We start from the raw sequence: 55,469 nt of genomic DNA on the forward strand, positions 1-55,469 counted from the left end.
CGCGCCGCGCTCGCGCAGCGCTGCCCCGCGCGCGCGGGGGGGCCCGGCCCCCCCCCCCCCCCCCCCCCCCCCCCCCCTTCTCCCAACACCGCGTCCAGAAAAGGCCCCCTCACCCGACCCAAGAGGGTCGACCTCTCCCCCAAAGGGAGAGGTGAGGAAGGATGAGGCCGGCACGTTTCGCATCATCTCACGCATCGAGGTTCTTCCCCACTGCCCGCATCAGGAAGATGGCGACGATATTGGCGATGATGACGGCGACCACGCCACCGGCAGAGCCGGCGCCGATGTCATTGGAAAGGATACCCGTTCGGAACACGAGGAAGGCGATGTTGGTGGAGGCATAACCCGGCCCGCCGCCGGTGGTGACGCGGATTTCGGCGAAAATGCCCAGGAGGAAGATGGTCTGGATCAGGATAACGATGGTCACCGCCCGCGCCATATGCGGCATGATGATGTACCAGAACCGGTTGATGGCATTGGCGCCATCCATCTCGGCGGCCTCGCGCTGTTCTTCGGAGAGCGACTGCAGCGCGGTCAAGAGGATCAGCGCGGCAAAGGGCAGCCATTGCCAGGCGACGATGATGATCACCGAAAACAGCGGGTACTGGGCGAACCAGTCGATGGGTTGCGCGCCGAAGAAGCGCCACAGATGGGCGAGCAGGCCGTAATCGGCATGCATGAAGCCGTTCTTCCAGATCAGCGCCGCTACCGGTGGCATGACGAAGAAGGGCGAGATCACGAGGATGCGCAGGATGCCCTGGCCCCAGACCGGCTGGTCCAGCAGCAGCGCCAGGAATGTTCCACCCACCACGGTGATGATGAGCACGCCCAACACCAGGATCAGCGTATTGACCAGCGACTGGGTGAAGCTGGGGTCGCCGATGACGTAGATATAGTTGGCCCAGCCGGCAAAGCCGGTCATCATCGGGTTGATCAGCGAGTAGTTCTGGAACGAGAACCACAGCGTCATCACCAGCGGCACGATCATCCAGATGAACAGCAGCACGACTGCCGGTAGCATCATGGTGCGCGCAAGGGTGCGCGTCTGCGCGGTAGCCATGTGCTGATCCTCCCCCGAGGGCCGGTGCTCGGACCGGTGTGATTGAAAGCAAACGAAGGTCTGGTCGCAGTCTGCCCGACTTCTAGAGGGATCTGTCGGCCGGGCAGTCTCTGAACGAGGCGCGGTCCCAACCGCGCCTCGAAAGCTCATATCCCTGGCGGGCTGCAGCCGGTTGGAGCCGGCTGCAGGAACCGTCGGGGGAGACTACTTGATATAGCCGGCGCGGGTCATGTCACGCGTGGTGGAGTCCTGGGCCTGCTTGAGGGCATCGTCGGCCGACATCTGGCCGGCAAGCGCTGCCGAGAACAGCTGGCCCACATTGGTGCCGATACCTGCAAATTCAGGAATGGCGACAAACTGGATGCCCACATAAGGCACCGGCTTGACGGTCGGCTTGGTGGGGTCGGCCGAGTTGATCGAGTCGAGCGTCATCTTGGCGAAGGGCGCAGCCGCCTGGTAATCCGCATTCGCGTAGAGCGAGGTGCGGGTGCCGGGGGGAACGTTAGCCCAACCATCCTGAGCGGCGACGGTGGCCAGGTAGTCCTTGTTGGTTGCCCAATTGATGAACTTCTCGGCGGCTTCGGCATGCTGTGAGCTTTTCGGGATCGCGAGCGACCACGCCCAGAGCCAGTTACCGCGCTTGCCAAGGCCGTTATCGGGCGCCAGAGCGAAGCCGACCTTGTCGGCGACGGTGGAGTCCTTGCCGATCACAAAGGATGCGGCGACGGTGGCGTCAATCCACATGCCGCACTTGCCCTGCTGGAACAGGGTCAGGTTTTCGTTGAAGCCGTTGGACGATGCGCCGGCCGGGCCGGCATCCTTCATCAGGCCCAGATAGGTGTCGAGCGTGGCCTTCCATTCCGGCTGGTCGAACTGGGGATGCCAGCTCTCATCGAACCAGCTGGCGCCGAAGGAATTGGACATGGCGGTCAGGAAAGCCATGTTCTCGCCCCAGCCGGCCTTGCCGCGCAGGCAGATGCCGTTGATGTCATTGGCGCGGTCGGTCATGGCGCGAGCCGCCTTGCCGATGAATTCCCAAGTGGGGGCGTCTGGCATGGTCAGCCCGGCCTTTTCCATCAGGTCCTTGCGGTACATGACCATGGAGGACTCGCCATAGAAGGGGGCGGCATAGAGCTTGCCGTCGACCGACAGGCCAGCGCGGATCGCGGGCAGGATGTCGTTGACGTCATAGGTAGCGTCGGCGCTGAGGCCATCGAGCGGCACCAGCCAATCCTGCTTGGCCCAGATCGGGGCTTCGTAGGTGCCGATGGTCATCACGTCATACTGCCCGCCATTGGTGGCGATGTCGGTGGTGACGTTCTGGCGCAGGGTGTTTTCTTCGAGCACGACCCAGTTCAGGTCGATCCCGGTTGCCTTGGTGAAGGCCGGCGACAAAGCCTGCATACGAACCATATCGCCATTGTTCACGGTGGCGATGGTGAGCGTTTCGGCCGAAGCGGACGAGGCCAGCGCAATGGTCAGCGCGCCCACGATAAAGGGTGTCAGTTTCATGGATATCCTCCCAGTAACCGAAACGAGCATTTGTTCCGGTGATGGGCAAATACTCACAACTTATGCGTCAGAGTCAAGCGTGCTATGCGCCCACCGCGTGAGGTACGTATAGCAGAAAACGTTTCCGAACGCCGGAAACGTCTATCTCTACAAGGGGTTGGATTAAGTTAACAAACCTTCAGCGGTTCGCTCGTCGGTGATCAGGCCATTGACCAGCCGGCGGTTCAGCGTGGCGCGAATGCCGGGCAATTTTCTACGACCCATGGCAATTGCCACCACCAGGGAGTTTTCGCGCGATGGCATCGGGGCGCTGGCGACGCGGTCATTGGTCAGGCCATCAATCAGCTTGCCATCGGCATCAAAGCACCAGCCGCAGATTTCGCCCACCGCGCCGGCTTTCTGCAGGGCCTTGAGTTCGCTCTCGCTGATGAAGCCATCAAGGAACAGCGGCGCGTCGGGGCCGATATCGCCAATGCCCAGAAAAGTGACGTTGGCCTTGGCTGCCAGCGCCAGCGTTTCGCGAATCATGGGCTGGGCGTGCAGCAGTTCGCGTTCGCGCGCCGAGGAGGCAATGACGGGCAGGGGCATGGGAAAGCTGCGCGCCTTGACCGTATCGGCGACGTTGAAAATGACGTTGTAGAACGCGGCCGAGCCGTCGGGCGCGATATTGCCGGTGAGCGAGACCACCTTGTGGTGCGGGCATTCCATTGGCTGCAACTGCTCGATGGCGGCTTTCAGCGTGCGCCCGGTGCCGATGGCCATGATGATCGGCTCGGGATGGCGCAGCCAGCGCTCGATTTCGGCGGCGGCGGCTTCGGCGACCCCGATCGTGGTCGATTCGCTGGCCGGATCGGACGGCACGACCTCGACCAGGTCGAGCGCGAAGCGCGATTTGAGCCGGGCGGCCAGGTCCATGCAGCGCCCGATCGGGTGATCGAGCCGCACCTTGATCAGGCCCTCGCTGACCGACAGCGACACCAGTCGCTGGGCCGATTGGCGCGAAATGCCCAGCTTGGTGGCAATCTCCTCCTGGGTATTGCCGGCGACGTAGTACAGCCAGCCCGCGCGAGCCGCGTCATCCAGCCGGTGGCTGGAACTGTCTTGTCTTGGCGCCATGAACAGGTCCCGCACTTTCGCGCGGATTATTCTGCTATGCCGGGTCGCCCCGCAAGAGGCTAAACGGTCGCTACTGGCTCGGCTCTGCCCGCAAGGGCCGGCCGCTAAGCGCGGCGCGGATGTCGCGCTCGGTGTCCTTCAGGTGAAAGCGCATGGCTTCGGCGGCGGCGCGGCCATTGCCGTCCTTGATGCAATCGAGGATGCGCTGATGGGCGTCGATCGTGTCCTGGATGGTATGGCCGCGCTGCTCGTGGCCACGGCGGCTGATATAAAAACCCTCGCGCAGCGGCTGCGACATGGCCTCGAACAGATAGCCGAGCACGCGATTGCCGCTGGCCAGCGCGATAGCTTCGTGAAAGCCAACATCGAAACTGTGAAAGCGCAATTCGGCCGCGTCGGTCGCCAGGTCGGTGGCGCCGGCGGCAGCCTCGCGCATGCCCTGCAAGGCCGATTCGATCGCCGCGACGCCGGCACGAGTGGAGTGGCGGGCCGCCAGGGTCGCCGATTGCACTTCGAGCGAGAGGCGAACCTCGATCAGGTCGAACAACCCCTTGGCATCGTAACGGATAACCGAGGTGAGGAAATCGGCGAAGGCGGAGCCGTCTGGTGCACGTACCACAGCTTTTCGCCCGCGGGCGATTTCCAGCAGGCCGCGCCCCTCCAGAATCTTGACCGCCTCGCGGATGGTCAGCCGGCTAACGTCATAGCGCACGGCCAGTTCGGCCTCGCTGGGCAAGCTGGTGCCAGGCGTCATCTCGCCCAGAATCAGGCGCGCCAGATCGTCGGCAACAGTGCTCGCAGCACTATGGGTTTCGTGCCGGTCATCCGGATCGGGTTGTGTCATATCTCCTCCGAGATATCAGATACCTTTTAGGAACGTTACGACTCTTCGTGGTCGATACAGACAGATTCGAGGCATCATTCGGCCGCACCATATCCAGAGCACTATGGTGGCGCAATCGCCCAAAATGCTGGAATTATGATTAACTTTCGATGCTCGAAAAAAATGCAGGGGCCGCACCAAACCCGCTTTACAAGGGTATCTGATTATCCTAAGCAATTGCCCATGGGCTTGGGAGGGCCCCGGCGGATTTTACCGCCGTGCAGGAGGACTTCATGCAAATCAATCTGGTGGCTCGCTCCGGCGAGTCTGCTCGGGCTGTTGCACCGTGGTTTTGCGGTTGTGAAGTCATTGGCGAGGCCGGCAGCAATGCCGTGGCCTTCCTGCTCCTGTCATCCACCCAGGATATCCATTCAAGCTTCTGAACTCGAAAGACACAAAGGGAGTCGAGACGTGAAGGTTCTAAAGACACTTGCTACCGTGCTGGCCGTCGGCGCCATGGCGCTGACTGCATCGACCGCAGTTTTCGCCCAGGACAAGGGCTCGATCGGCATTTCCATGCCGACCAAGTCCTCGCTGCGCTGGATCTCGGACGGTGATGCGCTGGTCAAGGCGCTGACCGAAAAGGGCTATACCGTCGATCTGCAGTACGCAGAAGACGATATCCCGAACCAGCTCTCGCAGGTCGAAAACATGGTCACCAAGGGCGTCAAGGCCCTGGTCATCGCCGCCGTCGATGGCACCACGCTCAGCGCCGTGCTGCAGCAGGCTGCCGATGCGGGCATCAAGGTCGTCGCTTATGACCGCCTGATCCGCGACAGCGCCAATGTCGATCTGTACACCACCTTCGACAACTTCCAGGTTGGCGTTCTGCAGGCCAACTCGCTGCTGACCGGCCTTGGCTATCCTGAAAAGAAGGGCCCGTTCAATATCGAGCTGTTCGGCGGTTCGCCGGATGATAACAACGCGTTCTTCTTCTATGACGGCGCGATGAGCGTTCTGCAGCCGCTGATCGACAAGGGTGACCTGGTCGTGAAGTCTGGCCAGCTCGGCATGGATACCGTTGGTACCCTGCGTTGGGACGGTGCTGTCGCACAGGCCCGCATGGACAACATCCTGTCCGCCAACTACTCGGACGGTTCGCGCGTCGACGCCGTTCTGGCCCCCTATGACGGCCTGAGCCGTGGCATCATCTCGTCGCTGCGCGGCGTTGGTTATGGCACTGCCGATCAGCCTTGGCCGATCATTTCGGGCCAGGATGCCGAAGTACCTTCGATCAAGGCAATCATTGCCGGCGAACAGTACTCGACCATCTACAAGGACACTCGTGAACTGGCTGCCAAGACCGCTGAACTGGTCGACACCCTGCTGACCGGTGGCACTCCTGAAGGCCTCGACACCAAGACCTACAACAATGGCGTCAAGGTTGTTCCCTCGATCCTGCTGACCCCCTATGCGGTCGACAAGTCGAACTACCAGAAGCTGGTCGTCGACTCGGGCTACATCAAGGCCGAAGAACTGCAGTAAGCCACACTGAACGACGGGGCCCCGCGGTAACGCGGGGCCCTTTCCCGTCACGTCCATGTGCCTTGTGCCGGGCGAGAATAAGCGCTAAGCGCCGCGCTTGCGTGAAATCGAGAGATAACGATGGAAACGACAATTCTGGAGATGCGCGGCATCACCAAGACTTTCCCCGGCGTCAAGGCGCTGTCGGATGTGAACCTGAACGTACGCGAGGGCGAGATCCACGCCATCGTGGGCGAAAACGGCGCCGGCAAGTCGACGCTGATGAAGGTGCTGAGCGGCGTCTATCCCGCCGGCAGCTATGACGGCCAGATCATTTATCGCGGCGCGGAAGTCCAGTTCAAGACCATCCGCGACAGCGAACACCAGAACATCGTCATCATTCACCAGGAGCTGGCCCTCGTGCCGCTGCTGTCGATCGCCGAGAACATTTTCCTCGGCAATGAAGTGGCCAAGAACGGCATCATCAACTGGGACGAAGCCCGGGCTGGAGCGCGCAAGCTGCTCGCCATGGTGGGTCTCAAGGAAGATCCCGATACCCTGATCACGCACATTGGCGTCGGTAAACAGCAGCTGGTGGAAATCGCCAAGGCGCTCAGCAAGGAAGTCAAACTGCTGATCCTGGACGAGCCCACCGCCTCGCTGTCGGAAAAAGACAGCACGGCGCTGCTCGACCTGCTGCTCGAATTCAAGAAGCAGGGCATTACCTCGATCCTGATTTCGCACAAGCTGAACGAGATCAAGCGTGTCGCCGACCGGGTCACCGTGATCCGCGACGGCAAGACCATCGAGACCATGGACAAGGCCGATATCAGCGAAGACCGCATCATCACCTCGATGGTGGGCCGCTCGCTGGAAGACCGTTATCCCGACCGCGTTCCCAATGTGGGGGAAAAGCTGTTCGAGGTGAAGGACTGGAGCGTCTATCATCCGCTGCATGCCGACCGGCAGGTGGTCAAGAATATCGCGCTGCACGTCAACAAGGGCGAAGTCGTCGGTATTGCGGGGCTGATGGGCTCGGGCCGCACCGAATTTGCCATGAGCGTGTTCGGCCGCACCTATGGGCAGAAGATCAGCGGCCAGGTGTTTATGCACGGCAAGCCGGTCGACACATCCACCGTGCGTCGCGCGGTCGATGCCGGGCTGGCCTATGCCACCGAGGACCGCAAGACCTATGGCCTCAACCTGATCGACCACATCAAGAACAACGTCACCATCGCCAACCTGCCCGGCGTGTCGCGCCACGGCGTGCTCGACGACATGGCCGAGATGAAAGTCGCCAACGATTATCGCAAGGCCACCAATATCCGCTCCTCGAGCGTGCTGCAGCTCACCGGCAACCTGTCGGGCGGCAACCAGCAGAAGGTGGTGCTCTCCAAGTGGCTGTTCTCCAACCCCGAAGTGCTGATCCTGGACGAACCCACGCGCGGCATCGACGTCGGCGCCAAGTATGAAATCTACACGATCATCAACAAGCTGGCGGGCGAGGGGAAGGGCATCCTGGTCATTTCCTCGGAAATGCCCGAGCTGTTGGGCATTTGTGACCGCATCTACGTAATGAACGAAGGCCGCATCGTTGGCGAACTCTCAGGGGATGAGGCCAGCCAGGAAAAGATCATGCGCGCAATCGTGCGTGCAGAAGGAAGAACCGCATGACCACCGAAACCGCACCCACTCCCAGTGAAGTGCCGACCCCAGTGTCGGCGGGCCCCTCGGGCCGCTCGATCCTGCAGGCCAACCTGCGCGATTACGGCCTCGTCGTCGCGCTGCTCGCCATCATGGTGTTCTTCCAGATCTTCACGGCCGGCACGATGTTCAAGCCGGTCAACCTGACCAATCTGGTGCTGCAGAACTCCTACATCATCATCATGGCGCTGGGCATGCTGCTGGTCATCGTCGCCGGCCATATCGACCTCTCGGTCGGCTCGGTTTCGGGTTTTGTCGGCGCCATCGCGGCGATCCTGATGGTGCAATATCATGTGCCGGCCATCCCGGCGGGCCTGCTCTGCGTGGTGCTGGGCGCCATTATCGGCGCCTCGCAAGGCTATTTCATCGCCTATGTGAAGGTTCCGTCCTTCATCGTGACCCTCGCGGGCATGCTGGTGTTCAAGGGTCTGTCGCTGGCAGTGCTCGGCGGCAAGTCGGTGGGTCCGTTCCCCACCGAATTCCAGCTGCTCAGCGCGGGTTTCATTCCCGACGTCATCGGGCCGATCAAGCTGATCCCGCCGACGCTGGATGCGGCCGGCAAGGCGGTTGTGGGCACCGGCGTCACGTTGCATTCGACCACGATGGTCATTGGCGTGCTGATCGTTCTGGCCATGGTGTTCTCCAGCTTGCGTACCCGCTCGCGCCGCCGCAGCCATGGCTACGAGTCCGAGCCGTTCCCGCTATTCGTGGTCAAGACCGCGATCATCGCCGGCCTCGTGCTCTACATGACCTATCTGGTGGCCTCCTATAAGGGTCTGCCGAACGTCTTGATCGTGATGTCGATCCTGATCGCCTTCTTCGTGTTCATGACCAAGCGCATGACCATCGGCCGCAGGATTTACGCGCTGGGCGGCAATCCCAAAGCGGCGCAGCTTTCGGGCATCAAGACCGAACGGCTGACCTTCTACGTGTTCACCATCATGGGCGCGCTGGCCGCTTTGGCGGGCCTGATCTTCGCGGCGCGTCTCAATACGGCAACGCCAAAGGCCGGCCAGGGCTTCGAGCTCGACGTTATCGCGGCCGTGTTCATCGGCGGTGCTTCGGCGCTGGGCGGCGTCGGTCAGGTTGCGGGCGCGGTGATCGGCGCCTTCATCCTCGGCGTGATGAACAACGGCATGTCGATCCTGGGCATCAACATCGATCTGCAGCAGATGATCAAGGGCGTCGTCCTTCTCGGCGCCGTGGTGTTCGATCTGTATAACAAGAACAAGGCCTGATCGGCTTCGATCGGCAAAAATTGGGCCGCCGGGGAAACCCGGCGGCCCAATTTGTTTTGGAGGAGTGGAGAGACCCTCATCCCGCGCTACGCGCCACCTTCTCCCCGACGGGGAGAAGAATCAAAGAGCGCCGTGGCCTCAAGATTTCTCGCCCCGTCGGTGAGGGGGGCATGGCTCCGCACACGGCGGTTTGGGCCAGCGCGCTCCGCAAAAGGTACTTATGGGAGGCCTCGACCTCCGCCACACCCACCGTCCTTCCCGCGGACTTGATCCGCGGGCCACTGCCCACTCACGCTGTGCTGCGGGAGGCCCTCGGATAAGGTCCGCGGGAAGGACGAGTTGGGGAGGCCGTGGTGATTAACTGCGAGGGCGGATCAAAGCCTCAACCGTGCAGGGGACCTAGACCTCCACCTCGGCGTCCTTGCGCCCGCCCCATTCCGTCCACGACCCATCATAAACCGCGACCTGGCTCGCGCCGCTCAGTTCCAGCGCGAGCGCCAGGCTGGCGGCCGTGAGCCCGGAGCCGCAACTGGTGATGATCGGCTTGGACAGGTCCAGCCTCTGTTCGGCGAACAGCGCCTGCAGCTCGGCAAGCGGGCGCAGCTTGCCATCGACGGTGAGCGAGCCGACCGGCACATTGACGCTGCCGGGGATATGGCCGCCGCGCAGACCGGCGCGGGGCTCGGGCACCTGGGCGGTGAAGCGGCCGGGGGCGCGGGCATCGGCGATCTGGGCGCCATGGTCCTTGGAGCGGGCACGCACGGTGTCGAAATTGACGACGCGCGCAGGATCGAAACTGGCGCGGAAGGTGGTGGCCGCGCGCGAGACCTGCCCGGTTGCGATGGAGCGGCGCTTGGCCCGCCATTTGGGCCCGCCGCCTTCCAGGATGCGAACATCCCTGGCGCCCATGGTCTTGAAGGTCCACCACACGCGCGGCGCGCTGAACAGGCCGACCTCGTCATAGACGACGATGGTCATCTCCTCCCCAATACCCAGGGCGCCGGCCATGCGGGCGAAGTCATTGGGTGATGGCAGCATATGCGGCAGGTCGGTGCTGGTATCGGCCACGGCGTCGATATCGAAGAACACCGCGCCCGGAATGTGCCCGGCGAGATACTCGGCACGGGGATCGCGATTGGCTGCCGGCATGTGCCAGGAGCCATCCAGGACCACCAGATTGGGATCGCTCAAATGCTGGGCCAGCCAGTCGGTGGTGACGAAAGGGGTATTCATGGAGGCTCCTGCGACGCTGTTCTGCGGCCGGAGAATGGCGCGCGGGCAGGGCGCGGTCAAATGGGGAATGATGGAGAGTTCCGTGCCCGAGCCACCCCTACCCATCCTCCCCCTCGAGGGGGAGGAGTTCTCTTCACTCGTTGAACTCGATCCAGTTAACCCCACCGGCAAACTCCTCCCCCTTGAGGGGTTGGTAGGGGTGCTCTTGGGACGACCGGCGCTTAGTTCAAAATCAGCAGATCCTTGCTCGCGAGACTCACTGTGATCGCATCCCCACGCGCGGGCGGCGCAGTGCGCTGGTCGTTGAACGTATCGAGGCTGATGATGTTCTTGCCCAGCGCTACTCGCAGGCGGATCACCGAGCCGAGGAACGTCACATCCGACACCGTTCCGGTCAGCATGATATCGGCGCCGGCGCGCTCGCCGACCGACAGCACTTCGGGCCGCAGGGTCAGCGAGATCGGCGCATTGGTGGCCGCGCCGCCCGGCAGGCTCGGCAGGGTCACGACCTGGCCATCGATATCGACCTGATGGCTGGAGGCACTGACGACCGTCGCTTCAATTGTATTGAGGTGACCCACGAAGGTGGCCACAAACCGGGTGGCGGGCTTGTTGTAGATCTCGTGCGGGGCGCCGAGCTGGTCGATATTGCCGGCATTCATCACCACGACGCGGTCGGAGATCGACAGCGCCTCTTCCTGGTCATGGGTCACGAAAATCGTGGTGATGCCCAGATCGAGCTGGATGGCGCGGATTTCCTCGCGCAGCGACACGCGGATCTTGGCGTCGAGCGCCGACAGCGGCTCGTCGAGCAGTAGCATGCGCGGGCGCGGCGCAATGGCGCGGGCCAGAGCGACACGCTGCTGCTGGCCGCCGGACATTTCGTAGGGATAGCGCTTTTCGAAACCCGGCAGGCCGATCAGCTTGAGCATTTCCTCGACGCGGGCGCGGCGCTGGTCGGCCGGCATGCCGGCGATCTTGAGACCGAAGGCGATATTGTCCCCCACGTTCAGGTTGGGGAACAGCGCATAGGCCTGGAACACCATGCCAAGCTGGCGCTGGTTGGGCTTGAGGTGGGTAATGTCATGCCCGTCCACCGTGATCGAGCCGCTTGTCGGGCTTTCGAATCCCGCGATCATGCGCAGGATCGTGGTCTTGCCGCAGCCCGACGGTCCGAGCAGGGAGACGAACTCACCCTTGTTGAACCCGAAGCTGACGCCCTTGACCACGGCATTGCTGCCGAAGCTTTTGGTGAGGTTTTCGACGTTAAGGAAGGGGGCCATGGGTCAGTCCGTCCGGGCAGAAGTGCGGGGGGGCAAAGCGCGAGAGCAGGTTGATCATGCTCATGGCGCCCCACGTAATGATGAAGGAAATGATGGCCAGCGCCGCCGGCTCATAGGCCCGGTTGGCGCCGATATTCTGTAGGTACGGTCCGAAGGCGGGGCGATTGAGCAAGCTGGCGATGGTGAATTCGCCGATGACGATGGCGAAGGTCAGGAATGCGCCGGACAGCACCGCGACCAGGATATTGGGCAGGATGATCCGGGCGATGATCTGGGGCGTGTTGGCCCCGGCGATCTGCGCCGCCTCGGTCAGCGTCTGCACGTCGATGGTGCGCATGCCGGTATCGACGGCGCGATACATGTAGGGCAAGGCCAGCGTCACATAAGCGAAGGTGAGCAGGATGTCGGTGCCCGTGGCGCTACCGGTAAAGGGGATGATCGAGCTCGAATTGTAGAGCCGGATATAGCCATAGACCAGGATGATGGCGGGGATGATCAGCGGCAGTAATGTCAAAAATTCGACATAGGGCCGCAGCCAGGCCATGCGCAGGCGCACGAAATACACCGCCGGCACCACGATCAGGATGCCCACGATGATCGACAGCAGGCCGATCACCGCCGAATAGGTGAACGTGGCCTGGAATTTCGGATCGGCGAACACCGAGGCATAGCTGTCGAAGCTGTAATAGCCGCGCCGCATGCGCAGGGAAAATTCGAACGTGGCGATCAGCGGCACGAGGAAATAGGCCGCGCCGACGCCAAAGACCACCCAGGCCCAGAACCGCGATTGTTTCATTTCAGCCACCTCTCGGCGCGGGCGCTGATGACGAGGTAGACCACGTTGGCGAAACCGGTAATCAGGATCATGCCGACGGCGAGCGCGGCACCCAGACCCGGGTTCTGCAGGGCGTCACCGCGAATCTGCGCATAGAGCAGGATGGGCACGATGTTGAGCGAGGAGCCGGTCAGCGCATAGGCCGTAGCGATGGCGCCGAAGGCATTGGCGAACAGCAGCGACAGCGTACCGAGGAAACTGGGCCACAGGATGGGCAGGCCGACATAACGCCAGAACTGCCATGGCGTGGCGCCAAGCGTTGAGGCTGCCTCGCTCCATTCCTTCTTCAACCCATCGATCGCCGGGGCGATGATCAGGATCATCAGGGGGATCTGGAAGTAGAGATAGGTGAGCGTCAGGCCCCAGAAGCTGAGCAGGTTGAAGCCGGCTTTGTAGATGTCGATGCCGAAGACGAATTTGAGGATGACGGTGGCCAGCCCCAGGCGCCCCAAGGTCGAAATGAAGGCGAAAGCCAGCGGCACGCCGGCGAAATTGGAGGCGACACCCGAAAAGGTCATGACCGCCGCGCGCAGGCCCGGCGGCAGCTTGCCGCGGATCAGCGCCAGGGCGATGGCCAGGCCGATCAGCGCGCCCAGAATGGCCGAGGCGCCGGAAATGCGAATGGAAATCCAGTAGGCGGCAACGATCTGCGGCGTGCCCAGACCGGCGAAATTGGCCAGCGTGAGGCCGCCCTTTTCATCGACGAAGGCCGCGCCCACGAGGTACAGCGTCGGCAGGATGAGGAACATGATGGCGAAGACGATGAATGGCGCGACCCCGAGCCATTCGAACGATAAAGCGCGCTTCTTGGCCGGCGCGGTGGTGCCGGTATCCAGTGTGGTCATGCTGTCCTCGTACCCCCGGAGGATTTGCCCTCTCGCCCGAACCGACGGGCGAGAGGGCGTTTTGTCGTTTAGAGCTTACTGAACGTTGGCGCCGACAGCGGTATCCCACTGGCCGGTGATGACGGTCTTGGCGGCATTCTGTTCCTCGATGGTGGGGAACACAGCCTTGGCGTAACCTTCAGCCGGCGGCAGCGCGTCAAGCATGGCCTGGGGGATCGAGCCCTTGGCGGCCAGGTCGTTGAAGCGGATCGGGTGGCAATAGCCTTTCAGCCAGCCGAGCTGACCTTCGTCCGAATAGAGGTATTCCATCCAGAGCTTGGCAGCGTTCGGATGGGGTGCGTAGGCGGAGATGGCCTGGATATACACACCGGCGACGACGCCGGTCTTGGGAACGACGATCTCGGCCGCCGGGTTGCCGGCAAAGCTGTCGCGCCATGCGAGCAGGTTGTAATCCCAGGCGACGACGATCGGGGTCGTGCCCTGAGCCAGCGATGCGGACTTGCCGATCACGGGAACGAAGTTGCCAGCCTTGTTGAGCTCGCCAAAGAACTTGAGGCCGGCATCAGCGGCGCCAGCAGCGTCGGCACCGGTCGAAAGGCCGGCAGCGTAGACGGACTGGATGGCCTGCGACGAGGCGCGCGGATCACCAGCAAGGGCGACTGCGTTGGCATATTCCGGCTTGGCCAGATCGGCCCAGTCGGTTGGCATGGTGGTGACGATGTCTTTATTCACGAGGAACGCCATCACGCCATAATAGTCGCCGTACCAGAAGCCATCGGCGTCCTTGGCGTCAGCTGGGATCGAGTCCCAGGTCGAAACCTTGTAAGCCTGGATCAGGCCATCGGCCTTTGCCTGGGGGCCGAAAGCCAGACCAACGTCGATCACGTCGGGGGCCTGCGGGCCGGTATTGCCCTGGTTTGCCTTGATGGCTTCGATTTCGTCGGCCGAGCCGGCATCGGGGTTCAGCTCGTTGACGGTGATGCCCGGATACTTGGCCTTGAAGCCTTCGATCACGGCGCCATAGCCGCACCAGTCATGCGGCAGCGCGATGGTGGTCAGCTGGCCTTCGGCCTTGGCAGCGTCGTAGAGCGCGGTGAGATCGGCCTGGGCAAACGCTGGAGCGCTTACCGCCATCACGGTGAGCATCGATACCGATGCCGCGAGGGCTTTCTTCATGATCATGTTCAGTCTCCCTGATTTTATGACTTGCCTCGCGCCATCCATGCCGACAGGTCGGAACGGGGATGCAAAGCGGGTAGATGTGTCGCAAGTCCGGCGAATGTGGTGCCCCGTTTCGCCGGTTACACGCCATGGTCCCATAGCCGGGGCGCTGGCGAAGTGCCGGTGAAGTAATGAGGCGACGTGACAGTTGAATGACGGAGTAAAACGCTCCCCCGCGCCGTTTCAGCGGGCTATGCGTGCCGCTGCGACCGGTTCGTTCGACTGTCTGTGTGGTCCATGAGCATCCCCCCGACTGCAATTGTGACAGTGCATGTTTGGATGAACTTAGTCCAGATGGTCAAAAATTGGTGCTGCAACGTTGCGAGAGGCCGTTGAACGGCAGCCAAGCCCGGGTCCGTCTGGCGTTATGCAAGCAGAAAGATCACGGCTTTTGGCCAGCACGGTAAATGTGTCCTTCACGCCAGTTTAGACTGCTTCTAAACTGCTGGAATTGTTATTGATTTTATAAGTTGATATTGATAGTCCGCTTTGGATCGTCGCGTCCCATGCCAGTGGCCCGCGCAGAAATTAGTCCTCTGGAGGAATTTTCCATGGTCCTGACCGGCACCACAGCGCTCAAGCGCTTCGCCCTGGTTCTCACGCTGTCCGTCGCCCCCGTCGCGGCCTTCGCGCAGGCGCCGGCCGATGCCGACGTGCTGACCAATTACGCCAATATCGCCGAGGCCGGCTACGGCGATGCGCTGAGCACCGCCAAGGCGCTGGAGACCGCCGTCGATGCGCTGATCGCGACGCCGAGCGAAGCGACCCTGACCGCTGCTCGCGACGCCTGGAAGGCCGCCCGCATCCCCTACCAGCAGACCGAGGCGTTCCGCTTCGGCAATCCAATCGTCGACGAGTGGGAAGGCAAGGTGAATGCCTGGCCGCTCGATGAAGGCCTGATCGACTATGTCGATGCCGGCTATGGCACCGAGAGCGACAGCAATCCGCTGTACGTCGCCAATATCATCGCCAACCCCAAGATCATGGTCGACGGCGCGGAAATCGACGCGACCGAGATTACCCCTGAACTGCTGCAGGACAAGCTGCAGGAAGCCGCGGGCGTAGAGTCCAACGTGGCCACCGGCTACCACGCCATCGAATTTCTGCTCTGGGGCCAGGACCTGCACGGCACCGGTCCCGGCGCCGGCGAGCGTCCATTCACCGACTATTCCACTGCCGAGCATGCGGACCGCCGCGCCGCCTATCTCAAGGCCGCCACCACGCTGCTGGTGAGCGACCTGCAGGAGATGGCCGGCGACTGGGCCCAGGGCGGCGCTGCCCGCGCGGCCAGCCCGGGCCTCGGGATCGCCTCGATCCTGACCGGCATGGGCTCGTTGTCCTATGGCGAAGTGGCCGGGGAGCGCATGAAGCTGGGCTTGCTGCTGCATGATCCCGAAGAAGAGCATGACTGCTTCTCTGACAACACGCATGCCTCGCACCTCAATGACGGCATCGGCGTGCGCAATGTCTATCTCGGCAAATATACGCGGGTCGATGGCTCGGTGGTCGAAGGTGCCTCGCTGAGCGAGTTGGTTGCGGCCAAGGATCCGGCGCTCGATACCGAGATCAAGGCACTGCTCGACGACACCGTGGTCAAGCTGACGGCTATCGCCACCCGTGCCGAAAATGGCGAGGCCTATGACCAGCAGATCGCCGAGGGCAATGTTGAAGGCAATGCCACAGTGCAGGCCGGCATCGACGCCCTGATCGCCCAGACCCGCGGTATCGAACGCGCCGTGGCCCTGCTGCAGCTCGACAACGTCACCATCGAGGACAGCGACAGCCTGTCCAACCCGGATGCGGTGTTTCAGTAAGAACTAGCGCCACTCCCGGGGCGGGTCCCCCCACCCCTAACCCCTCCCCTCAAGGGGGAGGGGAACTGCCTCCGCTCGCTGCGACACATCGGTTCCTTCGCCCCCTCCCCCTTGAGGGGAGGGCCGGGGTGGGGGTAAGCCAAGGCGAACTGGAAATCGGCAATGAAAACCCGTCTCACCCTCGTTCTCGTCGCGCTCCTCGCCACCGGCCTCGCCTTCGCGCAGGAGGGGACCAACGTCCGCACCGACCTGACCCCCGAAGACCTCGCCCGCGTGGCCCGCGTCACCGCGCCGACCACCGATTTTTCCAAACCAGAGGCCTCGGAAAACCTGCAGGCCGGCAAGGGCACGACCAAGTTCACGGTCAATGCCGACTCGTTCTCCCACTTCATGGCCAATCTCAGCTTCGAGCAGGAAGAAACCTTCAAGCTCGGCAATGCGCTGTTCCGCAAGATCTGGGTGTCCTCGCCATCCTCGACGCAGGCCTCCGACGGGCTGGGCCCGCTGTTCAATGCACGCGGCTGCCAGAGCTGCCATATCAAGGACGGCCGCGGGCATCCGCCGTTCATCGGCAATGACGGCGTCTCGATGTTCCTCCGCCTCTCGGTGCCGCCAGGCGAGAATGACACGCGCCTCGCCATGGATGGCGTTATCGCCGGCGAAGTGGGCGATCCCACCTACGGCACGCAATTGCAGGATTTTGCCGTGCCCGGCCTCAAGGCCGAGGGCCGCATGGTGATCGATTATACCGATCTGCCGGTAACACTGGGCGACGGCACGGTGGTCACGCTCCAGAACCCTCATTATTCGGTCGCCGACCTCAATTACGGCCCGATGTCGCCTGACGTGATGATCTCCCCGCGCGTGGCGCCGCCGATGATCGGGCTGGGACTGGTCGAGCAAATTCCGGCTGCGGATATCCTCGCCCATGCCGATCCCGAAGACCTCGACGGCGACGGCATTTCCGGCAAGGCCAACTGGACCATCGATCCGGTCAGCAAGACTGTCATGATCGGCCGGTTCGGCTGGAAAGCCGGCATGCCGACTATTCGCAGCCAGTCCGCCGCCGCCTTTGCGGGCGATATCGGCATATCGACGCCTATCGATAACCTGCCGCATGGCGATTGCACCGAGCTGCAGACCGAATGCCTCGCCATGCCCACCGGCGTCCAGGCCCGGCTGGGTGACTCCGAGGCACCTGACCCGGTGATGGACCTCGTCACCTTCTATTCGCAGACCCTGGGCGTGCCCGAGCGCCGTAACGCCGGCGATGCGGCCGTGCTGCGCGGCAAGGCGGCCTTTTACGGCGCCGGCTGCGCTGCCTGCCACATGCCCAAATTCGTCACCAGCCGCGATGCGCCAGAGAAAATCCACCAATTTCAGTTGATCTGGCCCTATTCGGATTTTCTGCTGCACGATATGGGCGAGGGCCTTGCCGATAATCGCCCCGAGGGCCAGGCCGATGGTTCTGAGTGGCGCACACCGCCACTCTGGGGCATCGGGCTGACGCAGACGGTTTCGGCGCATACGCAGTTCCTGCATGATGGGCGGGCGCGCAACCTGACCGAGGCTATCCTCTGGCATGGCGGTGAGGGCCAGAAGGCGCGCGACGCCTTTGCCGACCTGCCGAAATCCACCCGCGATGACCTTTTGGCCTTTTTGGAGTCGCTATGATGCGGATTGTGCTGGCTCTGCTGTTCGCGCTGATCGCCGGTCCGGCCATGGCGCAATTGTCCACCTCGCCCGGCGAAGTCATGCGCGGCGCGGTCAACAATTTCATCCGCCCGGCGATGACCGATTTCGGCGGCAAGGCCGATGCGTTGAGCACTGCGGTGGCCCAACTTTGCACCACGCCATCGCAAGCCAATCTGAGCGCCGTCGACACCGCCTTTGCCAATACCGCGCTTGCCTTCGGGCGGATCGAAGCGATCCGCGTCGGCCCGATCATGGAGGAGAACCGCGCCGAACGGCTGCTGTTCTGGCCCGACCGCAAGGGCATCGCCCTTAAGCAGGTGCAGGCGATCCTTTCCAGTCAGGACGAGAGCGCCACGTCGCCCGAGACGCTGCGCAGCAAGAGCGTAGCGGTGCAGGGGCTGACGGCGCTGGAATTCGTGCTCTATGGCACGGGGTTTGAGGCGCTGAACACCGCCGACGGTGCCTTCCGCTGTCGCTATGGTCTGGCCATCGCGCAAAGCGTCGCCAACGTCGCCGACGAGCTGGTAGCCGCCTGGAATGCCGAGGATGGCATCGCGCTGCACCTGATGAAGCCGGACGCCACGTTCACCGATTTCCGCACGCCCGTCGAGGCGCAGGAGGAACTGGTCGGCATCCTGTCGCATGGCATCGAGGCGGTACGCGATACGCGGCTCAATCCGTTCCTTGCCAAGGGCGCTGCTGCTGCCAAGCCCAAGCTGGCGCTGTTCTGGCGGTCCGGCCTGACCGTGCCGATGGCGCGAGCCAATATCGATGGCCTGCAAGCGCTCTATGACCTGTCGGGCATTGATGGCGGCGTGCCGGCGGACCGCACGGCCCTACCCGTGGCGATTTCGGCCGAATTCGCCCAGGCCGACGCTGCGCTTGATCTCGTAACCGACCCCGTTGAAACCGCCGTGGCCGATCCCGCTCAGGCGCAAGCGCTCGCCGATGTGGTCACCGCGACCCAGCAGCTTGGCGTGCTGATCGGCGAGCAGCTCTCCTCTGCGCTCGGGCTGAGCGTCGGCTTTTCCTCGCTGGACGGAGACTGATCATGTGGCAGCGTCGGGCATTTCTCAAAGCTGCCGGCGTCGGCTTTGCCGCAAGCCTTTTGCCGCAGCAGCTCATGGCGCTGGAGCGAAACGAGCTAGTCTTCGCCTCTTCGGTACAGACCAAGGCCGGCGGCTACGGCGCGGTGCTGATGGGTGAGCGCGGTGATGTGATCACCACGCTGGCACTCCCCGATCGCGGCCATGACATCACCGTCAGCATTGAGGCGGGCAGGGGCGTGGTGTTCGCCCGCCAGCCCGGCACCTTCGCGGTGGTGTTCGATCCGGCCGGCAAGGAAGCCCCGATCACCCTCACCAGCCCCGAAGGCCGCCACTTCTACGGCCACGGCGTGTTCTCACCCGATGGCCGGTGGCTCTACGCCACCGAAAGCGATTTCGAAGCCGCCAAGGGCGTCATTGGCGTCTACGACACCCGCGCCGGCTACCAGCGCATTTCCGAATTTCCCACCTACGGCACCGGCCCGCACGAATTGCTGCTGATGCCCGATGGCAAGACCCTGGTCATCGCCAATGGCGGCATCGAAACCCATCCCGATTACGGCCGCACCGAACTCAACCTCGATACCATGGACCCGTCCGTGGCTTTCGTGGATCGCACCAGTGGCGAACTGGTCGGCCAATTGCGGCTCGATGCCGGCCTGCACCAGCTCTCCATCCGCCACATGGCCATCGATGCACGCAGCCGCGTCTGGTTCGGCTGCCAGTTCCGCGGCAGCGCCAGCGCCAGCCCGCAACTGGTCGGCTATGCCACCATGGACGGCGAGATCAAGCTGATCGAACTGCCCTCCGTTACCCTGCTCGATCTGCGCAATTATGTCGGCTCGGTCGCGGCTTCGTCGGATGGCTCCACCATCGCCGTGTCGTCCCCCGAGGGCGACTTGCTGGTGGCCATCGATGCCGAAGGCAAGCGCCCGGTATTGGTGGAAACCCTGCGCAATGGCTGTGGCCTGGCGCCGGATGGGGCTGGCTTCGTCGCCAGTAGCGGCGAGGGCGAGTTGATCGGCATAGCGGGCTCGCGCGAAGAGCGGCAGCAGTTCGATTTCTCGTTTGACAATCACATGTTGCGGGTGGGGTAGGGGCGCCGCTACCCCCACCCTCATTCCCTCCCCACGAGGGGGAGGGAAGCCTGCTCCGCGATAGGCATAGTTCAGAGCGACTCGATAGTTCTATTAGCCAGAGACGGCTACGCCATCGTCTCCCTCCCCCTTGTGGGGAGGGACGGCGCGTAGCGCCAAGGGTGGGGGTCCGGCTAACGCCGCGTTTACTTCTCCATCACCGGCCCCGAACTCTGCCGCAGCACCAGTTCGACTGGCCAGAGCTCGTGGATATCCTCCACCGGCTTGCCCGACAGGATCTGCAGGATCAGCTCCGCAATTCGCACCCCGGCCGTGCGGATCGAGGACCGAGTCGTCGACATCGTTGGGTACATATTGTCGGCGTTGAGATACGGAAACACGTCGTCATGGGCGATCATCGAGACCTCCTGCCCCAGCGTCAGCCCCGCCTGCCGGATAGCCCGGAACACGCCGAGCGCGGTCATCATCGAACCCGCCAGAAACGCCGTCGGCCGGGGCCGCAGTTCGAGCATGGCCTGGGCCAGGCGGAACGCAACTTCGTCGGTGAAGGTGGAATTGCCCATCAGCGCCGGATCGAACGACACCCCACGCGCCGATAGGGCGGCCAGATAACCCAACTCGCGGTGTTCGGCAAAGGTCTGTCCCTTCATGCCATTGAGCAGGGCGATCCGACGGTGCCCGAGATCGAGCAGGTGCGAGGTGGCGCGTTCGATGGCGCCGGTATTGTCGATGTCGAGCCAGGCCAGCGGCCGCGCCGCATTGGTGCGGCCGTGCAGCACGAAGGGCAGGCCCAGGTCCATCAGCAGTTCGGCGCGCTGGTCGTTGAGCTTGGGCGATTGCAGGATGACCGCATCAACGCGCTGACTGGCGGCAAAGCGGCGATAGGCGGCGATTTCGTCCTGATACGTCTCGACCGTGGAGACCAGGATATCGATCTCCTCGGCCGCCAGCCGCTCGCCAACCCCGCCGAGAAATTCACTGGCATGGGGGCCGAATTCGGTCGAGGCGCGCAGCACCATGCCGATGGCTCCGGCGCGGCCGGTGGCCAGGCGCAGGGCGCTGGCATTGGGGCGATAGCCCAGCCTTGCGGCGGTCTCGGCAACGCGCAGGCGCGTTGCCTCGTTGACCTCGGGATAGCCGTTCAGGGCGCGGCTTACCGTGGTTTGAGACAGGCCCAGATGTTGCGCGAGATCTTTCAGCCGCATTGATTGAAACTGCCCCGGGCCATCATTGAACAGTCGCGCAATGCCGGTAAAACCAGGCGATTTGCACTGTCTGAAACTTGCCTTAGGGGCACGCGTCCGCTTTGAACAGCGGTTTCGCGCATCTCCTCCTGGCATCATTCAAAGCGATTTCAAATTTTTGCGCAAGCCCGGATTTTGGCGGCAGTTTTGTGAGGTACGTTCCTCACCCAGGTTTTCTGCGGCGAGCCGAGTGTTAGGATCTGACGGGCACCAAGCCATTGCAAATGAACACTAAATTTTGAAAGTCTTAAATTGTCCCGAGAATCTATGTTGCCGCAGCTTGACAGAAATTGTGCGCTCTGGTTGTTTTCTCCCCAAAGCGCTTTGGGAACTCGAGTGGTTTCAGTCACCGATCCGGGGTGCTTTTTGGGGGAGGACTTGCGGAACCTGGTTGGCGCCCATGCGCGGCGGCCGGTTTTGGCGCTCTCCCTGATGATTGGTTCATTCGGGAGGATATCTATGAAAATCAATAAGTTGCTCATTGGCCTGCTGGCCAGCGTCACGCTGATTTCCAGCGTTGCTCAGGCGGCTCAGCTGGCTGTGGTGTCGGGCGATACCGGCAATGGCCTGGCGTTCCTGCAGGAACAGCTCAAGAAGTTCGAGGCCGATACCGGCAACACCGTCACCATCGTGCCGATGCCATCCTCGACCACCGACCAGTTCGGCCAGTACAAGCTGTGGCTCGCGGCCGGCAATGCCGATATCGACGTCTACACCACCGACGTGATCTGGGCTCCCCAGCTTGCCGACCAGTTCCTCGACCTGACCGATGCCGCCAAGGGCGTCGTGGCCGACCACTTCCCCTCGATCATCGAATCCCAGACCGTGAACGGCAAGCTCGTCGCCATCCCGGCCTATACGGATGCGCCGGCGCTGTTCTACCGCAAGGACTTGCTGGAAAAGTACAAGAAGGAAGTGCCCAAGACCTGGGCCGAGCTCAAGGCAACCGCACAGGAAATCCAGGATGGCGAACGCGCCTCCAACCCGGATATCTATGGCTTCGTGTTCCAGGGCAATGCCTATGAGGGCCTGACCTGCAACGCCCTTGAATGGGTGAAGTCCTATGGCGGCGGCCAGATCGTTGAGGCCGATGGCACCATCTCGATCAACAACCCGCAGGCCGTTGCCGCTCTCGAAGAGATCAAGAGCTTTGTCGGCACCATCTCGCCTGAAGGCAACCTGGCCTATATGGAAGAAGAAAGCCGTGGCGTCTGGCAGCTAGGCAATGCCGTTTTCATGCGCAACTGGCCTTATGCCTACGCACTGGGCAATGGCGATGACTCGGCCATCAAGGGCAAGTTCGACGTGGCTCCCCTGCCAGCTGGCGAAGGCGCCGATGCGCGCTCGGCAGCCACTTTGGGCGGCTGGAACTATGCAGTGTCCAAGTACTCCAAAGCTCCTGAAGAAGCCATCAAGCTGGCGCTCTATCTGAGCTCGGCTGAAGTGCAGAAGAACCGCGCCATCCAGCAGACCAACCTGCCCACGATCGCCTCGCTCTATGACGATGCGGACGTGCTCAAGGCTGCGCCCTTCATGGCCGCCTGGAAGGAAATCTTCCAGAATGCCGTGCCGCGTCCTTCGGCTCCCACCAAGGCCAACTACAACGAAGTATCGTCCAAGTTCTGGAGCGCCGTGCACAACACCCTCGCTGGTGACGGCACCGCCGCCGAAAACCTGGAACTGCTCGAAGCCGATCTGAACGACCTCAAGGGCTCCGGCTGGTAAGTCCTCCTACCGAGCCACGCAGAGCGGGCGGCAGGGCTTTCCCCGCCGTCCGCTTTGCGCAAAGATAAGCTTAAAACTGGGGAGGAGACTGAACGATGGCGACGGACACTCTAGCGCCGCCGATGGCATTGCCCGGCGTGAGAATCAAATCGGAGCTGATGCAGCAGCGCGCCCGCGCCGCTCGCTGGTTCCTCCTGCCCATGTTGATCGCATTGGCGGTGGTGGCGGGCTGGCCATTGCTGCGCTCGATCTATTTCTCATTCACCGATGCCTCGCTGAACAACCTGTACGGCGCCGAATGGGTGGGTTTTAACAATTACCTGCGCTGGACCACGCTCGACAGCGGCAAGACCGTCTATCGTGGCCTCTTGGTCGATCCCAAGTGGTGGGGCGCCGTCGGCAATACGCTGCGCTTTGCCGCCTATTCGGTGACCTTCGAAGCCATTTTCGGCATGATCGTGGCGCTGGTGCTGAACGCCGAATTCAAGGGCCGCGGCATTGTCCGCGCCGCCATCCTGATCCCCTGGGCCATCCCGACCATCGTCTCGGCCAAGATGTGGAGCTGGATGCTCAACGACCAGTTCGGCATTCTCAATGACCTGGGCATGAAGCTCGGTCTGCTCAGCCAGAAAGTCGCCTGGACCGCCAATGCCGATACGGCCATGACGGCGGTGCTGATCGTGGACATCTGGAAGACCACGCCGTTCATGGCGCTGCTGATCCTGGCCGGCCTGCAGATGATCCCCAAGGACATCTATGAGGCCGCCGAGATCGATGGCGTGCATCCGGTCAAGCAGTTCTTCCGCATCACGCTCCCTTTGGTTCGTCCCGCCCTCATGGTGGCGATCATCTTCCGTCTGCTCGATGCGTTGCGCATTTTCGATCTGATCTATGTGCTGACGCCCAACAGCGATGCCACCAAGACCATGAGTGTGCTGGCGCGCGAAAACCTGTTCGACTTCGATAAGTTCGCCTACGGCTCGGCGATGTCGACCATGCTGTTCCTGATCATCGCCGTGCTGACCATTTTGTATATCTGGCTCGGCAAGGTTCGCTTCGACGGGGGAGATCGCTGATGGTCGGCACATTCGATCTGTGGAAAGTCACCAAGACGACCCTGTTCTATCTGCTGGTCATCTTCATCGTCGTGGAGTCGGTATTCCCGTTCTACTACGCGATCCTGACCAGCTTCAAAACCGGCACCGACCTGTTCCGCGTCAGCTATTGGCCGGACTCGTTCAGCTGGGGTAATTATGCGGCGGTGCTCAATACCGGCAGCTTCCCGCGTAACCTGCTGAACTCGGTGTTCATCTCGGCCACAACGGTGCTGCTGGCGCTGTTCCTGGCCATTACCGCCTCGTTCGCCCTGAGCCGCGTGCGGTTCCGTGGCCGTGGCCTGTTGCTGATGACGATCCTGGCCGTCTCGATGTTCCCGCAGATTGCGGTGCTGGCCGGCCTGTTCGAAGTCATCCGCTCGCTGGGGATATACAACACCCCCTGGGCACTGATCTTCAGCTACACGATCTTCACGCTGCCGTTCACCGTGTGGGTGCTGACCACCTTCATGCGTGATCTGCCGATCGAGATCGAGGAAGCCGCCATCGTCGATGGGGCCTCGCCCTGGGTCATCATCACCCGTGTGTTCATGCCGCTGATGTGGCCGGCTTTGGTGACGACGGGCCTCCTGGCCTTCATCGGCGCCTGGAACGAGTTCCTGTTCGCGCTGACCTTCACCTCATCGAACGATACCCGCACCGTGCCGGTCGCCATCGCGCTGCTCTCGGGCGGTTCAAGCCACGAAATTCCGTGGGGCGCCATCATGGCGGCCTCCGTCATCGTCACCATACCGCTCGTGGTACTGGTGCTGATCTTCCAGCGCAAAATTGTTTCCGGCCTGACCGCCGGCGGCGTCAAGGGTTAGGGAAACACCACAATGGCAAACATTCAACTCCGCAACGTCCGCAAGGCCTTCGGCGCCGTCGAGGTCATCAAGGGCATCGATCTCGATATCCGCTCGGGCGAATTCATGGTGTTCGTCGGCCCCTCGGGCTGCGGCAAATCCACGCTGCTGCGGCTGGTGGCGGGCCTGGAGGATATCACCTCTGGCGAGCTGGCTTTCGACGGCAAGGTGGTCAATGGCCTCGCCCCGTCCAAGCGTGGCATCGCCATGGTGTTCCAGTCTTACGCGCTCTATCCGCATATGACGGTGTTCGACAACATGGCCTTCGGGCTGACCCTGGAAAAGGGCACCGACAAGGACGAGATCCGCAAGCGCGTCGAAAACGCCGCCGAACTGCTACAGATCACGCCCTATCTGGCGCGCCTGCCCAAGCAGCTTTCGGGTGGCCAGCGCCAGCGCGTCGCCATCGGCCGCGCCATCGTGCGCGACCCAAAGGTGTTCCTGTTCGACGAGCCTCTGTCGAACCTTGATGCGGCGCTGCGCGTCGCCACCCGCATCGAAATCGCCAAGCTGCATGAGAGCATGCACAATGTGACGATGATCTATGTGACCCACGACCAGGTCGAAGCCATGACGCTGGCCGACCGTATCTGCGTGTTGCGCGATGGGTTGGTCGAGCAGGTCGGCACGCCCATGGAACTCTACGAAACGCCGGACTCGCTGTTCGTGGCCGGCTTTATCGGCTCGCCCAAGATGAACTTCATTGCCGGCGATAAGGCGAAGCCGTTCAATGCCCATACGGTGGGCGTGCGCGGCGAGCATCTGGTGATCAAGCCGAGCGATGGCACCTGGAGCGGCACCGTCATCCACACCGAAAATCTCGGGGCGGACAGCTATGTCTATCTCGAAATGGGCACCGAGGAGCCCGTCGTGGTCCGCCTCGACGGCGTCAACAACTACAAGAGCGGCGATACGGTCCACATCTCGCCGATGGACGACAAAATCCATCGCTTCGATGCGGCCGGCAAGCCGATCCGCTAGACAACCAGCGCGACTGCGGCAGAAACGAACACAGGGGCGCCGAACTTCGGGTTTGGCGTCACTTTCTTGGCGGGTTGTTCCGCCACCTTATCAACAGTGGCGCGTTGCCCCGGAACGGGTTCGCACAGCGCGCCAGAACTTCAAATTTCTATAGGAGACGACAATGGCGATCCGAACCCTGGTGTGGGGCGAAAACGTTCACGAACAAAAGAACAAGGTCGTTGCCGACAACTACCCCGAAGGGATGCATACCCAGATCGCCAAGTTGCTGTCCCAGGACAGCAATATCGTGGCCAAGACCGCGACCCTGCAGGAGCCCGAGCACGGCTGCACCGTCGAGGCGCTGGCCAATACCGATGTGCTGGTCTGGTGGGGCCATGCCGCCCACGGCCAAGTCGAAGACGAGATTGTCGAGCGCGTCGCCAAGCGGGTGTGGGAGGGCATGGGCCTGATCGTGCTGCATTCGGGCCATTTCTCCAAGATTTTCAAGCGCCTGATGGGTTCGCCCTGCGCACTGCACTGGCGTGAAGCGGGCGAGCGCGAGCGCCTGTGGGTGGTCAATCCCGGCCATCCGATCGCCAAGGGCCTGCCGGCCTATTTCGAGCTCGAAAACGAAGAAATGTACGGCGAGCCCTTCTCGGTGCCGGAGCCGCTGGAAACGGTGTTCGTGTCCTGGTTCCAGGGCGGCGAAGTGTTCCGGAGCGGGCTGACCTACCGTCGCGGCGCCGGCAACGTGTTTTACTTCCGCCCCGGCCACGAAACCTATCCGACCTATCACGACGACACCGTCGGCAAGGTGCTGCGCAACGCGGTGAACTGGGCTTACAATCCCGAAAGCCACCCCGAAATTCTCGATGCGCCGAACACCCCGGTTGAGGAAGCCATCGAGAAGATCGAAGAGCGCGGCCCCAAACTGCATCACGGCCGCGAAGAAGGCTTCAAGTAAGGATACGCCGACTTCCAGGTGAGGCTGGTCTGCAAATGGCGGTCTTCTCCGCTTCCGGTGCTCACGTACTTGAGTACGCTCCGCTCCGGTTCTCGAAGACCACCATTTTCGGCTCAGCCTGACCTGGACCTCGACATATCCTGGGTGCCACATAACCAAGCAAATGAGCCGCCGGACCGGCAGGCAAACGATGAACTGACCACTAGCGTGGTCGAGAAGGAATAAAAGAATGCGGCTGCTCATTCTGGGTACCGGAGGCATGGCCAACCAGCATGCCAAACACTTTGCCGCCATTGAAGGCGTGACGCTGGTCGGCGGCGTCGACGTCGATCCCGCCCGGGTCGAGGCGTTCTGCGCCACCCACAATATTCCGCGCGGCTTCGGCTCGCTCGATGCGGCCCTGGCTTGGGGCGAATTCGACGCCATCGCCAATGTGACGCCCGATAGCGTGCACCACGCCACCACCATGGCGGCGCTCCATGGCGGCAAGCACGTGTTCTGCGAAAAGCCGCTGGCGACCGATCACCAGAAGGCCATGGAGATGACCGAGACGGCCGAACGGCTGGGCCTCATCAACATGGTCAACCTGACCTATCGCAATGTCGCGCAGTTGCAGAAAGCCCGCGAGATCGTCGCCTCCGGCCAGGTCGGCAAGGTCAAGCATTTCGAGGCGAGCTACCTGCAAAGCTGGCTGGTCTCCAAGGCCTGGGGCGATTGGCGCACGGAGTCGCAGTGGCTGTGGCGCCTCTCCAAGAGCCACGGCTCCAATGGCGTGCTCGGCGATATCGGCGTGCACATCCTCGATTTTGCCGCCTATGGCGCCTGCAGCGATTACGCCAAGGTATTCTGCCGGCTGGAAACCTTCGAGAAGGCCGAGAACAACAAGATTGGCGAATACGATCTCGACGCCAATGACAGCTTTGCCATGACGGCGCAGATGCAAAACGGCGCGCTCGGCGTTATCCACGCCACCCGTTGGGCCACCGGCCATTTCAACGAACTGCGCCTGCGCATCTATGGTGAACTTGGGTCGGTCGAAATCCAGCACCGGCACGACTGGAGCAAGCTGCGGACATGCCTCGGTGCGGACGCCGAAACCGGCACCTGGACCGAAGTCGAATGCGACCCCGTCCCGACAAATTACATGCGCTTCGTCGAGGCCGTGCGCAGCGGTGTCAACCTTGAGCCCTCGTTCCGGCATGCGACGAACATCCAGAAAGTTCTGGACCTGGCCACGGTCACCGACCGCGACCACACCGAACACAAGGTGGCGTAAGGGCGGGCGTTTGAGTTTGAAAGGCCCCGCTTCGGCGGGCCTTTTTATTGGCGCGAGGATGTTCAGTGGCCGCCGGTCTTGGACACCAGGTTCACGATCAGTACGCCGCCGACGATCATGGCCATGCCCACGATGCCGGCCAGGTCGATCTTTTGGCCGAGGAACAGCAGGCCAACCAGCGAGACCAGAACGATGCCCACGCCGGACCAGGTGGCGTAGGCAATGCCGACCGGAATGGTTTTGAGCGTCAGCGACAGGAAATAGAACGCCGACGCATATCCGACCGCCACAATGATGCTGGGGACAAGCTGGGTGAAGCCTTCGGCCGCCTTGAGTGCACTGGTCGCAATCACCTCGCTGACAATCGCGATGGCGAGAAACAGATAATTGGTCATAGCAATTGCTCCGGTTGATCCGGACTGCCCTAAATCACCCAAAAAGCCTCGCGTCACGCTCAATTCCGCGTGATCGGGCAGGGCAACTCCCTGCCATGCAATCATGGCACCGCTGTTACAGCGCCTCTTGCAACCGGGGCTCTGGGTTCCGACTTATGCCCCAACAATTGGAGCGTCACATGAGCATTCTTGGCACCATCATTATCGGTTTCCTCGCAGGTCTGATCGCCCGCTGGGTCACGCCGGGCAATCATCATCCGCGCGGCTTCATTCTCACCACCGTGCTCGGCATTGTGGGCGCCGTGGTCGCCACCTGGCTGGGGCAGCGGGTCGGCTGGTATGGGCCCACTGATGGCGCCAATTTCATCGGCGCCATTGTGGGCGCGGTGATCATCCTGCTCGGCTGGAACCAGCTCGCCCGCCGGACCTAATCGACATCGCCGAGCAGGCGGCGCGGGCCCGGACCATGCGCCGCCAGCTTGTCCTCCCAGTTCAACAAGCCGCAGCGGTCGATCGACAGGCAGCCGCAGCCGATGCAGTCGGCCATGCCGCTACGCAGGCGTTGTAATTGCGCAATCCGCGCGTCCAGCCCCGCCGCCCAGCGCCTGGACATCGCCTCCCAATCCTCGCGCGATAGCGGCCGCCCCTCGGGCAGGCCAGCGAACGCTGTGCCGACTTCGGCCAGTGAAATCCCCAATTCTTGCGCCACGCGGATGATCGCGATCCGCCGCAGCACATCCATGCCATAGCGTCGCTGGTTGCCGGCCGTGCGGTGGCTTTGGATCAGCCCCTTGGCTTCGTAAAAATGTAGCGCCGACACCGCCACGCCGGCCCGCTCCGCCACCTGCCCAACCGTCAATTCTTTCGCCATCGCCGCTCTTGACCTCAAGTAATGTTGAGGTTGTAGACCCGCATCCAACTCTTGGAAAGGGACGACAGATGACGACCAGCATGCCCCATATCGATGGGCTCTACGAAACTCACCTCACCGTCGCCGATCTTACCCGCTCGATTGCCTTCTACCGCGACGTTGTCGGCCTCGAACTCGCCAAGACGTTCGCCGAGCGCCGCATCGCCTTCTTCTGGATCAACGACAAGAAAACCAGCATGCTGGGCCTGTGGGAGACCGGCAGCGGTCCATTGCGCATGCACCTGCACATCGCCCTTCGCATGACCGTCGCGGGCGTTCTGGCCTCGGCCGCAGCCCTGCAGGCACATGGCGTCGCGCCGCTCGGCTTTCACGGCGAGCCGTCATCCGAGCCGGTGGTCTTGAGCTGGATGCCGGCCGTCTCGCAATATTTCGCCGACCCGGACGGCCATTCCATCGAGTTCATTGCCATACTGGATGAGGCGGCGGATGACGCCTTCGGCATCGGGCCGTATTCGGCCTGGCTGGCGCGATAGCCCCAACAAAAAGGGCGCCCACTGGGCGCCCTCGGCAGTGCAGGTCAATCCACCGATCACTTGATCTCGGTAATCCGCCCGTCGACATGGGGCGTGTAGCTGCCGCCCTGCTTGGCGATATAGTCGGCAACGACTTCTTCCAGCGGCGGGCCGAAGTCATAGGCGTTTTCGCCTTCGGCAAAGGTGCCATAGCCGTCGCCGCCGCCACGAACGTAGTTGTTGGTGACCACGGTATAGGTGGCGTCCTCGTCGATCGGCGCCCATGCGTCGCCGCCGACGAGCACCATGACGTCGCTGACGCGTTCACCGGCCGGCTTTGCCAGGCTGAACGAATATTTCAGCCCCGCCACCTGGGCGAAGCGCCCCGCACCGTTTTCGACGTCGCTGACGCCGTTTTCCAGCGCTTCGATAACGTCGGCGCCCGAAACCTGCACTGTTGCCAATGTGTTGGAGAACGGCAGCACGGTGATGACTTCGCCCTTGGTGATGTCGCCCGCATCAATCGAGGCGCGCACGCCGCCGCCATTCTGGAAGGCGATGGTCGCGCCCTGGCCGCTTGCGCGGTCGAGGATGGCATCGGCCAAGAGGTTACCCATGGCGCATTCCTGCGCCCGGCAGGTTTCGCGCGAGCCGTCGATGGCAGCCGTGGCGCTGCCGATGACGACGCCCATGGCTTCCTTGATCGGGCCGGCCAAAGCGGTCAACTGCGTGGCGAAATCGGTATCGCCCTTGACCGAGGCGTCGATCAGGAACGGGGCGCCCTCGGCCTTGGTGACGACGCCGTTGTCATCCCAGGTCACCGCGATATCGCCCAGATATTTGCCATACTGGTTGGCCGTCACGATCGGCACTTCGACCCCATCGGGATTTTTGACCATGGTGGGGTAGGGGCCAGCGGCCTTCTCGTCGGTGTTGGACAGCAGCGTATGGGTATGCCCGCCCACGATCACGTCGACCAGCGGCAAAGCCGCCGCGACCTGCTGGTCCATCGGATAGCCGATATGGCTGAGTAGGATGATCTTGTCGACGCCGGCAGCATCGAGCGCTTCGGATGCGCCGCGCACATACTGGATCACGTCGGTGAACTCGACATCGTCGCCGGGCGAGGAAATGTCGGGGGTGTCTTCAGTGGTCGCGCCGATGATGCCGATCTTTTGCCCGCCAACCTCGAGGACGATCGAGCCCTTGATCTTGCCGCGCAGGTCGGGCGAACGGGAAACGTCGAAATTACCGCCGATGATGGGGAATTTGGCCGCAGCGATGAATTTGGAGAATTCGGCCGGGCCGTCGTCGAATTCGTGGTTGCCAGTGGCAACGACGTCAAAGCCCATCTGGTTGAAGAAGTCCGAGACAACCTTGGATTTGTAGGTGGTGTAGTAGAGCGAGCCCTGAAAGTTGTCGCCGGCCGAGATCAGCAGGGAATTGCCATCCTTGAATTGCGCGCGCTTGGCGTCGATTTCGGTCTTCAGCCGCGCGATGCCGCCAAAGCATTCGCCCTTGGCGTCGGTTTCTGCATTGCAGTCGCTGTCGGTGCCGGTAATGGGGTCGAAGCGCGAGTGGAAATCGTTGATGTGCAGGATATTGAGCGTGAAATCGGCGTAAGCCGCGCCGGAAAAGCCGGCCATCATGGTCAGCGCCGTGGCGCCGAGGAGTAATTTTTTCATCCCTGTCATCCTTTTGGTTTTATGTCGTGAAGTCCTTCGGCAAGCATCGGCCACGGGGCCGCGACGAGGCATGAGTTAACCAGTAATTTATGACATGGGAAAGTGGACCGGCCGGTCAAAATCCGCGGCTCCGGGTCAACCGCCAGTTCAGCCTTTCTCAACCATCGCGACCAACATTGCATCCTGGCCATGCAACCGTAAGCATTGCGGCAAGTGCGCCTGCCTAGGATAGCTGCATCGATGGCTTGGTGTGTGGGGAAATGTCGTGAGCGCAGCCTTGTTCAGCATGATGCCGAATCCCACGCCGATGCCGGTCGAAGGGCCTTCGGTCATGGGCCAGTTGGCGGCTTTCGTCGCCATCGGCGCAGCAGGCGCAGCGGGGTTTGTGGCGCTGTCGAGCCTTGCCAGCCAGGTGACGGGGGCCGAAAGCTCCTGGGTCAACGCGCTGTGCTATACGGCACTGATTGGGCCGGTCTATCTCGCCCATCGCCGCTTTTCCTTCCAGTCCGAGCTGCCGCACAGCCATGCGCTGCCTCGCTATATCGGCGTGCAGTTGATGGCAGTGGCGCTGGTGACGCTGTTCTCCTTCGTGGTCTATGGCCTTTTGGGCATGACTTCGGTGGTCGCCGCCACGCTGGTGATCGCCCTGACTTCGGGGCTCAATTTCGTGGTGCTGCGCGGCTGGGCCTTCGCCCAACACGCGCCAGTCACTCTGTTCCAGTTGCGGCCGATTGCCCACGAATAACGCCTCGGGTTCCAAAACCGCCACTTTGCGATAAGCTCCGCCGCGTTGATTTGCGGGGATTTGGGCATGCGCAGTGCATTGATCGTTTATGGTGGCTGGGCGGGGCATGACCCCGAAGAATGCGCGGCGATCTACCGCCGCTGGCTGCACGAAGACGGGTTTTCCGTGCGCATGGCCACCGAAACGTCGGCCTTCGCCGACCCCTCGATCCATGATCTGTCGCTGATCATTCCGATCTTTTCCATGGGCACGATTCAGAAGGACGAGGTCGAGAACCTGACCCGCGCCGTGCAAAACGGCGTCGGCTTGGCGGGCCATCATGGCGGCATGAGCGACGCCTTCCGTGATGCGGTCGACTACCAGTTCATGGTGGGCGGGCAGTGGGTGCAGCACCCCGGCAATATCGTCGATTACACCGTCGATATCACCAGGCCAGACGACCCGATCATGGCCGGCCTCAAGAGCTTCCCCTACACGTCCGAGCAATATTACATGCATGTCGACCCCTCCAACGAGGTGTTGGCGACGACGACATTTTCGGGCGAGCACGCGCCCTGGATCGAGGGCGTGATCATGCCGGTGGTATGGAAGCGCCGCCACGGGCAGGGGAGGGTGTTTCACTCGACGCTGGGCCATCAGGTCAGGGAATTCGAGGTGCCCGAAATGGCGACCATCCTGCGGCGGGGGCTGAATTGGGCCGCCCGCGAAGAACTACCAGCGTAGCGCGAAACGGCCGATCAGCGCGCCGAGGGCGGCAACCACCAGAATGCCCAGCGTGTACCAGAGCATGAGGAACATCATGCCGTTTTCGCCGCAGTGGAACGAATAGACCCAGGCCCCGGCGCCGCCGGCGAAGAGGCCGGCAGCGAAGCCGGCAAGCGTTGCATTGGCCGGCGCCATGCGGCGCAGCACCAGCATCACGCCGGCAAGGACCGGCAGCGACAAGCCTACAATGTACCACGGGCAAACCAGCGACGAGCCACCCACGACCAGGTGCATGGTCTGGTCCGCCGGCATGATCATCAGTTGCGCTACCGCGCCCACGCCCAGCAGCACAGCCAGCCCAAGCGCGACAATCCAGGGCCAGCGCGTTCTTCCATCGGGGCGCGCCAGCACGATGGTGGCGCAGAATCCCAATACCGCCAGGGCAAACGTGTAAAAAGACTTGGTCCAGAACATCATGGTGGTGGGCGCCGTGGCGATGTCCTCGCGCAGGCCCAGCATCATATACATGGCGATCGCCGCGACGATGCCGCCGGCAACCAGCGCGCCGATCAGCAATTGCCACATCACGCCGCGCCGCACCGGGCGCAGGTCCATGCTCAATCTGGCGATCAGATCATCGGTCATCGCGGCCTCCCGAAAAGCGGGCGGTAAGGGCCTTGAGCCCGCGATGGATCGACACCTTGGCGGCGGTTTCGGTCATGCCGACCGTCTTGGCGGCCTCGGCAATGGACGCGCCCTCGACCCTGACCTGCCGGATTAGTGCGCCGGTGCGTGGCGACACCGTTTGCAAAACGGTCTCGATATCCATGCGCGCCGCCGTGTCTTCGCTCTCGTCGCGCGCGAAAATCGGCGCGTCGTCATCGAGCTGCACGGTGGGGCGAATGGCGTGGCGGCGGATGTGGTCGACGAATTTGTGGTGCGCAACCGCATGCAGCCAGGCCGTGAACGGCCGGTCGCGGTCATAGGTCATGCGGCGTGTATGGACCGCCAGCAAAGTCTCTTGCACCAGATCCTCCGCGTGGGATGAGTGGGCGGCGTGCAGCCGCCGGGTGAAATAGGGTCGCAGGTGCCGGCTCAATTCGGCCAGCAGCGTGCGATAGGCCGCGGCATCGCCATCCAGCGCTGCGAGCATCAGCGCTCGCAACCGCGTTTCTATGGTGTCCGTCTCGACCATCAGCCTGCCATTCGTCCTCACCTGCGCAAAGGTTACATCGGCGTTCATGCAAAAGGCCATGGCGATATTTTTCGATCACGAGCGCGTGTGCGGGTAACCGCTGATGTGCGAGCCGCGAATGGAGAGCATGATCCACGTCAAAGGGGCGTGGTCGAGATCAGGAAAACAATCATGCGCTTCAATCTCCACATCGCCTCGCTCCCCACCCTGGCCCTGCTGATGGCCCTCTCCGCCGCGCCTGCCGCCTTTGCCGAAGACGCCATGGCACCCGCTGCCGGCGCTATGGCCCCGGCCGCCGACGCAATGGCTCCCGCAGATGCCATGGCGCCCGGCGCCGCGATGGCACCGATGACCCCCGAAGAACTCAAGGCCTGCCTCGACAAGGCCGGCACCGACAAGGCCGCGATGGAAGCTTGCCACGCTATGCATAATGGCGACGCGATGGCCCCGGCCGATGCAATGAAGCCTGCCGACGCTATGGCCCCTGCGGCTGATGCGATGGCACCCGCTGATGCAATGGCGCCAGTCAAGAAGTAACATTTAAGTGATATCCGCCGGCCGCGCCGCGCTATACCGTTCCTTCCTGGACGGCGGCGTGGAGCGGCCGGCGCGTCCGAGGGGAAAATATCATGAGCGAGCAGACGGCAGTGCCGGCCATCAAGGGCCCGCTGATCTATCGCCAATCGATCTGGACCCGCGTCACCCACTGGATCTGGGCGATCAGCCTGTTCTTCCTGCTGCTCAGCGGCTTGCAAATTTTCAATGCCCACCCTTCGCTCTATGTCGGCCAGCAATCGGGCTTCGAATTCGATAATGCAGTGCTGTCGATGTCGGCGGTCAATACCGATGCCGGCCCGCGCGGCCGCACCACGGTGCTGGGCCACCAGTTCGATACCACCGGCGTATTCGGCATGAGCGGTTCGGCAGACCGTCCGCAATTCCAGGGCTTTCCGGGCGCCGCGACGATTCCGTCCTATCGTGATCTCGGCACCGGCCGGGTGGTGCATTTCTTCTTCGGATGGGTTTTTGTCGCCGCGATCTTCGTCTGGTTTCTCGCCAGCTTTTTCAACCGCCACATCTGGCGCGACATCATCGTCAAGCCTAAGGACGTCACCGGTCTGCCCAAGGACATCGTCGATCACGCCACGCTGCGGTTTCACCACGGCCGCTCCTATACGCCGCTGCAGAAGGTGGCCTATTTCGGGGTGTTCTTCATCCTGTTCCCGCTGATTATCGCTACCGGGCTGACCATGTCGCCGGGAATGGATTCCGCGTTCCCATGGCTGCTGGATATTTTCCAGGGCCGCCAGACCGCGCGTACAATCCACTTCGTCACCATGAGCCTGTTGGTGCTGTTCTTCGTCGTCCACATCATCATGGTGCTCATCGCCAACCCGTTTAACGAACTGCGCTCGATGATTACCGGCTGGTATCGCGCCAGTCCCGGCACCCCAATCAATGAAGGAGACAAGCCATGAGCGGCATCCAGCTCACCCGGCGCGGCCTCCTCGGCCTCGGCGCCACTGCTGCTTCATCGCTGATCCTGGCGGGTTGCGATCAGTTCGACTTTGTGGGCGAGCGCGACGGGCAGGTTCGCAAAATCCTCGAACAGGCCAATGTGATGACTTATCAGGTGCAGCGCCGCCTGATCGGCGCGCAAACGCTGGCACGCGAATATGCACCCAGCGAAATCCGCCAAGGCCAGCGCCCCAATGGTTCGACCGATCCGACCACGCCGGATTATCTCGCCCTCAAGGCCAATAATTTCGCCGATTACAAGCTTAAGGTGACCGGCATGGTGGAGCAGGAAGTCAGCTTCTCGCTCGACGAACTGCGCAATATGCCAGCCCGCAGCCAGATCACCCGCCACGATTGCGTCGAGGGCTGGAGCTGCATCGCCAAATGGACCGGCACGCCGCTCGGACCGATCCTGGATATGGCCAAGGTCAAGCCGCAGGCAAAATTCGCCGTCTATCACTGCTACGACAATATCCAGAAGACGCTGTCGGGCGACATCATCTACTATACCAGCTCTGACCTGATCGACGCCTATCATCCTCAATCGATCCTGAGCTACGGGCTCAACGACGCAGTGCTGCCGGTCTCCAATGGTGCGCCCATCCGCCTCCGCATCGAGCGGGCGCTGGGCTACAAGCAGCCGAAATACCTGCACACCATAGAGCTGGTCGATGACCTCTCGCCCTTCGGCAAGGGCAAGGGCGGCTATTGGGAAGACACCGGCTACGATTGGTATGGCGGGATTTAGCTGCGAGCACTCGGCGTCTGGTTCCATCAACAAGTGTTTTTTCCGCGCCCTCGCCGAGGGGGATAGAGTCTCGGCCACAGCGATCGAACGAGGATGACATCATGAAATTGGCAAGCATTTCCCAGGCCATTGGCCTGCTGGCGCTGGCGAGCACGGCTATCGTTTCCTTCAACGTGGCGGCACAGGCCGCCGAAAGCGTGCGGTTGCGCGGCACGATCACGAGTTTTGAGGGCTCGACCCTTGTCATCAAGACCCGCGAGGGCCAGGACAAGACCATCGTGCTGCCCGAGGGCTGGGCGATATCGAGCGTTGCGGCTGCCTCAGCCGCCGATATCAAGACCGGGGACTATGTGGGCATTGCCTCGCTGCCCAATGCCGACGGCAGCGACGGCGCGCTGGAGGTGCTGATTTTCCCCGCCGCGCTGAAGGGCGCCGGAGAGGGCAGCTCCGTCTGGGACTTGCAGCCGGGCAGCACCATGACCAACGCGACCGTCGCCAACGTGGTCACCTCTGACGATGGCCACTCCGTCAAGGTCACCTACCAGGGCAACGAGAAAACCATCGACATTCCCGAAGTCACGCCAATCGTCACGTTCGCCCCCGCGACCAAGGCGGACCTGGTGCCCGGGGCGGTGGTGTTCATCCCCTCCCAGGTGGCCGCTGACGGCACCATTTCCGCCAAAACCGTAGTCGTCGGCACCAAGGGCGTTGTCCCGCCGATGTGATCTTTGGCCTGCATCCGGGCCACCGACCCCTCGGCTCCATCGTCCCCTCCCCCTTGAGGGGCTTCGCGGCGTCCCGAAGGGCAAATCGCTCCAGTGGAGCGATTTGAGACAAGAAGGCCATGAGGGCCATGCCCGAACGGCTGGCCAGGGTGGGGGGAAATCTCCGCGAGAGTGGAGCCAGCTGAAACCAACGCCACTCCGCGCCACATGGCTGGCCTCGATCTAGTCCCCCACCGCCCTTCCCGCGGGCTTGACCCGCGGGCCTCTCGCCACCCTACCGAATTCAGTGCGACCTGACAGTGCCCCGCGGGTCAAGCCCGCGGGAAGGCCGAGTGCGGTGTGAGCATCCCTTGCCCCGAATTTTTGCCCTTATCCCCCTTCTCCACACCCCCAAAACCCGCGCTATCCTCACCCCCGATATCTCCACAATGGCTGCGGGTTCGCGACGAACGGCCGTGGGGAGTTTGGTGGGAGGGGAATGCGGTCGCGCGATCCCTGGGCCAGTGCGACGTTCGTCTCCTGAAACAATGGAGGCCACGTTCGGGCGGCCAGAAACCCCATCGCATGCGGCGAGACGCTGTCTCGCTTACTACCAAAACCATGAGGCGCGTCTCGCCGCATGCCGCAGTCCTTGCAAAACCGTGAGCCCTTCGGGCTGTGCGGGCGTTCTGGCCTGTCCGAACCATCTGCACGCACACCTCCCATGCGCCACCCGATCCCGATTAAACTTGCTATTTCAACCGTCTTCGCCCATATCACCCCCATCGTCACCGGCACATGGGACCGTAAGGGTCCCGATGGTGCCAGCCTGATGTGACGGACTTCTCTTCTTATCGACCTAAGCGGTGAGCGGCGAAGTCAACCTGAAGCATGCTTCAGGCTTGAGCCAGCACCCGCGCGATATCTCCCTTTTTATCGCCGATGCCCCTGTTGTAACCGCCACCGGCTCAGCCGCTGGCGTTCTGTGCGCTGCTTTGGTTCTGCGCGCAGGACACGCGTCATGTGACGCACGAACCGAAAGAATACACTTTGTCCGATTTTATCTCCCTCGGCCTGCCGTCAATGCTCACCGATAGCCTCACGGCGAACGGCTTTACCGAGCCGACCAAGATCCAGTCCCAGGCCATTCCGCACCTGCTGGCCGGCAAGGATCTCATGGGCATTGCCCAGACCGGCTCCGGCAAGACCGCAGCCTTCGGCCTGCCGATCCTGGCTGGCCTGCTCACCCTCACCGGCCGTCCGCGGCCGATGACCACCCGCGCTCTCATTCTTGCCCCGACGCGCGAACTGGCTGTCCAGATCGACGAGGCCATCCGCAAGTTCGCCGGCTCCAAGATGGGCCTGTCCACCGTGCTCGTGCTCGGCGGCGTGTCGCGCTACCATCAGGTTCAGCGCATCGCCAAGGGCGTCGACATTGTTGTCGCCACCCCAGGCCGCCTCAAGGATTTGATGGACGACGGCAAGATCAAGCTCGGCGAAACCCGCTGGCTGGTGCTCGACGAAGCCGACCGCATGCTCGACATGGGCTTCATCGCCCCGGTGCGTCACATCGTCAAGGCCATCGGCATGAAGCGCCAGACCATGCTGTTCTCGGCCACCATGGCCCCTGAAGTGGCTGACCTCGCCAAGACGCTGCTGAGCGATCCCGTTCGCGTCGATGCCCAGGTTGCCGGCTCCACCGTGGTCAAGATCGACCAGCGCGTGATCCTGTCCGGCGCCAAGGCCAAGCGTGGCGTGCTCAATGAGCTGCTGGCCGACGAAAAGGAAGGCATGGAGCGGGTCATCATTTTCGCCCGCACCAAGCACGGCGCCGATCGCGTTGCCAAGAACCTCGAAATCGACGGTCACAAGGCCTCGGCCATCCACGGCAACAAGTCCCAGAACGCCCGTCAGGGCGCGCTCAAGGGCTTTGCGTCGGGTGACGTGCGCATCCTCGTCGCCACCGATATCGCGGCGCGCGGCATCGACGTTCCCGGCATCACCCACGTGGTCAACTACGAGTTGCCCGACGATCCGGAAAACTATGTCCACCGCATTGGTCGTACCGGCCGCAATGGCGCTTCGGGCATTGCCATCACGCTGTGTGACGGCACCGAGCGCGGCAAGCTGCGAGACGTGGAACGCCTGATCCGCCGCACCTTGCCCTATACGGGTGACCTGAGCCTCGCCAACAGCACGGGCGTGATCGAAGCGCCGCGTTCGGCCTACAAGCCGGCCTCGGGCCGTCCGGGTCCGCGCAATTCGCGTAACCCCAAGGCCGCCCCGCCAGCCGACCGTCGCGCGCCTGCCGAACGTCGCCCCTTCGCCGAATTTGGCAAGGAAGCGCCGCCGAAGCCCGCTCGCACCCGTCCTGCCGCCGAGGCGCCGCGCGCTGCGCTGCCTGATTCTCAGGTCAATCGCGTGCGCCGCGATCTGGAAACCGGCAAGCCCATTGGCGCCAAGCCAGCCGCCAAGCCAAAGCAGCGCTGGGGCAAGACCCAGAAGGATGCGGCCCGCGATAATGGCCGCTCCAATGCCGATCGCCAGCGCGGTCGCGTAGCCTAAGTTATCCTCATCGACTAAGAAGGGCGGCATTATTGCCGCCCTTTCTGTTTTCGGAGCCAGCATGACCAGCGTTGCGATAATCGGACCCGGTGCCATCGGCGGCACTCTCGCCGCATGGCTGGCCCAGGACCCTGCACTCAGCATCACGCTCTGCGCCCGCACGCCTTTTTCCGGTCTGCATGTGGAGACCCCCGACGGCACGTTGACCGCATCGCCGCTGGTGCTGACCGACCCGGCCGATGCGGTGGCCATGGATTGGGTGCTGGTCTGCACCAAGACCTATGACGTGGAGGCCACAAAGGTCTGGCTGGACCGGCTGGTTGGCCCCCATACCCGCGTCGCCATCGTCCAGAATGGCGTCGAGCACGTCAAGCTCTTCGCCCATCTCGTCCCCGCCGAACGGATCGTCCCGGTGATGATTAACCTGCCCGCCGCGCGCAGTGCGCCGGGCCGCATCGTGCAACATCGCGACGGCTTCATGTCCGTGCCGGCGGGCCGCAATGGTGAGGATTTCGTCGCTCTATTCGCCAATACGAAAGTTGCCGCAACGGCCGACGCCGACTTCGTCTCGCAAATCTGGATCAAGCTAACCGGCAATTGCGGGACCATCGTTCCCGCCCTGACCTTGCGGGCTACTGGCCCGGTCTGGAGCGAAGAGCTGGAGGCGATCATGCGGGGACTGCTCGAAGAATGCGCTACGGTCGGTCGCGCCGAGGGCGCCCAAGTCCCCGCCAGCGTCATCGACGACGCCATCGAGCGTTTCCGCAACGCTCCTGAAGGCTCGTCTGCCGGCTCAATCCATGCCGATCGCCTTGCAGGGCATCAAATGGAGATCGATGCCCGCAACGGCGTCATCGTGCGGCTGGGCAAGCAGCACGGCATTCCGACGCCGATGAACGCATTGCTGGTGACGCTGCTCGGGGCCTCGGGCAGTCCCTGGGTGACGGCGTAGGGGTCAGGCCAAGATATGCCACACCCACCGGGAAGGGCGATGGGACATCCGCTCCCTATCTCCCTTCGCGGAAGGGCCGTCTGGGCGTAGCTTAAGCAACCGAGGCGAGATACAAAACATCCCGCAACGGTCCCGAGCCCTGTTGCGCATCCGGGCTCAGCCGCGCCAGATAGCTCGACGCCCAATTGTCCACACTGTAGAGGCGCGCCGCGTCCATCAGTGCATGCCAGCGCTCCTGGCGTTCATCGAGCCCCATTTCCAGCGCCAGCCGCAGGGCTTCGGCGGTTTCATCGGTATCGAAGGGATTGACCAGCAGGGCCTCGGGAAAAATCTCGGCCGCCCCGGCAAAACGCGACAGCACCAGGACACCCGGATCGACCGGGTTCTGCGAGGCGACATATTCGTGCGCTACGAGATTCATCCCATCGCGCAGCGGCGTCACCAACCCCACCCGCGCAAGCCGGTACAGCCCCGCCAGGCTCGGTTGCCCATACGCGCGCTTCACATAGGTCAGCGGCGCCCAGTCGGGTTCGGCGAAGCGCCCCATGACGTGGCCGCACATGGCGTCCAGCGTATCGCTGGTCTCCTGATATTCCTTGATGCTGTCGCGCGACGGCGGCGCCACCTGCAGCAAATGCACCAGCCGCCGGAATTGAGGATTGTTGGCCAACAACTTCTCATAGGCTTCGACGCGCTGCGGCAGGCCCTTGGAATAGTCGAGCCGGTCTACACCCAGGATCAGGCGCTGATCGTCCATCGCCCGCTGCATGCGCTTGACCATCTTGTTCGCCGCCGGGCTGGTGGACAGCTTGGCAAAGGCGTCGGGATCGGAACCGATCGGGAAGACCGCGATTTCGGTCTGGGAAAAGTCCACAGCCTCAAGCGGACCATCCGCGAGCGAGGACGGCGATTGGTGATCGGCGAAATCGTTGAACGCCGCCACATCGCGCTGGGCCTGCAGTCCAACGAGATTGTAGCGCGACAGGTCGCGCATCAGCTCATTGTGGTGCGGGATAGCATAGAGCGCATCGGTCGTGGGGAAGGGGATGTGCAGATAAAAGCCGATCCGGTTGCGGGCGCCCAGATGACGCAGTTCGGTCGCCAGCGGGATCAGGTGATAATCGTGCACCCAGATCACGTCGTCGGGCTGCAAATGCGGCAGCAGTGCCTTCGCGAATTGTGTGTTTACCCGCCGATAGGCTTCGTACCAGGGCGCCTCAATGGTCGCGAGGTCGAGCCGCAGGTGAAAACTCGGCCACAGGATCGAGTTGGAAAAGCCCGCATAATAGGCGTGGTGATCTTCGCGGGTCAGGTCGATCTTGCCGACGCTGAGCCCGTCAATGTCCTCGAACACGGCATCAACCGATGGTTTTTCCGTCAGCTTGCCCGACCAGCCAAACCAGAAGCCCTCGCGTTCGGCCAAGGTCTTGCGCAGGGCGACGGCCAAGCCCCCCGCCGCCGGGTCGCGTCCCGGCGTGCGGTTCGAAACGATAATCAGCCTATTCATGCTTGCCCCCAAGCGAACCTAATGCGTCTGTTCTTCGGCGAGCCGGTCGCGCGCCGCGATGTCGCCAAGCCCACGCAGCAGCGCGTGGACCGAGGCCACATTGGCGATACGCATCCGTGCGGCAGTTTCGCCATCGCCCAGCTTGATGCCGATGCCACCCAGTTCCTGGGCGGCGATGAAGCCATCCTCGTCGGTGGTGTCGTCGCCGATGAAGATGGGCGTACGGCCGATAAACGGCTCCTCGGTCATGAAGGCGCGCAGCGCCGAGCCCTTGGTCACCCCACGCGGCCGGGCTTCGAATACCATCTTGCCGGGCACAAGGGTGAAGTCCGGGACGCCGCCGATGGCCTCCTCCATGGCCAGGCGGCACATGGCCTCAAGCTCCGGCGCCTGGCGGAAATGCAGCGCGACCGCGCCATCCTTGGCCTCCATCAAGAGGCCCGCATGGGCCTGCACCAACGGCTCGACCGCATGGGCAATTTCCTCGGCGCCGATGGTGGACGCGGTATCAGGGCCTTCCACCGTACCGTCTGCGCGACGGCGTTGAGTACCGTGTGCTCCCGCCACCGGCAGGATTAGGGGCGACAAGTAGCGGTCGATGTCCTCGATTTCGCGCCCGGTCAGCACCGCAAAGGCGCTGTCGAGTTCCCGCGCCGCGCGTTCGAGTGCTCGAGGCAAAGAATCGGGAACATCGATGTCGTCAGGCGTATCGGCGATTTCCACCAGGGTGCCGTCGAAGTCGGTGAAGATTGCCAAGCGGGTCGCCGCGACGTGGGCCGCGGCAGCATGATCGATGTTGGACATGGATTAGGCCTTTGGTTAGCCGAACTCTGCACGCTCAACGTCCCAACGGCACAATGGTTCGCCCATGGCAGCCATGCGCCAGGCGGGACAAATGAACGAAAGATAAATGCGGCATTGGCGGGCCATTCAAATGGCGGGCGCTATCACGGCGTCAACACCGCAATTCGAGACCGAAATCAAATGCCGCCGATGCTGTTCACAGCCCTGATCGGGCTCATTTTCAACCTGTTCTTCGCCGGAGTCGTGCCGGAGCAAAGCCAGGCCGGCGCCTTCAAGCTGAAGGCCGCCATCAGCATCGATGTCGCTCATCGCTAAACTGGGGGATATCCAAGTGACGCAAGTTTTTCTTACCGTGCTGTTCGTGCTGGCCATGAGCATGCTGACCTTCGCCGCTTCGCTGGCCGAAAGCCCCGGCAGCGCCGTGACGGCGCCGATCACGCTGCACGAATAAGCGCTACGCCAGCGGAATGCCCTTGCTGCCCTTGTCCTGCTGATAGGCCGCGGACAGGTCGGCATAGAGCGCGTTGAGGTCGTCGACGCGGGCCACCAGTTCCTCCTTATGACCGCGGTCGAGGCCGGCGATCATCTGCACGATATTGTGGCTGGTCCAATATTGATTGGCCCGGTTGTAGAGCGGCCGATCAGGCGAAACCGAGCCGGTCTCGGGGTCCGCCACGGCATAGACCGCCTTTAGGATCTGGATGTCATAGGGGATCGCAAAGCTGTCGCGGCTGTCCTCGTGGCTGAACAGATAGTAGAAATTGTCGAACCCCGACCAGGTGATCCCCGACAGGCATAACGAGCAGGGCTCGTGCGTGGCGAGGAACAGGCAGTCCTTCACATCGGGCCGCTTATCCCCGGGCAGCTCAAAGAAGCGCTTAATGGCATGCATTTCGCCATGCCAGAGGGGGTTTTCGATTTCGTTATTGGTTTCTGCCACCGCCACCGACAGGTCGGACTTGCGCAGGATGGCCGCCCCGAACAGTTTGTTGCCGCGCGCCACGCCCTTGCGGGTTACCGGCGCGATATCGGTTTCGATGACGTCGAGCAGCCGCGAAATCAGTGATGCGGTGTCCATCTGGTTCCCTATTGCCGTACCAGCCGCACAACCGGATTTCCTTCGGCATCGAGCAGATACAGTGTGTGGTCTGCCAGCTCATAGCTGGCGGTGGCTTCCAGCGCGGCAAAATAGTCGGCTTCCTGCCGCATGACCGGCATGTCGCAGGCCATGCGCGTGCCCGCGACCGGGCCGAACCGCAAGGCGGGGCCATCGAACATGGCCTCGGTGAAATAGCTGTTGCAGCCGCCATTGCCGCCGGCGCGACGGTCCGACGCGATGGAGAGCGACACCTCGGTCGCTTCATGCACCGCATGTCCATTGATGTTGCGGACCTGCCAGATGGTGTCGAACAAGGCCGGGGTGACTTCGAGTTCGCCGTTGACCGGCACCGACCCGGGCGCGGGTGGTGGTGGCTGGGGATCGAAATTGACGATGATCATCGTCGGCAGCGGCAGCGCGGGATCGACCGGCACCGGATCCCGGTTACGGAACAGTGGAACGCCGCTAGCCCGAATTTCGGCGATCAGGCCATAGGTCGGCTCATCGGTGATGGCATCGCTGCGCACATTGAGCACGAAGTGCAGCGGCACCTGGCCTCTGGCTTCGATCGGCGCGGTGGCGCCGATGGCATGGGGCACGCCGTCCGCGTCGACCGATACCAGCGTAACGGTCAGGTCGGCGTCAGGGGGCAGGGCGATCCGTTCGCGATAGGTGACGTCGCCGGTAAAGGTGATCTGATCGGCCGCCAAGGTCGGACCCGCGGTTACGATGATTGCCAGCAGTATTGCGCCAATCGTCCAGAGTTTACGCGAAAACATGGCTCACTCCTGCCGCCGTCCGTCTTCGGAGAACGCCCAAACTAGAGCAAAGTGCCCAGGTTTTCGAGAGACGCGACCGAATATTCACCGCGCAAGGTAAAGGCGCTCAAGCGCGCCGGACGAGGTAGGGCATCGGAAAACTGTATTCTTCGAGGTTGTTGCCATCGCCGCCACGGTCCACAACCAGGAAATCTGAAGCCGCTTCCAGCGCCGTCAAAACCCCGTGCCAAGTGTTCATCGCAATATTGACGCCCTGGCCCGGCCCGGTGAGAAACGCCCGTGGCGTAGCGGGTACGCCCGACACATCCTCCGCCGCGACCACTAGGAACGGGCGGTCCGACAGCGGATAGAATGCCTGACTACCCAGGGGATGCCGCTCGACCAGCTTAAGGGTCAGCGGCAATTCATAAGGCTGGCCGCGAAAGATCGAGATCAGCGGTCGTGCATGCACGCCACCAAGCTCGACCCGGGCGAGATCGTGATAGCGCTCGGTCATGCCGCCATTGATCGGATAATGGTTGGCGCCCGCCATTTCGATGACCTGCCCGAACGGAGCGAAAGCTTGCGCGGTCAGTGGCTCGATCAAAATGGTACTCACTTGAGAACGCCGCCCAGCTTCATATGGCGGTTGACGTCCTTGTAAAGCAGGTAACGGAACCGGCCCGGCCCGCCCGCATAGCAGGCCTGCGGGCAGAAGGCGCGCAGCCACATGAAGTCGCCGGCCTCGACCTCGACCCAGTCGCGGTTGAGCCGGTAGACTGCCTTGCCCTCCAGCACATAGAGCCCGTGCTCCATGACGTGAGTTTCCTCGAAGGGGATCGAGGCGCCGGGCTCGAGGGTCACGATATTGACGTGCATGTCGTGGCGTACGTCCTGCGGATCGACAAAGCGGGTGGTGCCCCAGCGATCGTCGGTGCCCGGCATCCAGCGGATCGGCTGATCCTGCTCATTGGTCACGAAGGCGGGTGGCATCTCGATGCCCTCGACCGCCTCATAGCGCTTGCGCACCCAGTGAAATTTCACTGGCTCGGTGCCCTTGTTGAACAACGACCAGACGCAGCCGGGCGGCAAGAAGGCATAGCCGCCGGGCTTGAGCAAATGCGCTGCGCCGTCCACGGTCAGGCTGACCTGCCCATCGACCACGAAGAGCACGCCTTCGGCACTCTGGTCCGGCTCCGGCTGCGCGCTGCCGCCGCCGGGGGACACTTCCATGATGTATTGCGAAAAGGTCTCGGAAAACCCCGATAGCGGCCGCGCGATGACCCAGGCCCGCGTTTGCGTCCAATGGGGCAGATAGCTGGTGACGATGTCGCGCATGACGCCATGCGGGATAACCGCATAGGCCTCGGTGAACACGGCGCGCCCGGCATGGAGCGCAGTCTGCGGCGGCAGGCCAGCGCTGGGGGTTGCGTAGAAGGGATTGGCCATTGCTCTTCGGGTCCGGGAATCTTTCCCCAACACTAGGGCCTTCAGTGGCTTGAGGCCAAGGCCAAACCTGAACTAGTTCGGGGTTTCCACCAGGCGCTTGAGCTTGCTCAACATGCTGCTCGCATAGGCGGCGTAGGGACCGATCCAGCGCTCGTGGATGGCGTGGATCGGCAGCGCATCGAGGTGGTTCCAGCGTTCGCGGCCACGGCGCTCCACCACGATCAGCCCGGCCGCCTCCAGCACATTGAGATGCTGCATCACCGTGCAGCGATCCAGCTCCGGCAGCAGCTCGCACAGCATGCCGGTCGTGCGCGGCTCGCTCTTGAGCAAGTCCAGCACATGACGGCGCGAGCGGTGGCTCAGTGCCTTGAAAGTCGCATCGTTTTCGTCTTCGGTTGACATGTTATAAATCTATAACATATGCTGATGGCAGTCAAGAAGAGGAGATGAAAATGGCCTATGAATTCAGCGTGAGCGGCCGCATCGCCAAGCCGGTTTCCGAGGTGTTCGAGGCGGTGGCCGATCCCAAGCAATTGTCCGGTTATTTCACCACCGGTGGCGCGGTGGGGCGGCTGGAAAGCGGCGCCACGGTCACCTGGGACTTCGCGGATTTCCCCGGTGCCTTTCCGGTGAGGGTTGAGCGCGTGGTCAAGGATAAGGAAATCGTGCTGCACTGGGACGCAGCGTCGGATGGCGGACCAACCTACCAGACGACCACCACCATGAGTTTCGAGGCGCTGGATGACGGGCGCACTCTGGTGCGCATCTCGGAAGCCGGCTGGCATGAAAACGCCGCCTCGCTCAAGGCGTCTTTTGGCAATTGCGAAGGCTGGACCGGCATGTTGTGCGCGCTCAAAGCCTATACCGAGCACGGCATCAATCTGCGTGCGGGATTTTACAAATAGGTTCGGAAGAAAGCCGATGGATACGGAAATCAGTGGCGGCATCAATATCGCGATGAAGGTGCCCGCCCATCAATACGACGCTACGGTGGCCTTCTATCGTGATGTGCTCAAGCTCAACCGGGTCGCCGAACGACCCGAGGAAATGGGCTTTGTCTATGGCTCCAACCGGCTCTGGATCGACAAGGCCGCCGGCTATTCCCGGGCCGAAGTCTGGCTGGAACTGTTCACGCCCGATTTTGGCGCCACGGCGCAGCATCTGTCGGCCGCTGGCATGATACGCGACGACGCCATCGAACAATTGCCGGAGGGTTTTGCGGGCGGATGGTTCTTCAATCCGGCTGGCATCGTGCACATGGTGCGCCGGCCCGATGCCTGGTGAGGCGGACGGCGACGGCGATTAAGTGTCCGTTAGCGTTACCGAATCCGTAAGATTTGGCTGGCATGATAATGGTATGTATGAGTACCAGACCCATCATGAATTCGCGCCGCACAGTTGGGTGAAACACCACCTGCCATGGCTTGCCATCTTTGCCTTCGTCTTCGGCCTGATCGAGGACGGCGACGATGGCGAAGCCAAGGACAGCGCCGCGTTTTTCGGCTGAAGCCCGCTCGTGCCTCGGCTGTCACCCCGGCTCGCGCCGGAGTGAGCGCGCGTGGGCGAAAATTACCCCAATAATCCCTGCACCCGTAGTAGTGCGATCCGCTCCACCTGCGCGCAGGCGGTGACGAATTCCTGTTCCGCGTCATTGCCCAACCGCGTCTCGAACGCTGCCAGGATCGACGCCTTGGTGTTGTCCTTGACCGCGATGATGAACGGGAAACCGAATTTCTCCACATAGGCCGTGTTGAGGCGGGTAAATGCCTCGCGCTCGTCGTCGGTCAGCGCATCGAGCCCCGCTGAGGCCTGCTCGGCGGCTGAGGCCTCGGTCAGCCTCTTGGCGGCGGCCAGCTTGCCGGCGAGGTCCGGATGGGCGCGCAGCACGGCGAAGCGTTCCTCGGTGCTGGCCAAGCGGAATTGCGTGCGCAGCGCGAAATGCAGGCCGATGGCGGTGTCGTTGGATGGTCCCAGCTCACCGCTCCAGGCGCGCTCGGCGATCCAGTGCGAATGCTCGAAAATCGAGCCGAACATGTCCACGAATTCGGCTTTTTCGAGCTGCGAGGGGACCAGCGCCGGCGCCTGATAGGGATGCTCCCTGGCCCAATGGCGCGCGATATCGATGCGGGTGGGCACCCACACCTTATCGTGCCCGGCGATGTAATCGAGGAATTTCTGCAAGCCCATCATGCGGCCCGGCTGGCCGACCAGACGGCAATGCAGCCCGATGGACATCATCTTGGGACTGCCCGCCTTGCCCTCGGCATAGAGGCAATCGAAGCTGTCCTTGAGGAACTGGAAGTAGTCCTCACCATTGCTGAAGCCCGACGCTGTGACGAAGCGCATGTCGTTGGCGCTGAGCGTATAGGGGATGATCAGTTGCGGGCGGCCGTGATGAACGCGCCAATAGGGCAGGTCGTCGTCATAGGTGTCCGACACATATTCGAACCCGCCTTCCTCCGACACTAGATCTACTGTGTTGAGCGAACAGCGGCCCGTATACCAACCGGTGGGGCGCGACCCCGTTGCGATAGCGTGCAGCCGAACTGCCTCGGCAATCTGCTCACGCTCCACTTCGGGCGGCATGTCCTTGTGTTCGACCCATTTGTAGCCGTGGCTGGCAATTTCCCAGCCGGCCTCCTGCATCGCCGCCAACTGGTTGGGCGCGCGCATCAGCGCCGTGGCGACACCGTAAATGGTCAGCGGCAGTTTCCGCTCGGTGAACAGCCGGTGCAGCCGCCAAAATCCCGCGCGGGCGCCGTATTCGTACATCGACTCGATGTTCCAATGCCGCTGCCCGGGCCACGGCGCCGCTCCCACCACGTCGGCGAGGAACGCTTCGGACCCCGAATCGCCATGCAGGATATTGTTTTCCCCGCCCTCTTCGTAGTTCAGCACGAATTGCACGGCCACGTGGGCGCCGCCGGGCCAGTTGGCCTGCGGTGGGTTAGGGCCATAGCCAACCATGTCGCGGGGATAACGCATTTTTTGTCTCGCTTGCAGTTCGCGCCAAGTCTACGCGTTGGGGTCGCCACGGCAAGATGCACAAAAATGGACCATCTGGTAAAAATTAGGCGAACACCCCCTTGGCGTCCCCGTCAATTGCGATAGTCTCGCTGTTGGGGACCATAGACGGAAAGCAGCGAATGGCGGGTTCAGGACGCCTGACAACCCACGTACTCGATACCATGCACGGCAAACCTGCCCGCGGCATGCGGCTGGATTTGCTGTTCGTGCATGGGGATCACACCCATCACATCAGCGAAGGCTATACCAATGCCGATGGCCGCGTGGACCAGCCTTTGCTGGATGAAGACCAGTTCCAGCATGGCATCTACGAAATCCATTTCCATGTCGGGCAGTATTTCGAGCGTCTCGGCGTCGAGCTGGAGAACCCGTTCCTCGACGTGGTCCCGGTGCGCTTCGAGATCAGCGCCGACAGCCATTATCACGTGCCGCTGCTGGTCAGCCCCTTCGCTTATTCGACGTATCGGGGGAGCTAGATGGTCGCGATCAGCCACGCCGTCCGCTTCATCCTCAATGACGAGGAAATCGCCCTCACCGACGTGGCGGCCGACGCGACGCTGCTCGATTATCTACGCCTGACCAAACGCCTGCGCGGCTCCAAGGAAGGCTGTGCCGAAGGCGATTGCGGGGCCTGCACCGTGCTGGTCGGGCGCCTCTTGGGCGACGAAATCATCTATGATTCGGTCACCGCCTGCATCCGCTTCGTCGGCAGCCTGCACGGCACCCACGTCGTAACCGTCGAACACCTCGCCGCCAAGGATGGCACGCTGCATCCGGTGCAGCAGGCCATGGTGGATCACCACGGCAGCCAGTGCGGCTTCTGCACGCCGGGCATCGTCATGTCGCTCTATGGCCTGTGGATGCGCGATCCCCATCCGGCCCAGCCCGCCATCGAAAAGGCCCTGCAGGGCAATCTCTGTCGCTGCACCGGCTACTCCCCCATCATCCGCGCCGCCAAGGCGATCTCGTCCTATGGCGCGCCCGAGGCTGATCCGTTGCGTGCGGAGCGCATCGCGCTCAAGGCCCGCATTGTGGCGCTGAACGATGGTTCGCGCGTGCAAATCGGCGACAGCATCATCATTCCCGCCAGCCTCGACGATTTCGCTGCTTTCTATGAGGCCAATCCCAAAGCCACCATCATCGCGGGCGCGACCGATGTGGGGCTATGGGTCACCAAATTCATGCGCGATATCAGCCCGGTGATCTTCATCGGCCATCTGCAAGAGCTCAAGCGCATCGCCGAGAACGATAGCGAGCTGCGCTTTTATGCAGGCGTCTCCTATTCCGAGGCGCTGCCGACACTGACCACGTATTTCCCGCAACTGGCCGAACTGTGGGATCGCATCGCCGGCGAGCAAATCCGCAATATGGGCACGATCGGCGGCAATATCGCCAATGGTTCTCCCATCGGCGACACCCCGCCGCCGCTGATCGCGCTTGGTGCCAAGCTGCACCTGCGCCGTGGCCAGCATCGGCGCGAAATCAAGCTGGAAGACTATTTCCTCGCTTATGGCAAGCAGGACCGCCAGCCCGGCGAGTTCGTCGAAAGCGTCACCATCCCGCATCTGCCGGCCGGCGAACAATTCGCCACCTACAAGCTTTCCAAGCGCCGCGAGGAGGATATTTCGGCCCTCTGCGGCGCCTTCCGAGTCTTTGTCAACGATGCTGGCACTGTCGGCATGGTGCGCATCGCCTTCGGTGGCATGGCCGCAACGCCCAAGCGCGCCAAGGCTGTCGAAGCCGCCCTCGTCGGCAAGCCATGGACGCTTGATACCATTGATGCAGCAATCCCTGCATTTGCCCAGGATTATCAGCCGCTCACCGATATGCGCGCCAGCGCCGAGTATCGCCTGCTGGCCGCGCAAAACCTGTTGCGCCGGTTTTTCCTGCAAACCACCGGCCAGGATCAGCGACTGATGCGGGAGGCGGTATGAACAAACAGGCTCCCATCCTGACCTCACCGCTTCATGCCTCGGTCAAGCACGACTCCGCCGCCAAACAGGTCGCCGGACGCGCCGACTATATCGACGATCTAGTCGAACCCGAGGGCACGCTCCACGCCTATCTAGGGCTGTCGACCAAGCCGCATGCCTATATCGTATCCATGGACCTCGATGCCGTGCGCCGCGCGCCAGGCGTGGTCGCGGTACTGACCGCCGCGGACGTGCCGGCCGAAAACGATATCAGCTCCGTGCACAAGCATGATGAGCCGGTCTTCGCCACCGATCGCGTCGTCACCTGGGGCCAGCCGCTGTTCGCCGTGATCGGCCGCACACGCGAGGAAGCACGGCGGGCGGCCAAACTGGTCAAGATCGAATACGCCGAACTGCCTTTCTTCACCGATGTCGACGCTGCCATTGCGGCCGGTGGGAAGCTCGTGACTGAGCCGCTCACGCTCGAACGTGGCGACGTCGATGCGGGATTTGCCGTGTCGCAACGGCGGGTCAAGGGTCGCGTCCGGGTCGGGGGGCAAGAGCATTTCTACCTGGAAAGCCAGGCAGCCCTGGCCATTCCCGGCGAAGACGACGAAATCACCATTCACTGCTCCACCCAGCACCCGACCGAAATCCAGGTGATGGTCGCGCAGGTCATGGGCATTCCCCACGCCGCCGTCACGGTGAACATGCGCCGCATGGGCGGGGGCTTTGGCGGCAAGGAAACCCAGGGCAACCTGTTCGCGGCGGTTGCCGCCATCGCAGCCAAGAAGCTCAACTGCGCCATCAAGATCCGGCCCGATCGCGACGACGATTTCCAGATCACCGGCAAGCGCCACGACTTCGTCGTCGACTACGATGTCGGCTACAACGACGATGGCAAGATCCAGGCGGTGACGGCAACCTACGCCGCCCGCTCCGGCTACAGCGCTGATCTTAGCGGCCCAGTGACCGACCGCGCGCTGTTCCACGCCGACAATGCCTATTGGTATCCGGCTGTGCGGGTAAACTCGCTGCCGCTGATGACCAATACCGTCTCGAACACGGCCTTTCGTGGCTTCGGCGGGCCGCAGGGGATCATCGGGGCGGAACGCTGGATCGAGGACATTGCCTATGCGCTCGGCAAGGACCCGCTCGAGATTCGCAAGATCAACTTCTACGGGACCGACACCAACAACATCACGCCCTATCATCAGGTCGTGGAGGACAACGTCATCCATCGGGTGATCGCCGAGCTGGAAGAAAGCTCGGACTACCAGAAGCGCCGCGCTGCAATCCTTGAGTTCAACCGCGCCAGCACCGTGCTCAAGAAGGGCATTGCCATGGTGCCGGTCAAGTTCGGCATTTCCTTCACCGCCACCTGGCATAACCAGGCCGGCGCCCTGGTGCATGTCTATCGCGACGGCTCGATCCATCTCAGCCACGGCGGCACCGAGATGGGGCAGGGGCTCCATATCAAGGTCGCGCAAGTGGTGGCGGATGCCTTCGGCGTTCCGGTCGAGCATGTGCACATCATGGCGACCAATACCGGCAAGGTGCCTAATACCTCGGCGACTGCCGCTTCGTCGGGCACTGATCTCAATGGCATGGCGGCGCTGGATGGCGCCAACCAGATCAAGGCCCGGATGACGGCCCATGCCGCATTCATCCACGAGGTCGCGCCCGAGGACGTGCATTGGGAGGCTGGCGGCATTCGCGCCGGGGAGCAGTTCGTGCCATTTGCGGAACTGGCGACCTCCTGCTGGATGAACCGCGTACAACTCAGCGCGGCCGGCTTCTACAAAACTCCGGAAATTCACTGGGACCGCGCCACCGGCCGTGGCCATCCGTTCTATTACTTTGCCTATGGCGCCGCCGCGTCCGAGGTCACCATCGATACCTTGACCGGTGAATATCTGGTCGATCGCTGCGATGTGCTGGAGGATGTTGGCCGCTCGCTCAACCCTGCCATCGATATCGGCCAGGTCGAAGGCGGGTTCATTCAGGGCATGGGCTGGCTGACCACCGAAGAGCTGGTCTGGGACCAAAAGGGGCAATTGCGCACGCACGCGCCCTCGACCTACAAAATTCCCCTGGCCTCCGACGTGCCGCCGATTTTCAACGTTCGGCTGGCCGAATGGAGCGTCAACAAGAAGCCGGCGATCGGCCGCTCCAAGGCGGTCGGCGAGCCGCCCTTGGTGCTCGGCTATTCCGTTGTCGAAGCGCTCTCCATGGCCGTGGCCAGCGTCGCCGATTACAAAATCGCGCCCCGGCTAGATATGCCGGTGACCCCGGAACGGGTGTTGATGGGCTGCGAGCGATTGAAGAGGGAGGCGCGGGGTTGAGGATGGTGGTCATCTCGACATCACCCCCACCCTCATTCCCTCCCCACAAGGGGGAGGGAGGCGCAAGCCTCGACCCTCCCGGTTCCATCGTCTCCCTCCCCCTTGTGGGGAGGGATCAAGGGTGGGGGTATCTCGCCACCTGCGCGGTAGTCGGCGGGCAGACCCCATGACCCTGCGCACCCCAGCACTCACCACTTTCCTCGCCCAAAACCCCGACGCCATCGCCGCCGAACTCACTTCCGTCCGCGGCTCCAGCCCCCGCGAACAAGGCACCTTCATGCTGGTCGGGCCGTCCACCATCTTCGGCACCATCGGCGGTGGCGCTCTTGAATATATGGTTATCGACCACGCCCGCCGCCTGATCGCCAATGGTCAGGCGACCGACGCGATGGACGTTCCTCTCGGCCCCGAAATCGGCCAGTGCTGCGGCGGTCGCGTCGGCGTCAGCCTGCGCTATGCTGATTCTGCCCTGCGCGATGAGCTTGCCGCGCGCATCGCCGCGGAAGATGCCGCCCAGACGCACGTTTATATCTTCGGCGCCGGCAATGTCGGTGGCGCGCTGGCCCGCATGCTGGCGCTGCTGCCAGTCCACACCCACGTCATCGATACCCGCACCGACGAACTGATCGGCCTGCCCGCCAATGTCGATGCTCGCGCCGTGCCCATGCCGGAAGCCGTCGTGCGCAACGCCCCCCAAGGCAGCGCCTATGTCATCCTCACCCACGACCATGCGCTGGATTTCATGATCGCCTTCGAAGCCCTCAAACGCTTCGATAGTCCCTATGTGGGCATGGTCGGCTCGCGCACCAAACGGGCGCGGTTTGCCTCGTGGTATCGCGCCGAGGGCGGTGACGAAGCGGCGCTCGACCGGCTGGTCCTGCCCATCGGTAACCATGGCCTTGGGGATAAACGGCCCGAGGTGATTGCAGCACTGGCGGCGGCGGAAATTATGGTCCACATTGGCCGCCGGGAAGCTCGATCTGTGCAGGCGCAAGGCACCAGGAAACTGGGGGCCATACATGGACGCTAGTATGCCGCATCGGCTTGAACTCATCGGCATCACCAAGCGGTTCCCCGGCGTCCTCGCCAACGACAATGTCAGTTTTTCGGTAAAGCCCGGCGAAATCCACGCGCTCTTGGGCGAAAACGGCGCGGGCAAATCCACGCTGGTCAAGATGATCTACGGCATCATGCAGCCCGATGCCGGCGAAATCGTCTGGGACGGCCAGCGCACTGTCATCGCCAATCCCAAAGCCGCCCGCGCGCTGGGTATCGGCATGGTGTTCCAGCACTTTTCGCTGTTCGAAGCCCTGACCGTGCTGGAAAACATCGCCCTGGGCATGGATGCCAAAATTCCCGCCCGCGAGCTTGAAGCGCGCATTCGCGCGGTGATGACCCAATATGGCCTGCTGCTTGATCCGCACCGCACCGTCGCGACGCTGTCGGTGGGCGAGCGCCAACGCATCGAAATCGTGCGCGCGCTGCTGCTCGATCCGAAACTGCTGATCATGGACGAGCCCACGTCGGTGCTGACGCCGCAGGAAGTCGAGCAATTGTTCGACGTGTTGCGCAAGCTTGCGGCCGGCGGCTGCTCCATCCTCTACATTTCCCACAAGCTGCATGAAATCAAAGCCTTGTGCGATACGGCAACCATTCTGCGCGGCGGCAAGCTGGTCGATACCTGCGATCCGAAAGCCGAAACCTCGCGCTCCATGGCCGAGAAGATGATCGGCGCCGGACTCAAGGATATCGTGCGTGCGCCGGGCCGCACCATGGGCGCCCCTAAGCTCGTCG

At 62.6% G+C, this 55,469-nt stretch carries 56 protein-coding genes (1 of these 56 running past the window's edge); 33 read left to right on the plus strand and 23 right to left on the minus strand.

Going from position 1 to position 55,469, the window contains the following annotated elements:
• Positions 1-187 precede the first annotated feature (187 nt).
• The 4 genes from ABIB57_RS10540 to ABIB57_RS10555 form a co-directional block, all read right to left on the minus strand.
• Positions 188-1,060 carry a carbohydrate ABC transporter permease gene (locus ABIB57_RS10540; RefSeq protein ID WP_354040625.1) on the minus strand — a complete coding sequence of 291 codons (873 nt, stop codon included), beginning with the start codon at positions 1,058-1,060 and terminating at the stop codon, positions 188-190.
• 204 nt (positions 1,061-1,264) lie between these two features.
• Positions 1,265-2,572 (minus strand): ABC transporter substrate-binding protein, encoded by a 1,308-nt coding sequence (locus ABIB57_RS10545; protein WP_354040626.1) that lies wholly within the window; start codon positions 2,570-2,572, stop codon positions 1,265-1,267.
• A gap of 162 nt (positions 2,573-2,734) precedes the next feature.
• On the minus strand, positions 2,735-3,688 hold the full coding sequence (locus ABIB57_RS10550) for a sugar-binding transcriptional regulator (protein ID WP_354040628.1): 954 nt from the start codon (positions 3,686-3,688) through the stop codon (positions 2,735-2,737).
• Between the two features lie 70 nt (positions 3,689-3,758).
• Entirely contained in the window at positions 3,759-4,532 is a 774-nt protein-coding gene (locus ABIB57_RS10555) for a FadR/GntR family transcriptional regulator (protein WP_354040630.1), read from the minus strand.
• Positions 4,533-4,804: 272 nt separating this feature from the next.
• On the opposite strand from ABIB57_RS10555, the gene ABIB57_RS10560 reads away from it, so the two are divergent.
• The 4 genes from ABIB57_RS10560 (at position 4,805) to mmsB (ending at position 8,977) form a co-directional block, all read left to right on the plus strand.
• Complete coding sequence (locus tag ABIB57_RS10560) at positions 4,805-4,954, plus strand: hypothetical protein (RefSeq protein ID WP_354040632.1); 150 nt, start codon at positions 4,805-4,807, stop codon at positions 4,952-4,954.
• 28 nt (positions 4,955-4,982) lie between these two features.
• A complete protein-coding gene (gene chvE, locus ABIB57_RS10565) occupies positions 4,983-6,056 on the plus strand; it encodes a multiple monosaccharide ABC transporter substrate-binding protein (RefSeq protein ID WP_354040633.1) in 1,074 nt (357 codons plus the stop codon).
• 120 nt (positions 6,057-6,176) lie between these two features.
• Positions 6,177-7,709 (plus strand): multiple monosaccharide ABC transporter ATP-binding protein, encoded by a 1,533-nt coding sequence (gene mmsA, locus ABIB57_RS10570; RefSeq protein WP_354040635.1) that lies wholly within the window; start codon positions 6,177-6,179, stop codon positions 7,707-7,709.
• A complete protein-coding gene (gene mmsB, locus ABIB57_RS10575) occupies positions 7,706-8,977 on the plus strand; it encodes a multiple monosaccharide ABC transporter permease (protein ID WP_354040637.1) in 1,272 nt (423 codons plus the stop codon). The genes mmsA and mmsB overlap by 4 nt, the downstream gene beginning before the upstream one ends.
• A gap of 399 nt (positions 8,978-9,376) precedes the next feature.
• On the opposite strand, the gene sseA is transcribed toward mmsB, so the two are convergent.
• The 5 genes from sseA to ABIB57_RS10600 form a co-directional block, all read right to left on the minus strand.
• Entirely contained in the window at positions 9,377-10,210 is an 834-nt protein-coding gene (sseA, locus tag ABIB57_RS10580; protein WP_354040639.1) for a 3-mercaptopyruvate sulfurtransferase, read from the minus strand.
• A 221-nt stretch (positions 10,211-10,431) separates the two neighbouring features.
• A complete protein-coding gene (locus tag ABIB57_RS10585) occupies positions 10,432-11,493 on the minus strand; it encodes an ABC transporter ATP-binding protein (protein WP_354040640.1) in 1,062 nt (353 codons plus the stop codon).
• Positions 11,477-12,289, minus strand: a complete 813-nt coding sequence (locus ABIB57_RS10590) for an ABC transporter permease (RefSeq protein WP_354040641.1) — start codon at positions 12,287-12,289, stop codon at positions 11,477-11,479. Before ABIB57_RS10590 ends, ABIB57_RS10585 begins: the two co-directional genes overlap by 17 nt.
• Complete coding sequence (locus ABIB57_RS10595; RefSeq protein WP_354040643.1) at positions 12,286-13,173, minus strand: ABC transporter permease; 888 nt, start codon at positions 13,171-13,173, stop codon at positions 12,286-12,288. Before ABIB57_RS10595 ends, ABIB57_RS10590 begins: the two co-directional genes overlap by 4 nt.
• A gap of 75 nt (positions 13,174-13,248) precedes the next feature.
• Positions 13,249-14,319 carry an ABC transporter substrate-binding protein gene (locus ABIB57_RS10600; protein ID WP_502914383.1) on the minus strand — a complete coding sequence of 357 codons (1,071 nt, stop codon included), beginning with the start codon at positions 14,317-14,319 and terminating at the stop codon, positions 13,249-13,251.
• A 626-nt stretch (positions 14,320-14,945) separates the two neighbouring features.
• Between ABIB57_RS10600 and ABIB57_RS10605 the strand changes: the two genes are divergently transcribed.
• The 4 genes from ABIB57_RS10605 (at position 14,946) to ABIB57_RS10620 (ending at position 20,046) form a co-directional block, all read left to right on the plus strand.
• Complete coding sequence (locus ABIB57_RS10605) at positions 14,946-16,208, plus strand: imelysin family protein (RefSeq protein ID WP_354040644.1); 1,263 nt, start codon at positions 14,946-14,948, stop codon at positions 16,206-16,208.
• A 162-nt stretch (positions 16,209-16,370) separates the two neighbouring features.
• A complete protein-coding gene (locus tag ABIB57_RS10610) occupies positions 16,371-17,882 on the plus strand; it encodes a di-heme oxidoreductase family protein (protein ID WP_354040645.1) in 1,512 nt (503 codons plus the stop codon).
• Positions 17,879-18,952, plus strand: coding sequence for an imelysin family protein (locus ABIB57_RS10615; RefSeq protein WP_354040646.1), 1,074 nt, complete (start codon positions 17,879-17,881; stop codon positions 18,950-18,952). The genes ABIB57_RS10610 and ABIB57_RS10615 overlap by 4 nt, the downstream gene beginning before the upstream one ends.
• A gap of 2 nt (positions 18,953-18,954) precedes the next feature.
• Entirely contained in the window at positions 18,955-20,046 is a 1,092-nt protein-coding gene (locus ABIB57_RS10620) for a DUF1513 domain-containing protein (RefSeq protein ID WP_354040648.1), read from the plus strand.
• A 185-nt stretch (positions 20,047-20,231) separates the two neighbouring features.
• On the opposite strand, the gene ABIB57_RS10625 is transcribed toward ABIB57_RS10620, so the two are convergent.
• Entirely contained in the window at positions 20,232-21,251 is a 1,020-nt protein-coding gene (locus tag ABIB57_RS10625) for a substrate-binding domain-containing protein (protein WP_354040650.1), read from the minus strand.
• Between the two features lie 498 nt (positions 21,252-21,749).
• On the opposite strand from ABIB57_RS10625, the gene ABIB57_RS10630 reads away from it, so the two are divergent.
• The 6 genes from ABIB57_RS10630 (at position 21,750) to ABIB57_RS10655 (ending at position 28,178) form a co-directional block, all read left to right on the plus strand.
• Positions 21,750-23,015: an ABC transporter substrate-binding protein gene (locus ABIB57_RS10630; protein ID WP_354040652.1), complete on the plus strand. Its 1,266-nt coding sequence runs from the start codon at positions 21,750-21,752 to the stop codon at positions 23,013-23,015.
• A gap of 95 nt (positions 23,016-23,110) precedes the next feature.
• Positions 23,111-24,091 carry a carbohydrate ABC transporter permease gene (locus tag ABIB57_RS10635; RefSeq protein WP_354040654.1) on the plus strand — a complete coding sequence of 327 codons (981 nt, stop codon included), beginning with the start codon at positions 23,111-23,113 and terminating at the stop codon, positions 24,089-24,091.
• Positions 24,091-24,936 (plus strand): carbohydrate ABC transporter permease, encoded by an 846-nt coding sequence (locus ABIB57_RS10640; RefSeq protein WP_299725938.1) that lies wholly within the window; start codon positions 24,091-24,093, stop codon positions 24,934-24,936. Before ABIB57_RS10635 ends, ABIB57_RS10640 begins: the two co-directional genes overlap by 1 nt.
• A gap of 12 nt (positions 24,937-24,948) precedes the next feature.
• Positions 24,949-25,956 (plus strand): ABC transporter ATP-binding protein, encoded by a 1,008-nt coding sequence (locus ABIB57_RS10645; protein WP_354040655.1) that lies wholly within the window; start codon positions 24,949-24,951, stop codon positions 25,954-25,956.
• Between the two features lie 163 nt (positions 25,957-26,119).
• Complete coding sequence (locus ABIB57_RS10650) at positions 26,120-26,902, plus strand: ThuA domain-containing protein (protein WP_354040657.1); 783 nt, start codon at positions 26,120-26,122, stop codon at positions 26,900-26,902.
• A 229-nt stretch (positions 26,903-27,131) separates the two neighbouring features.
• Entirely contained in the window at positions 27,132-28,178 is a 1,047-nt protein-coding gene (locus ABIB57_RS10655; protein WP_354040658.1) for a Gfo/Idh/MocA family protein, read from the plus strand.
• A 62-nt stretch (positions 28,179-28,240) separates the two neighbouring features.
• On the opposite strand, the gene ABIB57_RS10660 is transcribed toward ABIB57_RS10655, so the two are convergent.
• Positions 28,241-28,573: a DMT family transporter gene (locus ABIB57_RS10660; protein ID WP_354040660.1), complete on the minus strand. Its 333-nt coding sequence runs from the start codon at positions 28,571-28,573 to the stop codon at positions 28,241-28,243.
• A gap of 179 nt (positions 28,574-28,752) precedes the next feature.
• Between ABIB57_RS10660 and ABIB57_RS10665 the strand changes: the two genes are divergently transcribed.
• On the plus strand, positions 28,753-29,004 hold the full coding sequence (locus ABIB57_RS10665; RefSeq protein WP_354040661.1) for a GlsB/YeaQ/YmgE family stress response membrane protein: 252 nt from the start codon (positions 28,753-28,755) through the stop codon (positions 29,002-29,004).
• Here the strand turns inward: ABIB57_RS10665 and soxR are convergent.
• Positions 29,001-29,444 (minus strand): redox-sensitive transcriptional activator SoxR, encoded by a 444-nt coding sequence (gene soxR, locus ABIB57_RS10670; protein WP_354040662.1) that lies wholly within the window; start codon positions 29,442-29,444, stop codon positions 29,001-29,003. The two genes, ABIB57_RS10665 and soxR, sit on opposite strands and share 4 nt — an antisense overlap.
• A 68-nt stretch (positions 29,445-29,512) precedes the next feature.
• Here soxR and ABIB57_RS10675 point away from each other — a divergent pair, with 68 nt between their 5' ends.
• Positions 29,513-29,977 carry a VOC family protein gene (locus ABIB57_RS10675; RefSeq protein WP_354040663.1) on the plus strand — a complete coding sequence of 155 codons (465 nt, stop codon included), beginning with the start codon at positions 29,513-29,515 and terminating at the stop codon, positions 29,975-29,977.
• A 56-nt stretch (positions 29,978-30,033) separates the two neighbouring features.
• Here the strand turns inward: ABIB57_RS10675 and ABIB57_RS10680 are convergent, their stop codons facing one another.
• Positions 30,034-31,641 carry a bifunctional metallophosphatase/5'-nucleotidase gene (locus tag ABIB57_RS10680; RefSeq protein ID WP_354040665.1) on the minus strand — a complete coding sequence of 536 codons (1,608 nt, stop codon included), beginning with the start codon at positions 31,639-31,641 and terminating at the stop codon, positions 30,034-30,036.
• 265 nt (positions 31,642-31,906) lie between these two features.
• Between ABIB57_RS10680 and ABIB57_RS10685 the strand changes: the two genes are divergently transcribed.
• Together ABIB57_RS10685 and ABIB57_RS10690 are read left to right on the plus strand one after the other, a co-directional pair.
• A complete protein-coding gene (locus ABIB57_RS10685; RefSeq protein ID WP_354040666.1) occupies positions 31,907-32,386 on the plus strand; it encodes a GtrA family protein in 480 nt (159 codons plus the stop codon).
• A gap of 66 nt (positions 32,387-32,452) precedes the next feature.
• On the plus strand, positions 32,453-33,109 hold the full coding sequence (locus ABIB57_RS10690) for a ThuA domain-containing protein (protein ID WP_354040667.1): 657 nt from the start codon (positions 32,453-32,455) through the stop codon (positions 33,107-33,109).
• Here the strand turns inward: ABIB57_RS10690 and ABIB57_RS10695 are convergent.
• Together ABIB57_RS10695 and ABIB57_RS10700 are read right to left on the minus strand one after the other, a co-directional pair.
• Positions 33,098-33,736: an NrsF family protein gene (locus ABIB57_RS10695; protein WP_354040669.1), complete on the minus strand. Its 639-nt coding sequence runs from the start codon at positions 33,734-33,736 to the stop codon at positions 33,098-33,100. The genes ABIB57_RS10690 and ABIB57_RS10695 overlap by 12 nt on opposite strands.
• Positions 33,726-34,256 (minus strand): sigma-70 family RNA polymerase sigma factor, encoded by a 531-nt coding sequence (locus ABIB57_RS10700; RefSeq protein WP_354041346.1) that lies wholly within the window; start codon positions 34,254-34,256, stop codon positions 33,726-33,728. Before ABIB57_RS10700 ends, ABIB57_RS10695 begins: the two co-directional genes overlap by 11 nt.
• A 201-nt stretch (positions 34,257-34,457) precedes the next feature.
• Between ABIB57_RS10700 and ABIB57_RS10705 the strand changes: the two genes are divergently transcribed.
• The 6 genes from ABIB57_RS10705 to ABIB57_RS10730 all read left to right on the plus strand — a co-directional run bounded on the left by ABIB57_RS10705 (position 34,458) and on the right by ABIB57_RS10730 (position 40,773).
• The gene (locus ABIB57_RS10705; RefSeq protein ID WP_354040671.1) at positions 34,458-34,823 is read left to right on the plus strand and encodes a hypothetical protein; all 366 of its coding nucleotides are present in this window, start codon (positions 34,458-34,460) and stop codon (positions 34,821-34,823) included.
• Positions 34,824-34,915: 92 nt separating this feature from the next.
• Positions 34,916-35,764 carry a cytochrome b/b6 domain-containing protein gene (locus tag ABIB57_RS10710; protein ID WP_354040673.1) on the plus strand — a complete coding sequence of 283 codons (849 nt, stop codon included), beginning with the start codon at positions 34,916-34,918 and terminating at the stop codon, positions 35,762-35,764.
• Positions 35,761-36,552: a molybdopterin-dependent oxidoreductase gene (locus ABIB57_RS10715; RefSeq protein ID WP_354040674.1), complete on the plus strand. Its 792-nt coding sequence runs from the start codon at positions 35,761-35,763 to the stop codon at positions 36,550-36,552. Before ABIB57_RS10710 ends, ABIB57_RS10715 begins: the two co-directional genes overlap by 4 nt.
• 101 nt (positions 36,553-36,653) lie before the next feature.
• A complete protein-coding gene (locus tag ABIB57_RS10720) occupies positions 36,654-37,277 on the plus strand; it encodes a hypothetical protein (protein ID WP_354040675.1) in 624 nt (207 codons plus the stop codon).
• A gap of 1,062 nt (positions 37,278-38,339) precedes the next feature.
• A complete protein-coding gene (locus tag ABIB57_RS10725; protein WP_354041348.1) occupies positions 38,340-39,821 on the plus strand; it encodes a DEAD/DEAH box helicase in 1,482 nt (493 codons plus the stop codon).
• A 61-nt stretch (positions 39,822-39,882) separates the two neighbouring features.
• On the plus strand, positions 39,883-40,773 hold the full coding sequence (locus tag ABIB57_RS10730; RefSeq protein WP_354040676.1) for a 2-dehydropantoate 2-reductase: 891 nt from the start codon (positions 39,883-39,885) through the stop codon (positions 40,771-40,773).
• Between the two features lie 91 nt (positions 40,774-40,864).
• On the opposite strand, the gene ABIB57_RS10735 is transcribed toward ABIB57_RS10730, so the two are convergent.
• A complete protein-coding gene (locus ABIB57_RS10735; RefSeq protein ID WP_354040677.1) occupies positions 40,865-42,280 on the minus strand; it encodes an alpha,alpha-trehalose-phosphate synthase (UDP-forming) in 1,416 nt (471 codons plus the stop codon).
• 18 nt (positions 42,281-42,298) lie between these two features.
• The gene (gene otsB / locus ABIB57_RS10740; protein WP_354040678.1) at positions 42,299-43,084 is read right to left on the minus strand and encodes a trehalose-phosphatase; all 786 of its coding nucleotides are present in this window, start codon (positions 43,082-43,084) and stop codon (positions 42,299-42,301) included.
• Here otsB and ABIB57_RS10745 point away from each other — a divergent pair.
• Positions 43,067-43,399 (plus strand): hypothetical protein, encoded by a 333-nt coding sequence (locus tag ABIB57_RS10745; RefSeq protein WP_354040680.1) that lies wholly within the window; start codon positions 43,067-43,069, stop codon positions 43,397-43,399. The two genes, otsB and ABIB57_RS10745, sit on opposite strands and share 18 nt — an antisense overlap.
• 139 nt (positions 43,400-43,538) lie before the next feature.
• Here the strand turns inward: ABIB57_RS10745 and ABIB57_RS10750 are convergent, their stop codons facing one another.
• From ABIB57_RS10750 to ABIB57_RS10770, 5 genes are all read right to left on the minus strand, one after another.
• A complete protein-coding gene (locus ABIB57_RS10750) occupies positions 43,539-44,162 on the minus strand; it encodes a nucleoside deaminase (RefSeq protein ID WP_354040682.1) in 624 nt (207 codons plus the stop codon).
• An 8-nt stretch (positions 44,163-44,170) separates the two neighbouring features.
• Positions 44,171-44,962 carry an META domain-containing protein gene (locus tag ABIB57_RS10755; RefSeq protein WP_354040684.1) on the minus strand — a complete coding sequence of 264 codons (792 nt, stop codon included), beginning with the start codon at positions 44,960-44,962 and terminating at the stop codon, positions 44,171-44,173.
• 106 nt (positions 44,963-45,068) lie between these two features.
• Positions 45,069-45,560 carry an ureidoglycolate lyase gene (locus ABIB57_RS10760; protein WP_354040685.1) on the minus strand — a complete coding sequence of 164 codons (492 nt, stop codon included), beginning with the start codon at positions 45,558-45,560 and terminating at the stop codon, positions 45,069-45,071.
• Entirely contained in the window at positions 45,557-46,390 is an 834-nt protein-coding gene (locus tag ABIB57_RS10765) for a bifunctional allantoicase/(S)-ureidoglycine aminohydrolase (RefSeq protein ID WP_354040687.1), read from the minus strand. Before ABIB57_RS10765 ends, ABIB57_RS10760 begins: the two co-directional genes overlap by 4 nt.
• Before the next feature lie 72 nt (positions 46,391-46,462).
• Positions 46,463-46,792 (minus strand): ArsR/SmtB family transcription factor, encoded by a 330-nt coding sequence (locus ABIB57_RS10770; RefSeq protein WP_354040689.1) that lies wholly within the window; start codon positions 46,790-46,792, stop codon positions 46,463-46,465.
• Positions 46,793-46,842: 50 nt separating this feature from the next.
• Between ABIB57_RS10770 and ABIB57_RS10775 the strand changes: the two genes are divergently transcribed.
• From ABIB57_RS10775 to ABIB57_RS10785, 3 genes are all read left to right on the plus strand, one after another.
• Entirely contained in the window at positions 46,843-47,295 is a 453-nt protein-coding gene (locus tag ABIB57_RS10775; protein ID WP_354040691.1) for an SRPBCC family protein, read from the plus strand.
• Between the two features lie 16 nt (positions 47,296-47,311).
• Positions 47,312-47,674: a VOC family protein gene (locus tag ABIB57_RS10780; RefSeq protein ID WP_354040693.1), complete on the plus strand. Its 363-nt coding sequence runs from the start codon at positions 47,312-47,314 to the stop codon at positions 47,672-47,674.
• A gap of 73 nt (positions 47,675-47,747) precedes the next feature.
• Positions 47,748-47,897, plus strand: a complete 150-nt coding sequence (locus ABIB57_RS10785) for a hypothetical protein (protein WP_354040694.1) — start codon at positions 47,748-47,750, stop codon at positions 47,895-47,897.
• A 62-nt stretch (positions 47,898-47,959) separates the two neighbouring features.
• Here the strand turns inward: ABIB57_RS10785 and puuE are convergent, their stop codons facing one another.
• Positions 47,960-49,375 carry an allantoinase PuuE gene (puuE, locus tag ABIB57_RS10790; RefSeq protein ID WP_354040696.1) on the minus strand — a complete coding sequence of 472 codons (1,416 nt, stop codon included), beginning with the start codon at positions 49,373-49,375 and terminating at the stop codon, positions 47,960-47,962.
• A gap of 161 nt (positions 49,376-49,536) precedes the next feature.
• On the opposite strand from puuE, the gene uraH reads away from it, so the two are divergent.
• The 5 genes from uraH to ABIB57_RS10815 all read left to right on the plus strand — a co-directional run.
• A complete protein-coding gene (gene uraH / locus ABIB57_RS10795) occupies positions 49,537-49,893 on the plus strand; it encodes a hydroxyisourate hydrolase (protein WP_354040698.1) in 357 nt (118 codons plus the stop codon).
• On the plus strand, positions 49,894-51,351 hold the full coding sequence (gene xdhA / locus ABIB57_RS10800) for a xanthine dehydrogenase small subunit (RefSeq protein WP_354040700.1): 1,458 nt from the start codon (positions 49,894-49,896) through the stop codon (positions 51,349-51,351).
• Positions 51,348-53,675 (plus strand): xanthine dehydrogenase molybdopterin binding subunit, encoded by a 2,328-nt coding sequence (xdhB, locus tag ABIB57_RS10805; RefSeq protein WP_354040702.1) that lies wholly within the window; start codon positions 51,348-51,350, stop codon positions 53,673-53,675. The genes xdhA and xdhB overlap by 4 nt, the downstream gene beginning before the upstream one ends.
• Positions 53,676-53,841: 166 nt before the next feature.
• Positions 53,842-54,705, plus strand: a complete 864-nt coding sequence (gene xdhC, locus ABIB57_RS10810) for a xanthine dehydrogenase accessory protein XdhC (protein WP_354040704.1) — start codon at positions 53,842-53,844, stop codon at positions 54,703-54,705.
• A protein-coding gene (locus ABIB57_RS10815; protein ID WP_354040706.1) for an ABC transporter ATP-binding protein crosses the window boundary here: on the plus strand, positions 54,695-55,469 show its 5' portion. 770 nt of this gene lie beyond the right edge of the window; only the first 775 of its 1,545 coding nucleotides appear in the window; it begins with the start codon at positions 54,695-54,697; its stop codon lies beyond the right edge, outside the window. The genes xdhC and ABIB57_RS10815 overlap by 11 nt, the downstream gene beginning before the upstream one ends.

The sequence above is a fragment of the Devosia sp. UYZn731 genome (assembly GCF_040546795.1).
GTDB lineage: Bacteria > Pseudomonadota > Alphaproteobacteria > Rhizobiales > Devosiaceae > Devosia.

What these genes read in the sequence shown, in the direction of transcription:
- ABIB57_RS10540 (WP_354040625.1), bottom strand. Translation starts at nt 1,060, where the DNA reads ATGGCTACCGCGCAGACGCGCACCCTTGCGCGCACCATGATGCTACCG.
- ABIB57_RS10545 (WP_354040626.1), bottom strand. Translation starts at nt 2,572, where the DNA reads ATGAAACTGACACCCTTTATCGTGGGCGCGCTGACCATTGCGCTGGCC.
- ABIB57_RS10550 (WP_354040628.1), bottom strand. Translation starts at nt 3,688, where the DNA reads ATGGCGCCAAGACAAGACAGTTCCAGCCACCGGCTGGATGACGCGGCT.
- ABIB57_RS10555 (WP_354040630.1), bottom strand. Translation starts at nt 4,532, where the DNA reads ATGACACAACCCGATCCGGATGACCGGCACGAAACCCATAGTGCTGCG.
- ABIB57_RS10560 (WP_354040632.1), top strand. Translation starts at nt 4,805, where the DNA reads ATGCAAATCAATCTGGTGGCTCGCTCCGGCGAGTCTGCTCGGGCTGTT.
- mmsA (WP_354040635.1), top strand. Translation starts at nt 6,177, where the DNA reads ATGGAAACGACAATTCTGGAGATGCGCGGCATCACCAAGACTTTCCCC.
- mmsB (WP_354040637.1), top strand. Translation starts at nt 7,706, where the DNA reads ATGACCACCGAAACCGCACCCACTCCCAGTGAAGTGCCGACCCCAGTG.
- sseA (WP_354040639.1), bottom strand. Translation starts at nt 10,210, where the DNA reads ATGAATACCCCTTTCGTCACCACCGACTGGCTGGCCCAGCATTTGAGC.
- ABIB57_RS10585 (WP_354040640.1), bottom strand. Translation starts at nt 11,493, where the DNA reads ATGGCCCCCTTCCTTAACGTCGAAAACCTCACCAAAAGCTTCGGCAGC.
- ABIB57_RS10590 (WP_354040641.1), bottom strand. Translation starts at nt 12,289, where the DNA reads ATGAAACAATCGCGGTTCTGGGCCTGGGTGGTCTTTGGCGTCGGCGCG.
- ABIB57_RS10595 (WP_354040643.1), bottom strand. Translation starts at nt 13,173, where the DNA reads ATGACCACACTGGATACCGGCACCACCGCGCCGGCCAAGAAGCGCGCT.
- ABIB57_RS10600 (WP_502914383.1), bottom strand. Translation starts at nt 14,319, where the DNA reads ATGCTCACCGTGATGGCGGTAAGCGCTCCAGCGTTTGCCCAGGCCGAT.
- ABIB57_RS10605 (WP_354040644.1), top strand. Translation starts at nt 14,946, where the DNA reads ATGGTCCTGACCGGCACCACAGCGCTCAAGCGCTTCGCCCTGGTTCTC.
- ABIB57_RS10610 (WP_354040645.1), top strand. Translation starts at nt 16,371, where the DNA reads ATGAAAACCCGTCTCACCCTCGTTCTCGTCGCGCTCCTCGCCACCGGC.
- ABIB57_RS10615 (WP_354040646.1), top strand. Translation starts at nt 17,879, where the DNA reads ATGATGCGGATTGTGCTGGCTCTGCTGTTCGCGCTGATCGCCGGTCCG.
- ABIB57_RS10620 (WP_354040648.1), top strand. Translation starts at nt 18,955, where the DNA reads ATGTGGCAGCGTCGGGCATTTCTCAAAGCTGCCGGCGTCGGCTTTGCC.
- ABIB57_RS10625 (WP_354040650.1), bottom strand. Translation starts at nt 21,251, where the DNA reads ATGCGGCTGAAAGATCTCGCGCAACATCTGGGCCTGTCTCAAACCACG.
- ABIB57_RS10630 (WP_354040652.1), top strand. Translation starts at nt 21,750, where the DNA reads ATGAAAATCAATAAGTTGCTCATTGGCCTGCTGGCCAGCGTCACGCTG.
- ABIB57_RS10635 (WP_354040654.1), top strand. Translation starts at nt 23,111, where the DNA reads ATGGCGACGGACACTCTAGCGCCGCCGATGGCATTGCCCGGCGTGAGA.
- ABIB57_RS10640 (WP_299725938.1), top strand. Translation starts at nt 24,091, where the DNA reads ATGGTCGGCACATTCGATCTGTGGAAAGTCACCAAGACGACCCTGTTC.
- ABIB57_RS10645 (WP_354040655.1), top strand. Translation starts at nt 24,949, where the DNA reads ATGGCAAACATTCAACTCCGCAACGTCCGCAAGGCCTTCGGCGCCGTC.
- ABIB57_RS10650 (WP_354040657.1), top strand. Translation starts at nt 26,120, where the DNA reads ATGGCGATCCGAACCCTGGTGTGGGGCGAAAACGTTCACGAACAAAAG.
- ABIB57_RS10655 (WP_354040658.1), top strand. Translation starts at nt 27,132, where the DNA reads ATGCGGCTGCTCATTCTGGGTACCGGAGGCATGGCCAACCAGCATGCC.
- ABIB57_RS10660 (WP_354040660.1), bottom strand. Translation starts at nt 28,573, where the DNA reads ATGACCAATTATCTGTTTCTCGCCATCGCGATTGTCAGCGAGGTGATT.
- ABIB57_RS10665 (WP_354040661.1), top strand. Translation starts at nt 28,753, where the DNA reads ATGAGCATTCTTGGCACCATCATTATCGGTTTCCTCGCAGGTCTGATC.
- soxR (WP_354040662.1), bottom strand. Translation starts at nt 29,444, where the DNA reads ATGGCGAAAGAATTGACGGTTGGGCAGGTGGCGGAGCGGGCCGGCGTG.
- ABIB57_RS10675 (WP_354040663.1), top strand. Translation starts at nt 29,513, where the DNA reads ATGACGACCAGCATGCCCCATATCGATGGGCTCTACGAAACTCACCTC.
- ABIB57_RS10680 (WP_354040665.1), bottom strand. Translation starts at nt 31,641, where the DNA reads ATGAAAAAATTACTCCTCGGCGCCACGGCGCTGACCATGATGGCCGGC.
- ABIB57_RS10690 (WP_354040667.1), top strand. Translation starts at nt 32,453, where the DNA reads ATGCGCAGTGCATTGATCGTTTATGGTGGCTGGGCGGGGCATGACCCC.
- ABIB57_RS10695 (WP_354040669.1), bottom strand. Translation starts at nt 33,736, where the DNA reads ATGACCGATGATCTGATCGCCAGATTGAGCATGGACCTGCGCCCGGTG.
- ABIB57_RS10705 (WP_354040671.1), top strand. Translation starts at nt 34,458, where the DNA reads ATGCGCTTCAATCTCCACATCGCCTCGCTCCCCACCCTGGCCCTGCTG.
- ABIB57_RS10710 (WP_354040673.1), top strand. Translation starts at nt 34,916, where the DNA reads ATGAGCGAGCAGACGGCAGTGCCGGCCATCAAGGGCCCGCTGATCTAT.
- ABIB57_RS10715 (WP_354040674.1), top strand. Translation starts at nt 35,761, where the DNA reads ATGAGCGGCATCCAGCTCACCCGGCGCGGCCTCCTCGGCCTCGGCGCC.
- ABIB57_RS10720 (WP_354040675.1), top strand. Translation starts at nt 36,654, where the DNA reads ATGAAATTGGCAAGCATTTCCCAGGCCATTGGCCTGCTGGCGCTGGCG.
- ABIB57_RS10725 (WP_354041348.1), top strand. Translation starts at nt 38,340, where the DNA reads ATGCTCACCGATAGCCTCACGGCGAACGGCTTTACCGAGCCGACCAAG.
- ABIB57_RS10730 (WP_354040676.1), top strand. Translation starts at nt 39,883, where the DNA reads ATGACCAGCGTTGCGATAATCGGACCCGGTGCCATCGGCGGCACTCTC.
- ABIB57_RS10735 (WP_354040677.1), bottom strand. Translation starts at nt 42,280, where the DNA reads ATGAATAGGCTGATTATCGTTTCGAACCGCACGCCGGGACGCGACCCG.
- ABIB57_RS10745 (WP_354040680.1), top strand. Translation starts at nt 43,067, where the DNA reads ATGATCGATGTTGGACATGGATTAGGCCTTTGGTTAGCCGAACTCTGC.
- otsB (WP_354040678.1), bottom strand. Translation starts at nt 43,084, where the DNA reads ATGTCCAACATCGATCATGCTGCCGCGGCCCACGTCGCGGCGACCCGC.
- ABIB57_RS10750 (WP_354040682.1), bottom strand. Translation starts at nt 44,162, where the DNA reads ATGGACACCGCATCACTGATTTCGCGGCTGCTCGACGTCATCGAAACC.
- ABIB57_RS10755 (WP_354040684.1), bottom strand. Translation starts at nt 44,962, where the DNA reads ATGTTTTCGCGTAAACTCTGGACGATTGGCGCAATACTGCTGGCAATC.
- ABIB57_RS10765 (WP_354040687.1), bottom strand. Translation starts at nt 46,390, where the DNA reads ATGGCCAATCCCTTCTACGCAACCCCCAGCGCTGGCCTGCCGCCGCAG.
- ABIB57_RS10770 (WP_354040689.1), bottom strand. Translation starts at nt 46,792, where the DNA reads ATGTCAACCGAAGACGAAAACGATGCGACTTTCAAGGCACTGAGCCAC.
- ABIB57_RS10775 (WP_354040691.1), top strand. Translation starts at nt 46,843, where the DNA reads ATGGCCTATGAATTCAGCGTGAGCGGCCGCATCGCCAAGCCGGTTTCC.
- ABIB57_RS10780 (WP_354040693.1), top strand. Translation starts at nt 47,312, where the DNA reads ATGGATACGGAAATCAGTGGCGGCATCAATATCGCGATGAAGGTGCCC.
- ABIB57_RS10785 (WP_354040694.1), top strand. Translation starts at nt 47,748, where the DNA reads ATGTATGAGTACCAGACCCATCATGAATTCGCGCCGCACAGTTGGGTG.
- puuE (WP_354040696.1), bottom strand. Translation starts at nt 49,375, where the DNA reads ATGCGTTATCCCCGCGACATGGTTGGCTATGGCCCTAACCCACCGCAG.
- uraH (WP_354040698.1), top strand. Translation starts at nt 49,537, where the DNA reads ATGGCGGGTTCAGGACGCCTGACAACCCACGTACTCGATACCATGCAC.
- xdhA (WP_354040700.1), top strand. Translation starts at nt 49,894, where the DNA reads ATGGTCGCGATCAGCCACGCCGTCCGCTTCATCCTCAATGACGAGGAA.
- xdhB (WP_354040702.1), top strand. Translation starts at nt 51,348, where the DNA reads ATGAACAAACAGGCTCCCATCCTGACCTCACCGCTTCATGCCTCGGTC.
- xdhC (WP_354040704.1), top strand. Translation starts at nt 53,842, where the DNA reads ATGACCCTGCGCACCCCAGCACTCACCACTTTCCTCGCCCAAAACCCC.